Origin of the sequence: Terribacillus saccharophilus (assembly GCF_046592895.1) — a bacterium.
In the GTDB taxonomy this organism is placed as follows: domain Bacteria; phylum Bacillota; class Bacilli; order Bacillales; family Amphibacillaceae; genus Terribacillus; species Terribacillus saccharophilus_D.
In genome coordinates this window covers 226,286-282,852 of the sequence record NZ_JAWVPU010000005.1, presented here as the reverse complement: position 1 = coordinate 282,852, position 56,567 = coordinate 226,286, and the positions used below count along the sequence as shown (strand labels likewise).

63 protein-coding genes, 1 pseudogene and 2 riboswitches (2 of these 66 running past the window's edge) are annotated in these 56,567 nt (G+C 45.1%); of the genes and pseudogenes, 44 read left to right on the top strand and 20 right to left on the bottom strand.

Features of this window, described 5'->3' with window-relative positions; all coding sequences use genetic code 11:
- From abnB to SFC66_RS16025, 3 genes are all read left to right on the top strand, one after another.
- Positions 1–617, top strand: the 3' end of a protein-coding gene (abnB, locus tag SFC66_RS16035; RefSeq protein ID WP_411219736.1) for an arabinan endo-1,5-alpha-L-arabinosidase AbnB. The gene continues 1,732 nt to the left of window position 1, outside the view; the window shows 617 of its 2,349 coding nt (coding positions 1,733–2,349); its start codon lies beyond the left edge, outside the window; the stop codon is at positions 615–617.
- 149 nt (positions 618–766) lie between these two features.
- A complete protein-coding gene (locus SFC66_RS16030) occupies positions 767–1,399 on the top strand; it encodes a hypothetical protein (protein WP_411219735.1) in 633 nt (210 codons plus the stop codon).
- Between the two features lie 19 nt (positions 1,400–1,418).
- Entirely contained in the window at positions 1,419–1,877 is a 459-nt protein-coding gene (locus SFC66_RS16025; RefSeq protein ID WP_411219734.1) for a hypothetical protein, read from the top strand.
- A 69-nt stretch (positions 1,878–1,946) separates the two neighbouring features.
- Here the strand turns inward: SFC66_RS16025 and SFC66_RS16020 are convergent, their stop codons facing one another.
- Positions 1,947–2,210 (bottom strand): hypothetical protein, encoded by a 264-nt coding sequence (locus SFC66_RS16020; RefSeq protein ID WP_411219733.1) that lies wholly within the window; start codon positions 2,208–2,210, stop codon positions 1,947–1,949.
- Between the two features lie 107 nt (positions 2,211–2,317).
- On the opposite strand from SFC66_RS16020, the gene SFC66_RS16015 reads away from it, so the two are divergent.
- The 3 genes from SFC66_RS16015 to SFC66_RS16005 all read left to right on the top strand — a co-directional run bounded on the left by SFC66_RS16015 (position 2,318) and on the right by SFC66_RS16005 (position 4,396).
- Positions 2,318–2,578, top strand: a complete 261-nt coding sequence (locus SFC66_RS16015; RefSeq protein ID WP_411219732.1) for a DUF4190 domain-containing protein — start codon at positions 2,318–2,320, stop codon at positions 2,576–2,578.
- A gap of 141 nt (positions 2,579–2,719) precedes the next feature.
- Positions 2,720–3,091, top strand: a complete 372-nt coding sequence (locus SFC66_RS16010) for an iron chaperone (RefSeq protein ID WP_411219731.1) — start codon at positions 2,720–2,722, stop codon at positions 3,089–3,091.
- A 99-nt stretch (positions 3,092–3,190) separates the two neighbouring features.
- On the top strand, positions 3,191–4,396 hold the full coding sequence (locus SFC66_RS16005; protein ID WP_411219730.1) for a CynX/NimT family MFS transporter: 1,206 nt from the start codon (positions 3,191–3,193) through the stop codon (positions 4,394–4,396).
- 145 nt (positions 4,397–4,541) lie between these two features.
- On the opposite strand, the gene SFC66_RS16000 is transcribed toward SFC66_RS16005, so the two are convergent.
- From SFC66_RS16000 to SFC66_RS15970, 7 genes are all read right to left on the bottom strand, one after another.
- Positions 4,542–4,889 carry a hypothetical protein gene (locus SFC66_RS16000; protein WP_411219729.1) on the bottom strand — a complete coding sequence of 116 codons (348 nt, stop codon included), beginning with the start codon at positions 4,887–4,889 and terminating at the stop codon, positions 4,542–4,544.
- Positions 4,890–5,177: 288 nt separating this feature from the next.
- The gene (locus SFC66_RS15995; protein ID WP_411219728.1) at positions 5,178–6,059 is read right to left on the bottom strand and encodes a hypothetical protein; all 882 of its coding nucleotides are present in this window, start codon (positions 6,057–6,059) and stop codon (positions 5,178–5,180) included.
- Positions 6,060–6,191: 132 nt separating this feature from the next.
- Entirely contained in the window at positions 6,192–7,538 is a 1,347-nt protein-coding gene (locus tag SFC66_RS15990; protein ID WP_411219727.1) for an MBL fold metallo-hydrolase, read from the bottom strand.
- A 58-nt stretch (positions 7,539–7,596) separates the two neighbouring features.
- A complete protein-coding gene (locus tag SFC66_RS15985) occupies positions 7,597–8,874 on the bottom strand; it encodes an ABC transporter substrate-binding protein (protein ID WP_411219726.1) in 1,278 nt (425 codons plus the stop codon).
- 104 nt (positions 8,875–8,978) lie between these two features.
- Complete coding sequence (locus tag SFC66_RS15980) at positions 8,979–9,803, bottom strand: carbohydrate ABC transporter permease (protein ID WP_411219725.1); 825 nt, start codon at positions 9,801–9,803, stop codon at positions 8,979–8,981.
- 12 nt (positions 9,804–9,815) lie between these two features.
- Positions 9,816–10,706 (bottom strand): carbohydrate ABC transporter permease, encoded by an 891-nt coding sequence (locus SFC66_RS15975; RefSeq protein WP_411219724.1) that lies wholly within the window; start codon positions 10,704–10,706, stop codon positions 9,816–9,818.
- Complete coding sequence (locus tag SFC66_RS15970) at positions 10,675–11,787, bottom strand: ABC transporter ATP-binding protein (protein WP_411219723.1); 1,113 nt, start codon at positions 11,785–11,787, stop codon at positions 10,675–10,677. The genes SFC66_RS15975 and SFC66_RS15970 overlap by 32 nt, the downstream gene beginning before the upstream one ends.
- Before the next feature lie 344 nt (positions 11,788–12,131).
- Between SFC66_RS15970 and SFC66_RS15965 the strand changes: the two genes are divergently transcribed.
- From SFC66_RS15965 to SFC66_RS15915, 11 genes are all read left to right on the top strand, one after another.
- Complete coding sequence (locus SFC66_RS15965; protein ID WP_411219722.1) at positions 12,132–12,881, top strand: MerR family transcriptional regulator; 750 nt, start codon at positions 12,132–12,134, stop codon at positions 12,879–12,881.
- The gene (locus tag SFC66_RS15960) at positions 12,878–13,483 is read left to right on the top strand and encodes a GNAT family N-acetyltransferase (protein ID WP_411219721.1); all 606 of its coding nucleotides are present in this window, start codon (positions 12,878–12,880) and stop codon (positions 13,481–13,483) included. Before SFC66_RS15965 ends, SFC66_RS15960 begins: the two co-directional genes overlap by 4 nt.
- Positions 13,467–14,462: an alpha/beta hydrolase gene (locus SFC66_RS15955; protein ID WP_411219720.1), complete on the top strand. Its 996-nt coding sequence runs from the start codon at positions 13,467–13,469 to the stop codon at positions 14,460–14,462. Before SFC66_RS15960 ends, SFC66_RS15955 begins: the two co-directional genes overlap by 17 nt.
- 283 nt (positions 14,463–14,745) lie before the next feature.
- Positions 14,746–16,869 carry an EAL domain-containing protein gene (locus tag SFC66_RS15950; protein ID WP_411219719.1) on the top strand — a complete coding sequence of 708 codons (2,124 nt, stop codon included), beginning with the start codon at positions 14,746–14,748 and terminating at the stop codon, positions 16,867–16,869.
- 130 nt (positions 16,870–16,999) lie between these two features.
- Positions 17,000–17,566 (top strand): GNAT family N-acetyltransferase, encoded by a 567-nt coding sequence (locus SFC66_RS15945; RefSeq protein WP_411219718.1) that lies wholly within the window; start codon positions 17,000–17,002, stop codon positions 17,564–17,566.
- A gap of 60 nt (positions 17,567–17,626) precedes the next feature.
- Positions 17,627–17,800, top strand: a complete 174-nt coding sequence (locus tag SFC66_RS15940) for a hypothetical protein (protein ID WP_411219717.1) — start codon at positions 17,627–17,629, stop codon at positions 17,798–17,800.
- 101 nt (positions 17,801–17,901) lie between these two features.
- Positions 17,902–18,001: riboswitch (purine riboswitch) on the top strand.
- Positions 18,002–18,055: 54 nt separating this feature from the next.
- A complete protein-coding gene (locus tag SFC66_RS15935; protein ID WP_411219716.1) occupies positions 18,056–19,219 on the top strand; it encodes an MFS transporter in 1,164 nt (387 codons plus the stop codon).
- Between the two features lie 151 nt (positions 19,220–19,370).
- Complete coding sequence (locus tag SFC66_RS15930) at positions 19,371–19,685, top strand: putative quinol monooxygenase (RefSeq protein WP_411219787.1); 315 nt, start codon at positions 19,371–19,373, stop codon at positions 19,683–19,685.
- On the top strand, positions 19,682–20,230 hold the full coding sequence (locus SFC66_RS15925) for a DinB family protein (RefSeq protein ID WP_411219715.1): 549 nt from the start codon (positions 19,682–19,684) through the stop codon (positions 20,228–20,230). Before SFC66_RS15930 ends, SFC66_RS15925 begins: the two co-directional genes overlap by 4 nt.
- Before the next feature lie 95 nt (positions 20,231–20,325).
- Positions 20,326–20,425, top strand: a riboswitch (SAM riboswitch).
- 82 nt (positions 20,426–20,507) lie between these two features.
- On the top strand, positions 20,508–21,635 hold the full coding sequence (locus SFC66_RS15920; protein ID WP_411219714.1) for a homoserine dehydrogenase: 1,128 nt from the start codon (positions 20,508–20,510) through the stop codon (positions 21,633–21,635).
- A gap of 147 nt (positions 21,636–21,782) precedes the next feature.
- Positions 21,783–22,565: a zinc ribbon domain-containing protein gene (locus SFC66_RS15915; protein WP_411219713.1), complete on the top strand. Its 783-nt coding sequence runs from the start codon at positions 21,783–21,785 to the stop codon at positions 22,563–22,565.
- A 38-nt stretch (positions 22,566–22,603) separates the two neighbouring features.
- On the opposite strand, the gene SFC66_RS15910 is transcribed toward SFC66_RS15915, so the two are convergent.
- The 4 genes from SFC66_RS15910 to SFC66_RS15895 form a co-directional block, all read right to left on the bottom strand.
- Positions 22,604–24,196: a zinc ribbon domain-containing protein gene (locus tag SFC66_RS15910; RefSeq protein ID WP_411219712.1), complete on the bottom strand. Its 1,593-nt coding sequence runs from the start codon at positions 24,194–24,196 to the stop codon at positions 22,604–22,606.
- Positions 24,197–24,379: 183 nt separating this feature from the next.
- Complete coding sequence (locus SFC66_RS15905; protein ID WP_411219711.1) at positions 24,380–24,832, bottom strand: GNAT family N-acetyltransferase; 453 nt, start codon at positions 24,830–24,832, stop codon at positions 24,380–24,382.
- A gap of 61 nt (positions 24,833–24,893) precedes the next feature.
- Positions 24,894–25,313 (bottom strand): universal stress protein, encoded by a 420-nt coding sequence (locus SFC66_RS15900; RefSeq protein ID WP_411219710.1) that lies wholly within the window; start codon positions 25,311–25,313, stop codon positions 24,894–24,896.
- Positions 25,314–25,327: 14 nt separating this feature from the next.
- Positions 25,328–26,800: a SulP family inorganic anion transporter gene (locus tag SFC66_RS15895; protein ID WP_411219709.1), complete on the bottom strand. Its 1,473-nt coding sequence runs from the start codon at positions 26,798–26,800 to the stop codon at positions 25,328–25,330.
- 146 nt (positions 26,801–26,946) lie between these two features.
- Between SFC66_RS15895 and SFC66_RS15890 the strand changes: the two genes are divergently transcribed.
- Entirely contained in the window at positions 26,947–27,468 is a 522-nt protein-coding gene (locus SFC66_RS15890) for a recombinase family protein (protein ID WP_411219708.1), read from the top strand.
- 98 nt (positions 27,469–27,566) lie between these two features.
- On the opposite strand, the gene SFC66_RS15885 is transcribed toward SFC66_RS15890, so the two are convergent.
- From SFC66_RS15885 to SFC66_RS15870, 4 genes are read right to left on the bottom strand one after another with little or no spacing between them, the layout of a single operon-like run.
- The gene (locus SFC66_RS15885) at positions 27,567–28,439 is read right to left on the bottom strand and encodes an ABC transporter permease (RefSeq protein ID WP_411219707.1); all 873 of its coding nucleotides are present in this window, start codon (positions 28,437–28,439) and stop codon (positions 27,567–27,569) included.
- Complete coding sequence (locus SFC66_RS15880; RefSeq protein ID WP_411219706.1) at positions 28,405–29,343, bottom strand: ABC transporter ATP-binding protein; 939 nt, start codon at positions 29,341–29,343, stop codon at positions 28,405–28,407. The genes SFC66_RS15885 and SFC66_RS15880 overlap by 35 nt, the downstream gene beginning before the upstream one ends.
- A complete protein-coding gene (locus SFC66_RS15875; protein ID WP_411219705.1) occupies positions 29,330–29,770 on the bottom strand; it encodes a DUF3021 family protein in 441 nt (146 codons plus the stop codon). Before SFC66_RS15875 ends, SFC66_RS15880 begins: the two co-directional genes overlap by 14 nt.
- A 3-nt stretch (positions 29,771–29,773) precedes the next feature.
- Positions 29,774–30,226, bottom strand: coding sequence for a LytTR family DNA-binding domain-containing protein (locus tag SFC66_RS15870; protein ID WP_411219704.1), 453 nt, complete (start codon positions 30,224–30,226; stop codon positions 29,774–29,776).
- 184 nt (positions 30,227–30,410) lie between these two features.
- Here SFC66_RS15870 and SFC66_RS15865 point away from each other — a divergent pair, with 184 nt between their 5' ends.
- The 11 genes and pseudogenes from SFC66_RS15865 to SFC66_RS15815 all read left to right on the top strand — a co-directional run bounded on the left by SFC66_RS15865 (position 30,411) and on the right by SFC66_RS15815 (position 39,275).
- Positions 30,411–31,253: an aldo/keto reductase gene (locus tag SFC66_RS15865; protein WP_411219703.1), complete on the top strand. Its 843-nt coding sequence runs from the start codon at positions 30,411–30,413 to the stop codon at positions 31,251–31,253.
- Positions 31,254–31,334: 81 nt separating this feature from the next.
- Entirely contained in the window at positions 31,335–32,159 is an 825-nt protein-coding gene (locus SFC66_RS15860) for an aldo/keto reductase (protein WP_411219702.1), read from the top strand.
- 130 nt (positions 32,160–32,289) lie between these two features.
- Positions 32,290–32,769 (top strand): hypothetical protein, encoded by a 480-nt coding sequence (locus SFC66_RS15855; RefSeq protein WP_411219701.1) that lies wholly within the window; start codon positions 32,290–32,292, stop codon positions 32,767–32,769.
- Between the two features lie 59 nt (positions 32,770–32,828).
- Positions 32,829–33,980 carry a GNAT family N-acetyltransferase gene (locus SFC66_RS15850; RefSeq protein ID WP_411219700.1) on the top strand — a complete coding sequence of 384 codons (1,152 nt, stop codon included), beginning with the start codon at positions 32,829–32,831 and terminating at the stop codon, positions 33,978–33,980.
- 15 nt (positions 33,981–33,995) lie between these two features.
- Positions 33,996–34,430 carry an NUDIX domain-containing protein gene (locus SFC66_RS15845; RefSeq protein WP_411219699.1) on the top strand — a complete coding sequence of 145 codons (435 nt, stop codon included), beginning with the start codon at positions 33,996–33,998 and terminating at the stop codon, positions 34,428–34,430.
- A gap of 91 nt (positions 34,431–34,521) precedes the next feature.
- Positions 34,522–35,282, top strand: a pseudogene (locus SFC66_RS15840) (MerR family transcriptional regulator).
- Between the two features lie 67 nt (positions 35,283–35,349).
- On the top strand, positions 35,350–35,655 hold the full coding sequence (locus SFC66_RS15835) for a DUF3219 family protein (RefSeq protein WP_411219698.1): 306 nt from the start codon (positions 35,350–35,352) through the stop codon (positions 35,653–35,655).
- On the top strand, positions 35,652–36,785 hold the full coding sequence (locus SFC66_RS15830; protein WP_411219697.1) for a glycerate kinase: 1,134 nt from the start codon (positions 35,652–35,654) through the stop codon (positions 36,783–36,785). The genes SFC66_RS15835 and SFC66_RS15830 overlap by 4 nt, the downstream gene beginning before the upstream one ends.
- A gap of 158 nt (positions 36,786–36,943) precedes the next feature.
- Complete coding sequence (locus tag SFC66_RS15825; protein WP_411219696.1) at positions 36,944–37,126, top strand: YolD-like family protein; 183 nt, start codon at positions 36,944–36,946, stop codon at positions 37,124–37,126.
- Between the two features lie 164 nt (positions 37,127–37,290).
- A complete protein-coding gene (locus SFC66_RS15820) occupies positions 37,291–38,754 on the top strand; it encodes a nicotinate phosphoribosyltransferase (RefSeq protein ID WP_411219695.1) in 1,464 nt (487 codons plus the stop codon).
- Between the two features lie 248 nt (positions 38,755–39,002).
- Positions 39,003–39,275 (top strand): HU family DNA-binding protein, encoded by a 273-nt coding sequence (locus SFC66_RS15815; RefSeq protein ID WP_411219694.1) that lies wholly within the window; start codon positions 39,003–39,005, stop codon positions 39,273–39,275.
- A gap of 53 nt (positions 39,276–39,328) precedes the next feature.
- Here the strand turns inward: SFC66_RS15815 and SFC66_RS15810 are convergent, their stop codons facing one another.
- Together SFC66_RS15810 and SFC66_RS15805 are read right to left on the bottom strand one after the other, a co-directional pair.
- Positions 39,329–39,739 carry a hypothetical protein gene (locus SFC66_RS15810; RefSeq protein WP_411219693.1) on the bottom strand — a complete coding sequence of 137 codons (411 nt, stop codon included), beginning with the start codon at positions 39,737–39,739 and terminating at the stop codon, positions 39,329–39,331.
- Between the two features lie 12 nt (positions 39,740–39,751).
- A complete protein-coding gene (locus SFC66_RS15805; RefSeq protein ID WP_411219692.1) occupies positions 39,752–40,387 on the bottom strand; it encodes a protein kinase family protein in 636 nt (211 codons plus the stop codon).
- 229 nt (positions 40,388–40,616) lie between these two features.
- Here SFC66_RS15805 and SFC66_RS15800 point away from each other — a divergent pair, with 229 nt between their 5' ends.
- The 12 genes from SFC66_RS15800 to SFC66_RS15745 all read left to right on the top strand — a co-directional run bounded on the left by SFC66_RS15800 (position 40,617) and on the right by SFC66_RS15745 (position 52,592).
- Complete coding sequence (locus SFC66_RS15800; RefSeq protein WP_411219691.1) at positions 40,617–41,159, top strand: DinB family protein; 543 nt, start codon at positions 40,617–40,619, stop codon at positions 41,157–41,159.
- A gap of 256 nt (positions 41,160–41,415) precedes the next feature.
- Positions 41,416–41,805: a sporulation protein gene (locus tag SFC66_RS15795; protein WP_411219690.1), complete on the top strand. Its 390-nt coding sequence runs from the start codon at positions 41,416–41,418 to the stop codon at positions 41,803–41,805.
- Positions 41,806–41,981: 176 nt separating this feature from the next.
- The gene (locus tag SFC66_RS15790; RefSeq protein ID WP_411219689.1) at positions 41,982–43,310 is read left to right on the top strand and encodes a hemolysin family protein; all 1,329 of its coding nucleotides are present in this window, start codon (positions 41,982–41,984) and stop codon (positions 43,308–43,310) included.
- 70 nt (positions 43,311–43,380) lie between these two features.
- Entirely contained in the window at positions 43,381–44,169 is a 789-nt protein-coding gene (locus tag SFC66_RS15785) for an AraC family transcriptional regulator (protein ID WP_411219688.1), read from the top strand.
- Between the two features lie 80 nt (positions 44,170–44,249).
- Positions 44,250–45,401: a Gfo/Idh/MocA family protein gene (locus tag SFC66_RS15780; protein ID WP_411219687.1), complete on the top strand. Its 1,152-nt coding sequence runs from the start codon at positions 44,250–44,252 to the stop codon at positions 45,399–45,401.
- Positions 45,402–45,415: 14 nt separating this feature from the next.
- Positions 45,416–46,591 (top strand): dihydrodipicolinate synthase family protein, encoded by a 1,176-nt coding sequence (locus tag SFC66_RS15775; RefSeq protein ID WP_411219686.1) that lies wholly within the window; start codon positions 45,416–45,418, stop codon positions 46,589–46,591.
- Positions 46,588–47,406: a sugar phosphate isomerase/epimerase family protein gene (locus SFC66_RS15770; RefSeq protein ID WP_411219685.1), complete on the top strand. Its 819-nt coding sequence runs from the start codon at positions 46,588–46,590 to the stop codon at positions 47,404–47,406. The genes SFC66_RS15775 and SFC66_RS15770 overlap by 4 nt, the downstream gene beginning before the upstream one ends.
- Before the next feature lie 14 nt (positions 47,407–47,420).
- Positions 47,421–48,515, top strand: coding sequence for a Gfo/Idh/MocA family protein (locus tag SFC66_RS15765; RefSeq protein WP_411219684.1), 1,095 nt, complete (start codon positions 47,421–47,423; stop codon positions 48,513–48,515).
- Positions 48,398–49,702, top strand: a complete 1,305-nt coding sequence (locus tag SFC66_RS15760; RefSeq protein WP_411219683.1) for a Gfo/Idh/MocA family protein — start codon at positions 48,398–48,400, stop codon at positions 49,700–49,702. The genes SFC66_RS15765 and SFC66_RS15760 overlap by 118 nt, the downstream gene beginning before the upstream one ends.
- A 60-nt stretch (positions 49,703–49,762) precedes the next feature.
- Entirely contained in the window at positions 49,763–50,773 is a 1,011-nt protein-coding gene (locus tag SFC66_RS15755) for a TRAP transporter substrate-binding protein (protein WP_411219682.1), read from the top strand.
- A 20-nt stretch (positions 50,774–50,793) separates the two neighbouring features.
- On the top strand, positions 50,794–51,285 hold the full coding sequence (locus tag SFC66_RS15750; protein ID WP_411219681.1) for a TRAP transporter small permease: 492 nt from the start codon (positions 50,794–50,796) through the stop codon (positions 51,283–51,285).
- On the top strand, positions 51,282–52,592 hold the full coding sequence (locus SFC66_RS15745) for a TRAP transporter large permease (protein WP_411219680.1): 1,311 nt from the start codon (positions 51,282–51,284) through the stop codon (positions 52,590–52,592). The genes SFC66_RS15750 and SFC66_RS15745 overlap by 4 nt, the downstream gene beginning before the upstream one ends.
- 146 nt (positions 52,593–52,738) lie before the next feature.
- Here the strand turns inward: SFC66_RS15745 and SFC66_RS15740 are convergent, their stop codons facing one another.
- Positions 52,739–53,206, bottom strand: a complete 468-nt coding sequence (locus SFC66_RS15740; RefSeq protein ID WP_411219679.1) for a transporter — start codon at positions 53,204–53,206, stop codon at positions 52,739–52,741.
- 136 nt (positions 53,207–53,342) lie between these two features.
- On the opposite strand from SFC66_RS15740, the gene SFC66_RS15735 reads away from it, so the two are divergent.
- From SFC66_RS15735 to SFC66_RS15725, 3 genes are all read left to right on the top strand, one after another.
- Positions 53,343–54,191 (top strand): DUF1206 domain-containing protein, encoded by an 849-nt coding sequence (locus SFC66_RS15735; RefSeq protein WP_411219678.1) that lies wholly within the window; start codon positions 53,343–53,345, stop codon positions 54,189–54,191.
- A gap of 271 nt (positions 54,192–54,462) precedes the next feature.
- Positions 54,463–54,879, top strand: coding sequence for a helical membrane plugin domain-containing protein (locus SFC66_RS15730; RefSeq protein WP_095224471.1), 417 nt, complete (start codon positions 54,463–54,465; stop codon positions 54,877–54,879).
- Positions 54,880–54,909: 30 nt separating this feature from the next.
- Entirely contained in the window at positions 54,910–56,088 is a 1,179-nt protein-coding gene (locus SFC66_RS15725) for an NAD(P)/FAD-dependent oxidoreductase (protein WP_411219677.1), read from the top strand.
- 342 nt (positions 56,089–56,430) lie between these two features.
- Here the strand turns inward: SFC66_RS15725 and csaA are convergent, their stop codons facing one another.
- Positions 56,431–56,567: the 3' portion of a chaperone CsaA gene (gene csaA / locus SFC66_RS15720; RefSeq protein ID WP_411219786.1), read on the bottom strand. 205 nt of this gene lie beyond the right edge of the window; the window shows 137 of its 342 coding nt (coding positions 206–342); the start codon falls outside the window, past its right edge; the stop codon is at positions 56,431–56,433.

The following is a 56,567-nucleotide window of genomic DNA, read 5'->3' as shown; positions in this document are numbered from 1 at the left end:
AACAAGCTTCCGAACCTGAAATTGCGCAGTACAACTTCGATCGTCCGGGCAGGAAGGAAGCAGAAGATTCCTCCGGCAGTAATCTGCCCGCGCAGCTCAAAGGCGCTGCTATCCAGACGGATGAAGACAGGTTAGCGTTGGATGGCAAAAACGCTTATGCAGAACTTTCCCCTTTAATAGCCGATGCGGAAGATTTCACTTTCTCCGCCTGGGTCAACTGGAAAGGTGGAACACCATGGCAGCGAATCTTTGATATTGGCGCAAGTAATGGCAAGAACATGTTTCTTACTCCTGCTGATGACAGCGGCAAGCTGAGATTCACCATTCATAATGGCAGTGATCAAAGTATCACGGCTGATGGCCCGTTGTTGACTGACGATTGGGTGCACGTTGCAGTGACGCTGAAGGGTGATGCTGGGAAACTGTATGTAAATGGTGAACTCGCTGGTTTGAATGAATCTATTACAAACAATCCATCAGATATTCTTGGTGATAGAAATTATCTAGGTCGAAGCAGGTATACTGCGGATCCGTATTTTAGCGGGCAGATGGACGATGTGCTGGTTTATCGGAAAGCATTGAAAGATGCGGAGATCAAGGAATTAGCTGAACAATAGAATGAATGTGAGGACCCGGCAGTAATCTTGTCGGGTCTTCTTTTGTTAGTGCAATGCTTTGCTGGACTTGGGCTGCGATGGAAATAGACGTATTCTGTATAATGGACTGTGGTATTATTTAGTAAAGTTGACAAATGGGAGGATGTTCAGTGAATAAGCAGCATTTCGACCTTATGCAATTCTTAGAGGGCTATGTTCGCAATTATCGCAGAATGAATCTATCTTACTTACATAATCGTTCCATGGTAACGAAACGAGAAATAGATTATTTTGCAAATCTAGGCCAGATGCTTGGCTTTGAAGCATATATCGAGGATTCGAAGTTTGATAAGCTGAAGGGCCGGTCGAGACCGATGGATCTGTCTTGGTGGAAGTGGGATGCGAGGAAGGATAACGAGAACTACTTACATCTTGCACTGCATTTGGAAAGGGAAAATGTGTGGGACAAGGATGTCGAAACGATTGAGAAGCTCTTTTCGGAAACGGAAGATGGCTATGTTCCGCATAATGTTATCGGAATTCAGCTTGTGGAATCTGCTGAGAGAATATGTTTGCTGAATGAATTGATTTCTAAGAAGAATGTCCATCAGCAATCGAATGTATTGATGATCTACCGTTATTTCGATGCAGAAATTGATTTTGACCGAGTCAGTGCCTATTTCTTCACACCTGAAGGTAATGTAGAAAGCAGAGAAGCGATATGCAAACAAGATGAGTCAGGGTATTGGTTCATGAGCTTTGTGGAAGATTATCCGCCTCTGCGAGATCAGGTTAAGTCGTAGAAGTGAAGGAGCTAGCGTTATGACGCAATATTACTATATATCCTCGCCGAAGCGGCTGCCTGTTGGCGTTTTTGGACCGACGCCCATTTCAGAGGATGAACCGACTGTTTACAAAAGTGAACTGGATTGGGCAGGATTGTTTTTCGAGGGTAACTATGATCCGAAAACGAAAAAAAGATTTTCCTATGTACCAGATTTCACGTATAAACATCAAGTCGCTATCTCAGGTCATCGCCTTCCAACCAAATTGGTTGAAGATCATAGCTGCATAGAACAAAAGTGCGTACAGCTGCTTTATGATTATGTAAATGATGCTGTACAGGAGAGCGGCATGATCGAAATATGCACATGCATAAATGGCACAGAAGATCGCGGGAATTGGATCAAGAGAAAGATCTATTGGCCGGAAACTACATCACCTTATGATATTGTGCTGGAGGATAGGGAGATCTGTGAGATTGTTAATTGGAGAAGGTGAGGGTGGGCTTTGCAGTGACTTTCATTTCACGTAAAAGGACCTTTCTAAGCGAAGGTCCTTTTTGCGAATTCAGCCAATATCTCTTTTCGCTAGTTTCTCAAGCTTTTGTTTGTATTCCTGAAGATCTACATCTTCATTGTAATCGATGATTTTAGCCCGTATAGATTGGGTCGAATAAAACATGGGGCTGTACTGTTTTGCGAGCTCCCTGAACCAGCTCTGTTTTTTTAAAAGTCTTACATTCTTTTTGTATCTTCGCTTTTTCTTCGAAGGTATCAATGCTTCTAAGAAAAAAGATACAATGTCCACTATGATACTCCACAAAATTTCCATCAAAACCATCTTCCTTTATCATCTAACCATTCATCTATTGATTGAAGGATAATATTCCTTTACTGTTTATTATAACCAAATATATGATGAAACGTTAGGATTGTTCGATGAGTGCACAGAAATACATAGAAACCGAGCAGACAGAAAAGCAGGGGTACAGCTTTGAGGCTGTATTCACTTTAATGGCAGGGTTAATATCGATAGTAGGAATCATCCTTGTTGGCAAGGGTGGTATTCACGGTCTAATAGGTTTGATTTGGGCGTATATGGCTCATTTAGAGATTAAAAGGCATAACAAAAAAGGTAGGAATATAATGGTGGCGGGAATTGTGTGCTGTCTCATTGGCCTTGTGAGCAACTTTATTTAGCAGATAGAAATGGCGGATTATCGTACAATATAATGTCCGCCAGCTTTTCTTTTTGTATGCTTGTGGTTATAGTAGAAAGGAAGATTAGACATGTACACATCCAAGAATAAACTCCTAAAAATTATATAGGGGGAGAATAGCATGGAAGTATTTGCAGATTATCTGGCTAAAATAGAAGACGCGCAGCAGCGAGAACGAATGGAAGAAGTGTTGAAGTGGGTGGCGGGCAAGTATCCGCAATTGGAGCCTAAAATTGCTTGGAATCAGCCTATGTTTACCGATCATGGTACGTATATCATCGGATTCAGTGTAGCGAAACAGCATATGGCGGTCTCCCCAGAGAAGGCGGGCATTGATCGTTTTTCTGCGGATATCGCGGAGGCAGGGTATAAGCATACGAAGCAATTGATACGGATGCGCTGGGATGATCCTGTTGATTTTCCACTATTGGAGAAAATGATTGAATTTAACATAACGGACAAGGCGGACTGTTCGACTTTCTGGAGAGAATGAAAATTTAGTTATCATAACACACAAAGAAACACCTCTTATATAAAAGGTGTTTCTTTGTGTGTTATGGTAGTAGGGGATAATTAGTGAGGAGAAATATTTATGGAACAATCTGATTCAATAAAACATCATTCGACTCGTCTGGGAGTCGTTTTATTAGTACTAAGCATTTTATTTGTTGCTGCCAATCTGCGCGCGCCGATAACGGGTTTAAGTCCGCTGATTGATAATATCCGCAGTGACACCGGAATCGGCAATGCTTCCACTGGTATGCTGACTACGCTGCCTTTGATTGCTTTTGCTGTTTTTGCACTGGTTGCACCGAGGATTGCGAAAAGCATCGGCATTGAAAGAACATTATTTGCCGGCTTGTGCATCATCGCTGTCGGACTTATACTTCGCGCCTTCTCACCTGTATGGATGCTTTTCGCTGGAACGGCATTGGCAGGAGTAGGGATTGCGATGGGGAATGTCTTGCTGCCAGGTTTGATCAAGCGGGAATTTCCTGAAAAAGTAGGCATGATGACGGGTGCCTATGCGATGACGATGAACGGGATGGCCGCACTTGCTTCGGGCATCAGCATTCCGTTATCAAAAGGACTCGGATTTGGCTGGCATGGCTCACTTGCTGTCTGGGTGCTGTTGGCGCTGACAGCCGTGGTTTTATGGATACCTCAGCTGCGTATGCGTGTGGCACCATCGATCAGCATACCGAAACGAGGAAAGGGGCTCTGGTCATCTGGCCTGGCCTGGAAAGTAACAGGGTTCATGGGGTTACAGTCGCTATTGTTTTATATCATGATTACATGGCTACCCACGATATTGCAATATCAAGGTTTCAGTGAATCGACTTCCGGCTGGCTGTTGGCTCTGATGCAGCTTTGCAGTTTACCGACTTCGTTTCTGCTGCCGATCCTTGCAGGCCGCTTAGCGGGGCAAAGAGTAATTGTAAGCATGATTGCTGTGTGCTTCGTGCTTTCTTTCTCTGGGTTATTGACCGGAATCACTTGGGTGAGTGTTATTAGTGCATTGCTATTCGGATTTGCTGGTGGCGGCGTGTTCAGTCTGGCAACGATGTTCTTTGTATTGCGAACGAACTCAGCCCAAGAAGCCGCTGAATTATCCGGTATGGCACAATTTGTCGGGTACCTTTTAGCCGCTGTGGGGCCGACTTTGTTTGGCTTGATACATGACGTCACGTCAGGTTGGACGGTACCGTTGGTGCTATTATTAGTTATTGCTGCGGTACTGTGGACTGTTGGTATGGGAGCAGGGAAAAACGTATCTATCAATCAGCAAGAGAGTTGAACCAGTAGAAAAGGCAGCTAACATTAGTCGTTAGCTGCCTTTTCGCTGATTACATATTGAAGTTAGTTGTTTGATGAGGGGAGAGATGATTTAACCATAATTTTAATGGATACAAATTATGGTTAAATCATCTTACTGACTAACGCTAGTTATCACAGCTTTTTTCTTTACAAGCTTCCTTAAGTTCCGGAAAACCCTCTTCAAGACCCATCGAAGCAACGGTAAAGTCATTGTTTAAGCTTATGGAAAAACCGGATTGCCCGTCATTAACAGTTCCATCAACTTTCATGCTGCCCATTGGTGATTGATAGGGCTCTTCCAACTCAACAGATTCAATATTCTTGAAGTTATTTTCAACATAGCTTTTGGCTGCCGCTTCTGCCTTTACGATTGTTTCTTCATCATAAGAATTATCACCCCGGATTGCCAGACATCCCCCTATCAAGGTGAAACAAATAAAACCAGTTATTGCGAATACACGTGTTTTTCTCATACATAACACCTCGTGGATAATTGTATTAGTTGAGGAAGTGGGTCGGTCGTTTATTATTTATAAAAACCACTTCAGGTTCAGAGACATTTTACAGATTTTATGGCTGTATTTATTCACAAATCTCATCTGCACATTCCTCTTTCTTTTGGGGATTTTTTATCTTCGGACATTGTAAGAAATTCTAAATCCTCAGTTAAGTGGAAGGTGGTAAACGATGAAATGCATGTCCTTAAACTAAAAAAGTGAGAATCCGCCAATAAGCCAGCGGATTTTCTTATTTTTATGCTACTACTCACTCGTAATCGGATAGAGCTCATACTCCCACTTATGCGTACATTCCTCCAGCATGTAGTACTGTCTTTCCTCGTTACGTACAATGCGGGTGCATTGCTGCCTGGGGATTGGAGCTTGATCATCGGGATTTTGCACTTCAATCCAATATTGACCTGATAAATCGTCATAGTGAGTTACGAGTGTGTTTCCGTTGATGGAAATTTCATCTCCATCTGTTTTCTGTTCAGCTTTCTCCATGAATCGCTCGATTTCTTGCTTGTCGACGACTTCGTACGCAGGAGTGTTGCTATTTGTTGAATTTGGCTCTGGCGATGCTTTCTCATCTGAGTAGAATAGGCTTAAGTGAATTTCCTTGATGCCTTCAATTGTAGAGAAGCGAACTGTATTCCCGTCCGTCCATTCACTATTGTTCATGCCTAAAACACTTTCAGCCTGTGACTGTCCGGATTTGCCTGCATGTCGAACTGGAATACGAATGGATTGGTCTCTTAGTTCCCTGCCAAGAATACCGAACCTTGTTTTATAAAAATTATAGGTATAGGTTGTTTCGCCCAGTGTGAAATGCTGATATTCTACCACAAGTGCTTGCTGATTATTGGGAGATGTTATCTTTTTATAACTGGATTCTTCGATCAAGATGAAGAAGGCATGTACTAGCATGACCGCCGTCCCTAATAATATCCCAGCAACAACTAGAAGGTTATTGATTCTAGGATGACGAAAGCCGATGATTGTTAAGATAATGATATTGGCGGCAATCGGAATGAGATAACCAGTGGGTTTCAAGAAGAGAACATAATAACCAAGCACATGCATGATGATCAATAGCAAATCCATAGAACCAATGATGAAGAGAGAGATTCTTGTTTTCGTCATGTTCATTTCCCCAAACTTATGTAGTCAATCTTTTTGTATATTAACATAAATTTACATAAATTGTATCAGAATTAAAAGCAGGCTAAAGAAAAACAACCATCTGCATGCGGATGGTTGTTTTATCTCAAGTTATCAATCTGTCATAATTGCAGTCGTTGGCTGCCAAATCCCCAGCTTCTTGGGATAATGAACCTCTTGCTTCGGATCAAGCGGCTTGATCAATTCCGGATGATGGCTGTGCCATGGTATGAGGACATGTGGTTTGATTCTATCGATGATATAAAGAATGTCTTCCTTCTTGGCGTGTCCAGATACGTTCAGAGAATGATAGGTAACGCCAAATCGATTCAGCAGTGCTTGCATCGAGGTATATGCAGGGTCAAATGATCCGAGCGGCATACCATTTGCGTGCAGATAGATGCTATTCTTCAAGTCAAGGTCCAGCAGGTTATGAATAAGGTGGAAGCTGTTTTGCAGCAGGTACTTTGCTGGATCTTGATTAATGTCTGCGGCTGTTACACTGTCGTATTGCGGCGGCAGCTGTTCGGCGATGTCTGCATGTTTACTGCTGCCGTCCAAGAAGACCTCGAACTTTGCATCAGCTAAGAACTGATGAGCCAAGTAAGCTGTCGGTGCTTCCAATACTGGTGTTCTGCCAGTCAGTGCAGCCATCTGTAGGAATGTATGGATTCTTTCAATATTCCGGTGGTAAAGATTGAATATACCTAGACCATTATGTTCCCGCAGTAATGTTTTCCCGTTGACCAGGATATCAGATTCTTCAGCTGTTTCTGCATCGTTTGTATCTGGTCTGAACGTTGTGCCTTCAATCAGCAATGCGTCGATGTTACGAGCGGCCATGTTTGTCAGCCAGTCTTCCGTGTATTCTGGATTGGCGCCATGCATGCGCAAATCTCCAGAATTTACAATCGTTGCGTCAGGCGTTTCGATTAAGAAAGAAGAAGCTCCGACAATATCATGATCGACTTGGATAGGTGTGACGGAAATTTCGCCGATTTGAATTGTCTCACCGTAAGACATGCCGATTGTCTCTTTATGTACCGATAATCCTTCACCAATATTCTCCAATGCATCATAAAGCTGCTTTGACCCTTTCGTCATATAAATGGAGATCTGCGGTGAAAGCGTATCGATTGCGCCCATATGATCTAAATGCAAATGGGAGATGAACACAGCTGTTTGATAAGCTGATTCTTCCTCTGGCTGCGGCTTTTTCATGGAAAAGCTTGTGCCTGTCAATGCTTCCTTACTATAGATTCCATCAATTGCCGGAATGGCATCCAGCTTTAACATATCAAGTACATAGCTTTGTTTGCGTTGTTGCGTATCGATGATGACGTTGGCGGGATCATAGACCAGTCCGAAATCGAATATGATCCGGTCTTTTCCATATGTGATTTCTGCAATATTTCCGCCAATTGTCCGCAGTCCGCCCCAAAACTTGATCGTTGTCTTCATATCTGTCACCTCTGAATGGAAAAGGCAGGGGGATACCCTGCCTTTATCTTGTTATGTGTTATTGTAATTCCGCTTTTGCGCGTTCTTGTGCTTCTGTCAAACCTTCTTCAACAGACTTCATACCTTGCAAGATGTAATCTGCTTCTTCGAGTACGATGTTACGCACTGCATCGCCACCAGGTACGCGGGCGATGAAGAATCCTGCGTCGAACTGTTCCGTACCTGCTGTATAAGCTGGGTTTTCTTCAAGGAACTTCTGATACTCGTCTGTATCCAATGCAGATTGACGGATAGGCAAGTATCCGGAAAGCATGGACCACTCGGAAGTGATCTCAGGACTAGTCAAATACTTCATGAATTCAAATGCGCCTTTTTGTTCTGCTTCTTCGCTTTGGTTGAAGATCACGATGTCATTTCCGGCAAATGTTGTAGCAGCTTCGCCATCCAATGTAGGAATCGGGGCAGTGGACCATTCGATGCCATCTTTCATAGCGCCGTCAACGTGCGGGATACCTGCAGAAGAACCGATGTACATCGCAACATCACCATTACCGAATGGGTTGGACATATATTCGTCTTCGCCAGCTGTGCGGGCGATACCTTCATCGATCATGCCGCTGATCAATCCCATTGCTTCTTGGCCTTCTTTAGAGGCGAATTGCGGTTCGCTTGTTTCTTCATCGATATATGTGCCGCCCATTTGTTTCAGGATGCCTTGGAATTCTGCTTCGAATGAATTCTCAAAGCCCATGCCAATCACACCGTCTTTTGTTAAAGTCTTGGCAGTTTCCTGAAGCTCGTCCCAAGTTTTAGGTGCTTCCATTCCGTTATCTTCAAGCATTGTTTTGTTGTAATAAAGCACGCGTGTACTCTTGCTGAAAGGCAAGCTGTAGTACGTATCATCCCACGTGCTGGAATCGCGGAATACTTGCATATAATCATTCAACTCATCTTCAGATAAGCCGATTTCCGGATCTTCGATAAAGTCATTCAAGGAGACGATGAACTGGTTATCGATATATTCAGGGATAACGTTCGTTGTAGCCTGTGCCATATCAGGCAGGTTGCCAGCTTTGGCCGCAGCCATGATTTTCTGCTCCAAGTCATCGTAGCTTCCTTGGTTGACAGGCTTGATCGTGACGTTTTCATGTGAACTATTGAAATCATCAGCAAACTTCTTGACTGCTTCTTCATGCGGACCGCTCATAGCATGCCAAAACTCGATTTCAACAGGACCATTTGAGTCTCCTCCACCAGCATTGGCACCTGAACTATTATTACAAGCAGCTAAAAACAGAACCAAAAATAAGGACAGTACAGATATTACTTTTTTCATATTTGTCTTCCTCCTTAAAGGGGTTGGATGTTTTTTGATTTACTGACTATTAACGTGTTCTGCATCAGATTCCCTGTGCATCACCTCCAATAAGTACTTCATGATCAGCCTTTCAATCCGCTTCGGGCAACTCCGGAAATGACATACTTTTGCATGACGAAAAATAGCAGCAGCATGGGCAAGATGACCATTGTCGAAGCTGCCATAAGCAATTCATACTTGATACCAGCTTCGGTTGTGAATGCTGACAAACCGACAGGGAGTGTCCGCAGTTCTTGGGAGTTGGTGATGATCAACGGCCAGAGGAAAGAATTCCAGCTACCGATGATTTTCAGCAGGGCAATTGTGATCAATGCAGGCTTCGCCAAAGGCACCATCACATACCATAGAAACTTAAAATCACTGCAGCCATCCACTTTCGCCGCATAAGATAACTCCTGCGGTACAGAGAAGAAATACTGGCGCAATAGGAAAATGGAGAAAATACTCGCAATCCAAGGTACAACGAGTCCCTCATAAGAGTCGATCCAGCCTAAGTTGGAGACAGTGACGAAATTCGGGATCAACAGCATTTCGCCTGGGACCATCATCGTTCCAAGCAAAACAGCAAATACAACGCCTTTACCGTAGAAATTAATCCGAGAAAAGGCATAGGCAGCCAGTATGGTCGTCAATAATTCCCCGATTGTAGTCAGTAACGTGACGACGATACTGTTAAAGAAATAAGTGCCGAATGGTGCAGTTTCACTCGCTTCTGCGTAGTTCCCGAACTGCCAGTCAGAAGGAATCCAGATAGGCGGCATCGCCATCACTTCATTGGAAGCTTTCAGCGAGGTGCTGATCATCCAAACGAATGGGAGCAGCATGAGGATGGCTCCTACTGACAGAAGTACATAAATCGTTCCTTTGGATAAAGCTTCTTTACGCATCCTGATTCCTCCTTAGTTGTAATGAACAAATTTCTTTCCTACTAACAATTGGATGATAGTGAACAGGAAGATGATGATGAACAGGACAAAGGCAGCAGCCGATGCCATGCCGAATTGCCATTCTTGATAGAATTTCTGATACACATAATAGACAACGGTCAGGGCACTATTCGCAGGCCCAGGTCTGCCGTTGAACAAGGCGAATATCTCGTCAAAGACTTTGAAAGCATTGATGATGGATATGATGGATACAAAGAACATCGTTGGTGATAATAGCGGCAGAGTTATATTTTTGAATCGATTCCAGGCAGAAGCACCGTCCACTTTTGCCGCCAAATAGTACTGATTTCCGATATTCTGCAGGCCCGCCAGGAAAATGATGATATTGAATCCGAGCCCTTTCCAGATGCTCAAAATAATCAATGAGGGCATAGCATAAGTTGGATCGGTGAGCCAATTGATCGGATCGATTCCGAACAGTCCAAGCGCATAATTCAGCAGCCCATAATCCGAATGGAAGATCCAGCTCCAGACGATCGCTACAGCCACCACGGATGTAACGAATGGCAGGAAGTAGATTGTCCGGAAGAAGCCGCTCAGTTTGATTTTGCTATTGAGCAGTACAGCGATTGCCAGTGAAATGACGATCGACAGCGGTACGACGCCAATGACGAAAATGCCTGTATTTTTCAAAGCTGTGATGAAATTGGGATCTTGAAATAGATTCGTGAAATTCTCCAATCCATACGCATTGACTGTGTCAGTAAAGAAGTTATAATCCACATAAAAGCTCATCAGGAATGATTTGACGATAGGATAGATGCTGAATACACCTAAAATCAGTAAAGCAGGTAACAAATAAAGATAGCCTTTAAGCGTGCTCTTCCACGTTGGCTTCTGCATGCATCAACCCGCCTTTCTTATGGACCGGAAGACGGTTTCCGTGTTCCGGATGGAAGTAATGGATACTTGCAGGATGAACGCCTAAGCCATGGATATCACCTATTTGAAGCTGCTGGTTCGGATCGACAAGTGCACGGACAGTAATGCTGCCTACCTGCAAGCGAATCAGTGTATCACGGCCGATTGTTTCGATATGTATGATTTTTCCGTGGAAAAGCGGATTCTCTTGAGATATGTAAAGATCCTCCGCTCGAATGCCCAGACGAACTGTTTGAAGCTCTTCGGGCGGCAATGCCGGTAAATCAATCGTTTGATCAGTTAGCTGATAAGAATGATTATCTTTGTCTTTGGTTATGGTCATCAGATTGATGGGAGGGTTACCGAGAAATGAGGCAACAAACTCATTCTCTGGTTTTTTGTACATATTCTGTGGTGCCGATTCCTGCTGGATGATGCCATCTTTCATCAGCATGACGCGATCGGAAATGCTTAGTGCTTCTTCCTGGTCATGTGTGACAAAAATAGCTGTGATACCAATTTCCTGCTGAATACGGCGAATCTCTTCCCGCATTTCCAGACGCAGCCGGGCATCAAGATTGGAGAGGGGTTCATCCAATAAGAGGACATTCGGTTTCTTGACGAGTGCCCTGGCAATGGCAACACGCTGCTGCTGACCGCCGGATAATTGGCCGGGTTTCCGGTCGAGCAAGTGGCCGATTTGGACAAGTTCGGCCATTTCTTTCGCGCGGACTTCTGCCTCTTTTTTAGCCACTTTCTGCATTTTAAGTGGAAACATGATGTTTTTAAGGACGGACAAATGCGGATATAAGGCATAGCTCTGAAATACCATCCCGATCCCGCGTTTTTCTGCATCCAGCTTTGTCACATCTTTATCGCCGAAATAGATTTTGCCGGCAGTGGGCTTGTACAATCCTGACAGAAGCATCAAAGTCGTGCTCTTGCCGCAGCCGCTAGGACCGAGTAAAGAGACGAGCTCCCCATCTTTGATGGTTGTCGTCATTTCACGCACAGCAGTAGTATCATCAAAAGCCATTGAAAGCTGATCGATGCGGATATCCATGTTTTCTCCCCCAAGGTGGTCTATTTATGAGTGTTTTTACCTGTGAAATCCAAGTCATGCTAAAATTAATGTCATACTAATTTCATGAACATACTATCAAACTAGTATCAATTTACTATTAAGGTATTGTAAAAATAAATTTAACAGGAGAAAGCTGGCTTAATCGTGTGTTATTCTGTAATCTTGGGTTAATTTTGGCCATCGGAAAGAGAACAGCAAGTAAAGATAATTTTCTACCTTCCATTAAATCTTATGGGAGGTTTTTTTATTGTGGATATGTCAAAACACCATTGACTGTGTGGTAACCACACGGTTTATGCTATTGCTATAGGGGAGGAGACAGTATGCAATATTTAACGAGTGGTGAATTAGCGGGATTACTGGATATAACGAAATATACACTAAGGCATTATGAAGACCAGCAATTGATACAACCAGCCTTCATTGATGAAAATGGCTATCATATGTACGGAGAAGCGGAAGTGTATACGATGGCGCATATTCTGCTTCTGAAGGAAATTGGTTTTAGCTTGAAAGACATTAGAGCCAGTATGAATAGTGAAGCTGATTATACAAAATCGCTGACGTCTGTTCTATTAAAGGTCGAGAGTGAGATAAAGCGACTAAGTACTTTAAAAGGGAAAATGCAGGCAATGATTGAGCTGCAGCAGGCGGAAACAAGTAAGCTGAGTAAAGAGATAAGGGATGATCGATACTTTACCTTTTTGCCGGAGTCTTTGTTGGATGAAACATATAATCTGAATTTGAAGATGCTGGCTAAGGATAAAAATGACAGCATGAAGGTTCTGGATGAGCTTGCTTATGCAATACCTGACAGTGGTCAGAATATCCGTGCCATGTGTAAATCAGACTCCTCGGAGGCGGATTATATCATGCCGGGGGGAATGTATTATCAGAAGAAAGTCGTCATTGAGCAAGAAGATGAGCTATATCAAGAAATAGAAGATTTCTATGAGGATCTTGCCCAGGAGGACGCCGCATATGATGGCGATTTACTCATTCGGGAAGAAGTGTATCTATCCGTTTTCCAGACTAAGTCCATGGTGTATTGCTTAGAGGTGAAAGCCAAATGACCATCTCTGCGATGAGTGTGAATCATCCTGCAGAAGATTTGGCAAAGCTGATAATCGAAGGATTTGGTAAGAAGTTTCACGCGCTTCGCTTGTCGGTGGAGGAACAGAAGCGTGTGCTGCTTTGCTTGGCAGAACATATTTTGCAAAATCATTATGATGATTTGTTGATAATGGGCGAAAAGAGCATAGATGGCGTTCTTTTCATCAAACCAAGGAATTGGAAAATGGGAAACTTACCAAAGCGCTTGTACAGCAAGCTGCGTTTGGCATCCTTTGTAAAAACCATGCTTTTTCTCTATTCACTCGATCACAGCTGCAGCAAAAAAGAGATTCACATCGATTTCATCGCTGTATCTGAGTCATGCCGGGGACAGGGAATTGGCTCAAAGCTCATTGAGCGTGTAAAACAACAAGCGGAGGCAGATCAGTATATCTCATTGTTTGTGTCAGCAAATAATACCGCGGCCAGGAGGCTATATGAAAAGCAGCAGTTCCGCATCATGAAAAAGGGGACAAGTATAGTTGGTCGCTACTTTCATGGAATAGAGAGCTGGTACTTTATGGTGTGGAGGGGAGCTTGGGAGAATGAAGAAAAGATATAAAGTACTGCTTACCATGCTGCTGGTCATATTGGTGCTTGCAGGAGTTTTCCTGTTTGAAAATAGTTATGGGATGCAAGAGAAACATGTGACCATTAAAACGGAGCAAGGTGAATTAAGTGGGTTTGCCGCCATGCCGGAAGAGGAGAACGAGGGTGTCGTGATTTTCGTGCATGGGGACGGTCCGCAAAATGCAACTCAGGACGGAGGCTATAAACCTTTGATGGAGCGCTTTGCCAAGCAAGGGTATGCATCGATTTCCTGGGATAAGCCTGGGGTGGGAGACTCAGCGGGGAATTGGCTGGATCAATCGATGGATGATCGAGCGGATGAAGTGTCAGAAGTGATTGAGTGGGTAAAGGATCAAGAAAATTTTAATACCGAGAAGATAATCCTTTGGGGAGCCAGTCAAGCAGGCTGGGTGATTCCGAAGGTGCAGCAGGAGCGTGACGATGTGACGGCTTCCATATTAGTTGGACCGGCCATCAATTGGCTGCGGCAAGGGGAGTATTTTACCACGGAAGAAATGAAACGTGATGGGAAAACAGAAGACGAAATAAAGTATGTCTTAAACGAGGATAGAAAGGAATCCGAACTCATCCTTTCCGGAGCTGCCTTTCAAACATACAAACAAGAGACCGGAGATGACAGTCTGGATGAAGACCGATATACATTCGTGCAAAAAAATATCGCAGCAGATGCAACAGAGGATATAAAGAAGATCAAGTCACCTGTATATGTCATACTGGCTGAAAACGATGCAAATGTTAACTCGGCTGAAACGGAGAAAGTGTACCGACAACTGCTGCCGGAGTGGCAATTAGCAGTAAAGACAATAGACAACGTCGGCCATTCCATGCTGAACCCATCGTTGCACGATTCCGACATGCTCATTTATATAAGTGCCCTCCTTGCGCCGAAGCACACGCTTATCAGTCAGGATTATCTGGATTATTGTGAAGACGTGATACGTGACATATAATATATTATCGGGAACCGCCAGCAGCCGCTGACGGTTTTTTTATCCAAGGCTTCAAAGGAGAATCCTGATATAAATTAACGGGTATAGATACACTGATTACTTCTTTGACTGCTCCAAAGTCGCAATAATGAGAAAAAATACATTTTCCCTGTAATTAGTATACGAAAAGTATCGTATCCAACCGAAGTTGATTGTATAATCATGAAGCATACAGCAGGGAATAACTATCACTATATAACCAAACAGCCGTGCAAACAGACCTTAGATAACGAGGTGCAGTGATATGAATACAACAGATAGAAATGAACAGATAACAAAAGAAGATCTGCTTCATGCATTTGAGAGAGAGGAATTTTGTCTTCTATATCAGCCGAAGCTTAATTTGAAAACAGGCAAATTAGTCGGTGCAGAAGCTTTGATTCGCTGGGAACATCCAGAAATGGGGATGATTTCGCCGCTGGAATTCATTCCTGCGGCGGAACAGACTGGCATGATTCTGCCTATCGGGGAATGGGTCCTCTCCACAGCGTGCAAACAGAATAAAGCGTGGCAGGATATGGGTTTGGAGCCTATGATCATAGCGGTGAATCTATCTGCATCACAGCTTTACCAGGATGATTTGACTGACAGGGTACAGGCGATCCTGGGTGAATCAGGGCTTGATCCCGACTTTTTGGAATTGGAAATCACCGAATCGATGACGATGAACGTTGAGCATGTACTGCCAGTTTTGCATAAGCTGAAGCAAATCGGTGTCCGGATCAGCATGGATGACTTCGGCACGGGTTACAGCTCACTTTATCACTTGAAAGAATTTCCGATAGACATTGTTAAAATAGATCGATCATTTGTACGAAATTGTACGATTGATTCAAAAGATGCGACCATCGTGAAAACGATCATTGCGATGGCACATCAATTGCAGCTCGAGGTGAATGCAGAAGGCGTGGAGTTCAAGGATCATCTTATCTTCTTGCAGCAGAACCTTTGTGACGAAGCGCAAGGATTTTTCTTCAGCAAACCTGTCCCGGCGAAAGAGTTGTCGGCCATCATCCCGCAAGTAGAGGAAATTGTGCACAATGAAGGGATTTCGCTTGAGTCATCGAGAGAGTCTTGGCTGCAGTGGGGAGTGGAGAAGACATATCAGGATTTGCAGGAAGTCGTCCGCAAACAGCAAGGCATGATTTTTAAATATAGGAAAGAAAACGGCAAGTTCATCCACATTTTCAGTGATGGAGAATTGATTTACCGGATGCAGCTCACACCGGAACAAATCATCGGCAAAGAGATGAAGGAATTTTTATCCGATGCCGAAGTAAACAGGAAGATAAGCTATTATGAGCGTGCCTGGCAGGGGGAAGAAAACGTCGTATATGAATCCGATGTAAATGGATTGAGGTATGTTACCTCGCTGCGTCCAATATTAAGAGGGGGAAAGGTTGTCGAGGTAATCGGATGCTCCGTCGATATCACAGAAAAAAAGGAACCGGCATATCGTCCGATTGACACAGAAAAGGTAAACGCTGAAGAAGCATTGCGGCTGAGTGAAGCGCGTTACCGTTTGATTGCTGAGAATATGACCGATTTGGTGTGCATCATCGACTGGGAAGGTTATTTCAAGTATGCATCGCCATCACATGTTACGGTTCTCGGTTTCCCGTCTGTTGCATATGAAGGTAAGCATGCGGGGCGTTTTATGCATGATCATGACCGGAAGCAGGTAAGGAAACAGCTAGAGGAGATGTTAGCAACACGAGAAGGGTGTGTGCTTAAATTCCGCTTCAAAAATATCCGGGGTGATTGGATTTGGCTGGAAGGGAAGGCAAATCCAATCTTCGATGAAAGAGGGATCTTTGAACACTTTCTGATTGTCTCCCGCGACATCACCGAAAGATTGGTATACGAAGAAAAGCTGACGTATATGGCCTATCACGATACATTGACAGGGCTGCCGAACCGGAGACTATTCAAAGAAAAACTGGAACAAGCACTGGAGCATGGGAAGCAGTCCAAAAAAGCAGTCATGTATTTGGATCTGGATAACTTCAAGCATATCAATGATACACTCGGACATGATGTCGGCGATGAACTGCTGAAGCAATTCGCACACAGGGTAAAGAAGTGCTTGCGCAATCAAGATGTGCTGGCAAGGCAGGGCGGCGATGAGTTTACCATCCTGCTGCCGGAGATAGAGGAAGAACAAGATGCCATCCGCATCGCGGAAGATATCAAGGCATCTTTCCAAAAAGCTTGGAACATCGGCAGGAATCTATTTCAGACAACCTCCAGTATTGGCATAGCCTTTTATCCGGCGAACGGGACGAAAGGATATGAATTGATGCGCAGTGCGGATACGGCTTTGTATCAGGCGAAGAAGGATGGGAAAAATAAGTATCAGGCGTTTTAAGATAAATATTATGGTGATCACTACTTCCTATGTGCATTTCTTAGCTGCACATAGGAAGTTTTTATTTTGTTGTTTCGCATCGTGGATATATATGTAAGAATGGTCCTAAGACGAAACAGGAGGTTATCCTATGCAAGCAGAACACGTACTCGAAAATCAGCCAGTCTTGGAAACGGAGCGTCTTCTCCTTCGTAAAGTAACAGCATCGAATGCAGCAGATATGTATGCTTATGGATCGGATCCTGCTGTATCAGAATTCGTAACATGGCCAGCGCATCAATCGATGGAGGATACCAGGCAATTCCTCGATATCATCTTGGATTTATATGAAAGTAATAAGGCGGTGTTCTGGGGGATTGAGCTTAAAGAAGAGAAAAAGCTGATAGGGACGATCAATTATGTTTCCTGGCAGCAGAATCACCATGTCGGGGAAATCGGCTATGTGCTTGCACGACCGTATTGGGCGAGAGGCATCATGTCGGAAGCGGCGAAAGAAGTGATTCGATTCGGCTTTGAACAGATGGAGCTTGAGCGGATCGAAGCGAAATGTTTGATTGATAATGAAGGGTCGGCACGTGTCATGCAAAAGGCCGGCATGCAGTACGAAGGAACATTTCGAAAAAAGATATACATAAAAGGACAGCAGCATGATGTGAAGCAGTACGCAATCGTTAAAGAAGATCTCCTTGGCGATTGATGAATTATAGACTCTTTAGTTACCGAAAATGGCTAGATTACTGGATAATAGGAGATAATCATGAATAAATTTCTTAAGAATATGATTTCTATTGCCGCCATAGTTGTTTTGATTTTAACCTTAGGTAATCTCTGGATCGATTTTAACTTATATGGGCAGTTGGGTATGATCGCAGTTGGATTGTATGGTATCTGCTTAAATCTTCATGCTCTGGTGAGAAGTCAGGAAGGCTAGTCAAATCAAAGTTTGATCTTGATAAAGGACTGCGGTGATGCCATTTGGTTCTCACTTCATCTTGCAGTTGTATCATTATCTTGCTATAATGCTTAAAGAAAATGGAATACGTTCGTTCACACTGTATAACCTCAATAATTTGGTTTGAGGGTCTCTATTAGGAGCCATAACTCCCTAACTACAGATTTCCAATCTGTAGTTAGGGAGTTTTTTATGTGCCATTTTCGAATTTGAGGTATAGAAAGGAAATGGAAATTGAATTTCAGAGTTTTTATATTAGCTATTTCAGTTATATCAGTAGGGTTGGTTGAATTGATCGTTGGGGGGATATTGCCGACGATTGCCGCTGATTTGGGTGTTTCAATCGGACAGGCAGGTCAGCTGATCACTGTGTTCGCCTTGGTCTATGCAATATCTGGTCCCGTTTTATATACATTGACGGCCAATATCGAACGAAAGAAACTATTGCTGCTGACGATGGGTCTCTTCGTACTAGGTAACGTCATCACTTATTTGAGCCCGTCCTTCCTGTTTGTCATGATTGCACGCGTGATCACAGCCATGAGTACGGCATTGATCATCGTTCTTTGTTTGACGATTGCAGCAAAAATCGTTCAGCCTCAACATCGTGCGAGGGCGATTGGACTTATTTATATGGGAATCAGCTCGGCGCTTGTATTTGGAGTGCCGATTGGTATCCAAATCAGTGCTGTATTCGGCTGGAGGATGCTGTTTCTATTCATTGGGCTGTTAGGATTGCTTTCCATGTTATTGATTGCATTCACACTTGGCCGCATCGAGGTGGAACAGGTACAGTCATTGAAATCGCAGCTGAAGGCATTGCGCAATAAAAAGATGCTGACAGCACATTTGACGATGCTATTCTTGCTTGCTGGTCATTACACTATCTACGCTTATTTCACACCTTTCCTTGAAACAGAGTTAGGTCTGAATACACAGTGGGTCAGCATTTGCTACTTTATCTTTGGTATTGCAGCAGTCGGCGGCGGTGCTTTCGGCGGCAGCTTGGCAGATAAATTCGGATCAAAAGTGAGTATCATCTTAGTTGTTGCATCATTTGCTGTCATCTTATTCGTGCTGCCGTTCTCGACAGCTTCCTTCCCCTTATTCCTAGTAGTGATGGTAATCTGGGCTGCTCTAAGCTGGAGTTTGGCACCGCCATTACAGAATTACATTGTAGAAACCGACTCAGAAACGTCTGGTATTCACCAAAGCTTCAACAACTCGGCACTGCAGATTGGAATTTCATTGGGATCATTAGTGGGTGGAGTCGTGAATGAAGCCACTTCTTCCATGCAAACAACAGCACATGCCGGAAGTCTCTTGGTTATCTTCTCGCTTGCTTTTGCAGTATGGTCTTTGCGGAGCCCGGTGCGAAAAACAATTCAAAATCAGTAATGCGAAAGCGGACGAGTTAATCGTTCGCTTTTTTTATGATGATTTTCAAGAAGTATTTAGCGTGACTTTACATTCTGCTTAAAGGATTTATCATAAAGCACATCGAATTTTTTCATTTAAAGATGCTTGATAGGAAGAAAGGGTGGATGTGGTGTTGAAGTATGGATTGTATGGAAAGTTCCTAGTTGATCAAGAGAATAGAGACGAATTGGGTTCGATATTGCTCGAAGCAGCTGAAGCAATGGCACATGTAGATGGATGTGAAGTGTATCAAATCAGCATTTCGCCTGATGAACCGCAAGCAGTATATGTATATGAGGTGTGGACAGATGAAGCAGCCCATCAAGCCTCGCTAGCCCTGGATGTGACACAAACGCTAATCCGGCGGGCGAAGCCGCTTATAACAGGAATCGAACGCCTTCATACACTGCAAACATTGGGTGGGATCGGATTTTATACGGAATGAAAAGCAAGTTCATCAAGGATCATTTTGATACGATTTATAAACAAAGGAAAACGTTTGAAGAAGACATCTATGATTACAGGGGAAAAGAGTGGATTCGGCCTGTTTCTGATAAATGGTCCATCGGAGAAACGTACTATCATCTGTATTTGCTAATAAAAAGATTCCGGCAGTTGAATAAGCTGTATATACCGATTGGGAAGCCGTTCAGTTTGATGTGGAAGCATAAGCCATATAAAACGGATATAGAAGATATCTATTCAGCTTATAAAGCGAAAAAAGGTAAAGCGATGAAGGCGCCGAATATTTTACAGCCGCCAAAGAATTCAGAAAGCAAGCCATCATTGAAACAAATCACAAAAAAATTGGATATGGAGACCGAGGATTTGGAAAATATGGTAGCTGGCATGGAGAGTGAATGCGCAGGGCACATTCGTTATCCGGATCCCTTGGCGCATAATCCCAACCTGATTCAGAGTATTTGTTTGATCGGAATTCATGAGCAGCATCACTTCAAACTCTGTAAAAAGTATTACCGCTCACTATGAATAGCATGACTGCTCTCCTCTCATTATTTTTGGAAAATTCAGTTGACTGCACATTCTTTTCATGCTAAACTCCTCCATAACAAATAAATACAAAACTCTTATCAAGAGCGGCGGAGGGACTGGCCCGATGATGCCCGGCAACCTGCAAGTACAGTTTTGACGACTTGTATAGGTGCTAATTCCTGTAGATGAGAGAAGACACAGTGCGGTTCATTCGTCTCCCTGTCCTCTCAGGGGGATTTTTTTTATGCAGAAAAAGCTGAAGGAGGCAATATATATGACAGCAGTGAAAATTGGATTGATAGGATATGGCACGGTAGGAAGTGCGGTTGGGCGTACGATTCGTTCCCATCAGGAGAATTTGCAGACAATCTTCGGGAAACAAGTGCAAGTGGCAGGTGTATTGGTGCGTGACAAGCAAAAATACAAACAGCAAGTGACAGATAGCATCCTGACAGATGATGCAGCGGAGCTGTTTGCAATAGAAAATTTGGATATCATCATCGAAGCTAGTGTCGGTATCGAGCCGGCTTTCAGTTACTTGACCGAAGCAATCGAACGCGGCTGTCATATCATCACTGCAAATAAGGAGCTGATTGCCACGCATGGAGCGGAGCTGAAGCAGCTGGCGAAGGTAAAAGGTGTACGACTGGAATATGAGGCAGCAGTCGCAGGCGGCGTTCCTGTGATTGGTACGTTGAAGCAGTTGCTGCATATCAATCATGTCGTGAAAGTGGAGGCAATCTTGAATGGCACCTCCAATTTCATTCTGACGGAAATGGCTGATAAAGGATTTGTTTTCGAAAATGCGCTTCGGCTAGCGCAGGAAGCAGGATTTGCAGAAGCGGATCCTGCCAATGATGTGGATGGCTGGGATGCTTTTTACAAACTGATGGTATTGAGCGATTTATTATTCGAGGCCCAGCCGGACTGGCAAAAGGTGACGCGTAAAGGGATTCGTTCCGTTTCCTCGGCCGATATCGAGGCTGCGGCAGAACATGGGTGGAAGATAAAACATGTTGCCACACTTGAGAATACGGGTGGAGAAGTGACAGCATCTGTCGAGCCAGTGGTGCTGCCAGCTGCTCATCCATTATACAGTGTCGACGGAGTGGATAATGCTGTTTGTATCGAAGGTGATCTTGTTGGCCAGCTGAAGCTGCAAGGACCTGGCGCAGGTGCTTTGCCAACGGCCAGTGCCATTGTGGAGGATTTGGCGAACTTGGTGCATCAGCGGAAAGAAATCAGCGTCAAACGGGAATTTCAGTTCACCGAGAAAAACAGTAAGGTACCATTTGTTCATCTGCCGACAGGAAATACTGCTTATCTGCAAGCAAAAAACATCGAAGCTGATGGGAGCTATTATCGGATTGCAGCTAAAATACCGGCTAAGGAAAGTGTCTGAAAAACAATTCATGAGTAAAAAGGCATGCATGATGCATGCCTTTTTACATAGTTTTTATAAGATTCACTGCCTCTTTTGCCCTATATTCTGTATAATGAGGAAGTACATAGATGAATGTGCAATTTTTTGGTTGAAGGAGTAGATTTTATGTTGATTTGTCCGTCATGTGGACACCAAAATCCAGAAGGGAGTAAGTTTTGCGAGAAATGCGGTGCTGCTTTACAAGGGCAGACAGCAGGAAGTTCCCCGCAGCCTAACGTGCAGCATGCTGCGACGAGTGAGCAAGCAGCAAGTGGGAAACCAAATGAGTACTTGGAAACTACCAAAAAAGTATCCAAGCAATATTTCTCATATTTTCTTGATGTCTTGAAGCGTCCTGATGGAAATGGAATGAAATACGGAACAGACAGTTTTGTGAATGCAATCATTACATTTGTTTTATTCTCATTGATTATGCCGTTGACATTCTACATTCACCTCAGCAAAGGTTTTGGAGAGGTATCATTCGCAGCCGTGGTAATCAAACCATTGATTGCTTTTCTTATTTTCCAGTTGATTTTTGCCAGTATAATATTTGCCGTATTGAAATTGGATCAATCGCCAGTTGCCTATAAAACGGTATTCGTCCGTTATGGAAGTTTGCTTATACCGTTTACGGCAATCATGATTTTGGGCGCTTTGTTCACTTTCATAGGTATGTACATGTGGGGCATTTCCCTTCTGTCCATCGGCTTCTTTAGCTCCCTTGGTATCATTCCGCCGGTATTGATAGCCGGATTCAAACAGAATCGCCAACATGGGATCGATAATATCTATTTGATTTTCATCGTTCAAATCGTTACTGGAATCGCGATTGCCATTTTGTTCTCGATGATTGCCGATTCATTTGAATTAGAAAATCTCATGTATGAATTATTTGGTATTTATTAAGAAAAAGCACGTCAGCATATGCTGATGTGCTTTTTGCTTTACTCGATATTCGTCAGCTTCCACTGGCCACCGGATTTTTTCGCTGTGTATGTCCAGTCATAATCCTGTGTTTCAGAGGTTCCATCACTGTACGAAATCGTGACGGTTTCCTTGGTGGTGATAGTTGCCGTATCCCCATCTTCTTCGTAGCTTGCAATCTCGTAACTGTCCAATGATTCTGTAATGTTCTTGGAAGTCAGATTATCAACTAGTGTTTGCTGTGATTTGTACAGCGCGGATCCGTCTTCCATATAAGGTGAAACACTGCCAAAGTCATCGCCGTTGATAGCTTCGATCAAGCCATTCAGATAATTGTCCATCAAGTTCACGGCTGTATCCGGTATATCTGATTCTTCATCCGTATTGGCTGTTTTTGATTTGGCATTGTCAGTTCCATCTGCTTTATATACAGTAGGTTTTTTATTTTCCATGGTCTCCGGGTTTTCAGCGGAAAAGTAGGTGTAGTCTGCGTCATATACTTGCCATTTCTTCGCTTTCTCGTCATACAGCATCGTATAATTTGTCTCATGCGTCTCTTTTTCCAAGTCAGCTGAATCTCCATCATAGATTTCGTCTTCATTGAAAGTTTGGCTGACATCCACTTTTACAACCCAGCCAGCTTCAAGTTTAGCGGCATGAAAGGAATCCATATCGAATTCGGTAGAAAGGTAGGAGCCTTGGTACGTTGTCTCACCCCAGTAATCCAAATCGTCAATTTCATCTTGAACCGTTTGCTTGAATGGTTTTCCAGCATCTTTCAGGAAGCTTGTATCTTTTGCTGCTTTGGCATGGGCGATTTGATCGCCGACTGCATTGATTTGTTCCATGATTGGTTTTTTGATATCGTCATTGACGGAACCATCTAGTTGCAGGGAAGTGTATGTTTTGGTAGCTTCGCTGTATAGGTCGAGGCTTTCCGATGTAGACATCTCCACTACATCATGAGCCAAAGTTGCAGCTACCTCATGGGTACCAGGTAAGAAGGGCCCGTAGGTCTTTTCAAAAGCATCTTTATCTGCTGTTCCGACTTCATGGCCATCCACTTTCAGTACCGTGTCTTTATAGTCGGTAGCCATTGTTATGTAATAGGGCCGTACATTGATTTCATAATTATCGTAAAGAAGATATTTCTTCCCGTCCATCGAAAGGTGTACAGGACCGGAAGCATAAGCAACGGACTCTTCTGTCTGACTCTTCATATCGGAGATAAGATAATCCAAATCCTCTGGATGCTCATCATAATAAGTGATCAAGCTCTTTACGGAGTCCTCCGTGATGGTCAGATCCTTGTCGTCTGTGGAAAGGATTTTTGCTAGTTTCTTTGCATCTTTTTCTGCTAATGCGGTTTCGAACTTATCGATAACCTTTTCCTTGGAAGTCATGGCTTCTCCAGTCTTATAACCCGCAAACAGGATGACAAGGACTGCGATGACACTTGCTAAGATGATTTTGTTTTTCTTGCTCATTTTCTTCTTTGGTGCAGGCTGTTGCTGACGCTGCGGAGTAGGGCTGCTAGTGATGCTTGTGCCGCAGTTATTACAGAATTGAGCATCGGGCTTCAATTCTTTTCCGCATTCTTTACAATAATTCATAAAAACTCCTCTCCCTGTCTTATCAGGATAATAATATAAAAATAAATAAAGACAGCATTATCATTATAATATTATCCTACTAAATATCTAGATGGAAAAGGAAAATAAATTGTTTAATTGGAATCCAACTATAGTAAATTCCAATTTTAAGTTTAATAATTATGCTAAAAGACTGGAATCAATCTATAAAATGTAGGAAAAACGAATCATATCCCGGCATTGGATACCATTCTCGTAAATGGGCTTCTCATAGTGCCGAAGAAAATAATCCTCTTCAATTTCCTTCATTCGAAATCCGCATTTTTGGTAGAAAGCAATCTGACTGATACTGGAATTCCCTGTTCCTACCACCAAATAAGCAAAGCCTTGTGCACGGGACTGTTCCATTGCGTGGCTGATTAGTTTTCTTCCTATCCCTTTTCCTTGGATATCTTTTTTCACGGAGATATTGATGATCTCAGCGGTATCTTGGTTGATTGGCAGTAAGACATATATTCCGATGACATGCTCCTTTAGTTCTGCAACATAGCTGCTGCCTTTACGAAGATAGGATTCTATTCTTGATCTAGATGGATCTGCTTCGAGCAGCACTTCGACAGGAGGTTTTTCGGAGGGGGAAAGTTTTCGTATTTTCATCGTATCACTCCAGTTTTTTGTTATGTAAAAGGCTGCCGAAATCATCGGCAGCCTTTATCAATCATTTAACGATCATTACGGAACATTTGGCGCGTTTTGCGACGCGGCTGCTGACACTGCCGAGTACGATTTCCTGGATAGGGTTCAGTCCGCGGCTGCCGATGATGATGAGATCTGCTTGTGTATCACGTGCATGTTCAAGGATCATCGGTGCAGGTTCGCCGTGCTTCATGATCAATTTGTATGGGATGGACCCTGCTTCGAATGCATCACGGAAACGCTGGAGCTTCTCCTCGCGTTTGCTTTGCAGCTGAATCGGGTCGCTGCTGTGCAGGACATCTGCTTTTGTCTTCTCGAAATCAAGAACTTGGATTCCTTCCACATGAGCTCCCGGCTGCAGCTTTGCCAGCTTGATGGCATGCTCTGCCGCAAGGAAGGAATGGTCGGATCCATCAATTGCCACTACGATTTTCTTATACATGGATGCACCGCCTTTTAATGGTTTGATACGTTCACATGTGCTGAATCGCTGGATGTCAATCTGTTCATAAGTGCCTGACTATCTTTATTCAACCCTTCCAGAGTGACGGAAGAGCCCTTCTCCCTGAATTTTAGCACGATTTTATCAATCGCTGCCACCGCGGAGTCATCCCAGACATGCGTATTGGTGAAATCCAGTGTCACATGTTTTATAGGAACATCGAATGCGAATTGATTCGTGAAATCGGTAACGGAAGCAAAGAACAGCTGTCCGGTGATTTCATAACGGGTATGTTCAGCGTTGGTATCCGTAATTTCTTCGACCTTCACTTTTGATATTTTGGCCACAAAGAAGATGGCACTTAGAAGAATACCGATGAATACACCAATCGATAAGTTATGTGTCGCGACTACCGCCACAACTGTTACGACCATGACAGTCGAATCCGATAAAGGTACACGTGTCAGGCTGCGCAGGGATGACCAATCGAATGTACCGATACAAACCATGATCATGACACCGACAAGTGCGGGCATTGGAATTTTGACGACCCAATCTCCTAATACAAGGATCAAGAACATCAGGAAGATACCTGCAACCAGTGTGGAAAGTCGTCCGCGACCACCTGATTTGACATTGATGACGGACTGACCGATCATGGCACAGCCGGCCATACCGCCGAAAAAGCCTGTCACGATATTGGCAATCCCTTGGCCGCGTGCTTCTTTGTTCTTATTGCTGTCCGTATCTGTCATATCATCGACGATGGAAGCTGTAAGCAAGGATTCCAGCAAACCGACGATGGATAGGGCCAATGCTGTGGGGAAGATGATTTGCAACGTTTCCAAGTTCAAAGGGATATTCGGAATCAGGAAAGAAGGCAGAGCTTGCTTGATTTCACCCAAGTCCCCTACAGTCCGAATATCAAGTGGCATGACTAACGATAGAACCGTCACTGATAGAATGGCCACAAGCGGAGCAGGAACAGCTTTTGTGATGAGCGGGAATAGATAAATGATCAAAAGCGTGACACCCACTATGATATACGTCGTCGTATTGATTCCGATGAAATGGGGAACCTGTGCCATGAAAATCAGGATGGCAAGTGCGTTCACGAATCCGATCATAACGGAACGCGGAATGAATTTCATGAATCGGGCAATACCTAAAACACCGAATAAAAGCTGTAATACCCCAGTCAGGATCGTTGTAGCAAACAAGTACTGCAACCCGTGATCCTTTACTAATGTCACCATCAATAAAGCCATTGCCCCTGTTGCGGCAGAAATCATCGCGGGTCTGCCGCCGACGATGGCAATTACGACTGCCATCGAAAAGGAAGCATATAACCCGACCATCGGGTCCACCCCTGCAATGATGGAAAAAGCAATCGCCTCCGGAATCAAAGCCAAGGCAACGACAATGCCGGAGAGGATGTCTCCGCGGATGTTGCCAAACCATTGTCTATTCAGTTTTGCTGCTGTCAATCTTCATACACCTCATTTTATTTATTTTGCTGACTTCCAAGTCTCATAGAAGTCGAGTCCGAATTTTGATAAGCTTACTGTATCATGATTGATGTCATTTGTGAACCAAAACTAACGTTTTTGGTACTATAAACGGAGTGAAAAAAATGAAAATCGCTTATATAAGGGAATTCGTAGAAGAGAAATGGGAGAGGCAGCCAGAAGAAATCCAGATTTGTGAAACGGTAATAGAGGAAAGGCAAGATATACAGGAGCAGCCATTACTGGAAGAAACGCTGGAGAAAATACAGCCGGGAGATGTGTTGGTTGTACGCAAACTCTATAGCTTAGCTAATTCGACAAAGCATTTGATTGAAATATGTCGGAATCTGCAGGAGAGAAAAGCAGCGCTTGTTTCTATCGAAGACCACATCGACACAAGGTCGGATTCTTTTTTTCAGCACCTCGAACAAATTGCTGATTTTCGGAAAGAAGTGGTCGGGGAAAGGACAAAGGCAGGTTTATCAGAAGCAAAATCGAGAAATAAAGCAGGCGGAAGACCGCGGAAACCAGATCGAAATGTACAAAAAGCGATCGATATGTACCGCAGCAAAAAATACACGATTGCGGACATAACCATAGAAACAGGTATCAGTAAGACAACGCTTTACAGGTATATGCAGGATTAGATTTAATGTCGAATAATGAATCTATACAAACGCTTGTTTAAGACTAAAGACAGCGCACATAAATATGTGTGCTGTCTTTTTTAGTTGAAGTCTCCTTATCACATCCGTACAGAACGCATCAAAATGCCAAGGCTTAGAAAGAGCACTCCTGTCAGGATAAGTACACTGAGAATGATAGGCAGTTGTACGACAGAATCAAATAAGGTTATCTGCAAGCCGAAAGTTTCTTTGAATCCATCCATTATCGGAACTGGAGCATTTTTGAAGCTAGCATCCATTGCCGGCTGCATCAGGATGTCGCGTAAGGCTGCGACGCCGTATGTGGGCGGGAAGAACTTGGTGATTTCCTGGACGAAACCAGGCATCTGACCGATAGGGATGTAAATGCCGAGAAGGAAGCCGGATAAAGTTCCGACTAATGTGCCCATGGATGAGAAAGAGTTCCGGGAATAAATCGGTACAGTGATGACGAATAGGAATGCCGTAGAAGAAAAAGTGATGAGCATGATCAATCCGACTGCAGCGAGTAAATCATCCCAGGTTATGGTAGGTTTATCGCTCATCCAAAAATATCCTTGGGCAAGGAGCAGTGCACTTACAGAAAACACAACCGCAATGAGCCAGGCGGATAGCAAGTAGCCAATGACTAATTGCGTTCTTGTGATGGGAGTGATGAGCAATGCGTGCAGCTGATTGCTGGCAGCATCCTCGATCATCGTACCCAGTACAGACAGAGTGACCGTCAGCGAGATGACGACAATGATCCCTGCCAGCAGCCAGCTTTGCATCAATGCCTTCATCCCAACTGCTCCTTGCGCTGCTTGCTCGGCTGAGTCCGTCGTCACATCGGCCAGGAACAGCAAATAAAGCACGATGATGATCCCTGTAGTCAGCAAGGACATGAAGACAGCGGTTTTGTCGCGGAAGTACAGCCGGTTAGAGCGCTTGGTCAGCTGCCAGATTGTGTGCATAGGTATGCTCCTTTACTAAATTGATAAAAACATCATCAAGGCTTCCCTTGATCAATTCAAAATCTGTGACGTGTTCCTCAAGCTGACGGAGAATATGGTAAGCTTGTAAGCTATTTGGAACAGAGATATGAAAGGAGTCTTGTTTTCTTTTGTATGTGTGCGATAGTCCGTCGAGAAATGCCATAGCGTGATCTGGTTGATCGACACGTATTCTTAAAGTGTCATTGGCATATTTTTGTCTCAAATCAGCTGGTGTTCCTTGTGCCTTGATTTTTCCTTTATCAATCACGACTATCTGATCTGCTTCGGCTGCTTCTTCCATATAATGTGTTGTCAGGAACACAGTCATTTGAAGCTGCTGCTGCAGATCAGCGATGGTATTCCACACATCCACCCTTGTTTGCGGATCCAAACCAGTTGTCGGTTCATCCAGGAAGAGGATGGCAGGGCGATGCAGCAGTGCCCGGGCGATTTCCGCGCGGCGTTTTTGCCCACCGGACAAGTGTCGGAATTGTTTATGCAACATCGACTCCAGCTGCAGTGTGTCGGTTGCCCAAAGGATGCTAGCGTCTGTATCTTGCTTCGACAAGCCATAAAAACGTCCCCACATAGCGAGGTTTTCTTTTACCGTAAGCACGTCATCCAATACATTGTCTTGAAAAACCAGTCCGATCCGTTTGCGGATTTCTGCATCGTTTTCTCCGGCGTGAAAGCCATCGACGAGAATCGAGCCGGAAGTCTGCTGCAGCCGCGTTGCAATCATATGGATGGTCGTCGACTTACCGGCGCCATTTACGCCAAGGAAAGCAAAAAGGTGGCCTTTTTCCACTTCAAAAGAAATATCAGCAACCGCAGCAGAATTGCCGTAGGTTTTTATTAAATTCCTGATTTCAATGATGCTCATCCATGTCACGCTTCTTCCTTTTGTAATTGGAGAGTTCTTCATTCAGCTGCCTAGCTTCAACGGTATGGATCAAATGATAGATCCCCCACAGAATCAGATAAATGAATGCGACAAGTGCAACTAATAAACCGACTAGTTTCCAGTTTCCTGTATCGAACCAGCTGAAAAAGAAAGCAGCGCCTGTGAATGCACCTAATACGACGAGGAGATACAGGGAGGAACGTATTACGATATTGCTCTCATTTGCATGTCTGAAAATAAAGTGTTGTACCCAGGTCAGTATGAATGTGATTAGTAGGATTTGAGGTACAAGAGCCATTTCCATTTCGGTATTTCCGATAAAGACATAGATATATGTACATGTAGCCAAAATAGAGAACATAAACATGATGCCCCAAGCTTGAATGAAATTTACGAAGTTTTTCATGATTTATGTCTCCTTTCCTATTCCCAGTTTTTGTTTTAGTTGCGGAACGTATTGTCGGGAAATGATGATTTTCTCTCCATTCGTCAATGTAGCAGTCAGCTTTCGGCCAAGTGTAGGTTTCAGTTTTTCGACCTTTGCCAAATTGATGATGACAGACTTGGATATTCGTATCAGATCGGGGCTGTAGTTGGCACCTTCGATTTGATAAAGCTTTAACGAGGATTGGTAAACAGCTGTCTTATCATACAGATATACAGTGTTATCAACAGACTCGATATAGTAGATCGAATCAGGCTGCAGCAAATGCCATTCACCATTTCTCTCCCCGGACAAGCGTTCTTGGTTGGATGCGGACAAAATTTTAAACAGCTCAAGGATTTGTGCATCTGCTTGGCGGCAAGTGATGTGCACCTCTGTTTCCCGACAAGTCTCGTCCTCCTGAATCGTTATCTTCATAGCACTCCTCCTGTTCGTTCTGCTTGATGATATTTCCAGTGTAACGGTCGGTGCAGGAAATACAATAGCAGATGGTGTAACCTGCCATCTGGGGCAAGTAAGCTGCCGTTGCAGCATATTGGACAAACGTTTGATAAATAATGGAAAGCGGGAAAACGTAAGCAAGAAGAAGGAGGAGAATGCAATGAAAAAGGTGACACTGCCAGATGGAATCGAACTGCCTGCTATTGGACAGGGTACATGGTATATGGCTGACGACAAATCGAAACGCCATGATGAAATCCAAGCTTTGCGGACTGGAATCGATCAAGGGCTGCAGGTGATCGACACAGCGGAGATGTATGGCAGCGGCCGGTCGGAGCATCTCGTCGGTGAAGCTATTGCTAATAGGAGGGAAAAGGTCTTCCTTGTTTCAAAAGTGCTGCCCTCCAATGCATCCTTTGATGATGTAGTAAAAGCTTGTAATGATTCCCTGGAGCGCCTTGGCACTGACTATTTGGATTTGTATTTGCTCCACTGGCGTGGAAGGGTGCCGCTTGAGGAGACAGTGGCTGCTTTTGAACAGCTGAAGAAAGAAGGGAAAATCAAGCGTTGGGGCGTATCGAATTTCGATACAGAAGATATGGAAGAATTATGGGCTGTGGACAACGGAAGAAATTGTGCCGTCAATCAAGTTCTCTATAATTTGACTGCTAGGGGAATCGAATATGATCTGATGCCTTGGCATAAAGAGAAAGATGTCCCCCTCATGGCGTATTGCCCTTTAGCGCAAGGTGATCGGCAAGAGATCCTGCAAAATGCTGCTGTCAGGGATCTAGCGAAAGCATACGGCGTATCGGTTTCCCAGATAGCTTTAGCATGGACGATCCAGTCAGGACAAGTTCTCAGCATTCCAAAAGCAGGACAAGCTGCTCATACAATGGAAAATGCCGAAGCGGGAAATATCGTTCTGAATAAAGAGGATCTTGCAAAATTAGACAAGGAATTTCCGCCGCCAACGTCGAAAATACCGTTGGAGGTTGTGTGAAGTCATAGGCATTTTACATGACAGTCAGTATAGGCAAACGCTATACTGAATACGAAAAAACCGCTAAAGGAGTGCTTTTAAATGAACTATGTAACACTTAATAATGGCTTGAAAATGCCACAGCTCGGCTTTGGAGTATGGCAAGTAGGAAACGAAGAAGCAACTGCTGCAGTAGCAAAAGCACTTGAAGCTGGTTATACAAGCATCGACACAGCTATGATTTATAAAAATGAAGAAGGCGTCGGCAAAGCAATCAAAGAAGCGAAAGTGAACAGAGAAGATTTGTTCATCACGACGAAAGTATGGAACTCCGATCAAGGATATGACAATACAATCTCAGCCTTCGAAGCAAGCCTTGAGCGTCTTGGTCTTGATTATGTGGATCTTTATCTTATCCATTGGCCAACACCGGAACATGATGATTATGTGGATACGTTCAAAGCGATGGAGAAGCTTTACAAAGACGGCCGCGTGAAAGCAATCGGCGTATGTAACTTCGAAATCGAACATTTGGAGCGTCTGTTGAAAGAAACAGAAATCAAACCAGTATTGAACCAAGTGGAATGCCATCCGTACTTGGCACAAAACGAACTAAAAGAATTCTGTAAGAAGCATGATATCTTCGTGGAAGCATGGAGCCCGCTTGACCAAGGCGGCGATGTGCTGAAGGATGAGGTTGTGACAGCAATTGCTGACAAGCTTGGCAAAACAGCAGCACAAGTCGTGCTTCGCTGGCACCTTCAGAATGACACAATCGTCATTCCGAAATCCGTAACACCATCCCGTATCGAAGAAAACTTCCAAGTATTCGACTTCGAGCTTTCTGCTGAAGATATGGATGCAATCAACAAATTGGATGCAGGACGCCGCAAAGGTCCTAATCCAAATGAAATGAACGTACGATAAGAAAGACAGAGGGAGCGCCGATATGGCGCTCTTTTTTTGTTGGTTGGAAAGGGAAGTGGATTCCTTTACATTGGATAGATGAAGACGTTTTATCTGTGGTCTTGATGAAACAGTGAAGGGATGGAATAAGGTGCTCGCAGACATTATCGGAGTGATAGTTCTTCTTTTGATTTTCGGGGTGCTGCTGAAATTCAAGGTGATCAAGCTAAACAGCAAAAAGAAATACGTCTATAAGCAATCAAACGAAAAGATAACAATCACTTATGACAAATTCAATGGCTTTGAAGATTATTATTTTAAAGGTAAGCAAGACCATTTGGTGACGCTCAGCTATGAGGTGCAAGTTGAAGGAGGAGAGTTGATCTTGCAGTGGCCGACCGGAAGCAGGTATTTTGGGAGGGGATATTCTCTGAAGATGCACAAGCGACTGTTACAGTCCCAACAGGTGAACGCCGACCTTTTCTCAGGGTCGAAGGGAAGCAAACGAAAGGAGGATGTCATTTGTATGTCACTGAGGAAGTGGAAAAGAACTAAGGATGCGGTGATCGGCTGTAAACGGCAATCAAGCAATGATTCAGTTAGAAACATATCCGAAAACAAAATGGATTAATGGTAATATTCTGGAATACGTATGCTATAGTAAAAGGGAAAAATAGAGGAGGGATCAGGATGAAGACAGAACAATTGCAGATGCAAGACTTGGAAGCAGCAATGCAGATGTCGGAGTATGCTTTTCGGTATGAGATACCAAAAGAAAAGCGGGCTGAGAGATTGAAGCAGATGGATCAATATCAACAGCTTTACGGAATCAAGGAAAATGGTAAATTGGCTGCCAAGCTCCATATGCTGCCGCTTGCAATCAGGCTTGGTGAGCAGACCATTCCGATGGGCGGGATTGCCGGTGTAGCTACTTATCCTGAATATCGCCGGAATGGCTACATAAAGCAGCTTTTGAGTGATACGCTTTACCTTATGCGCGAGCAAGGGATGCTTGTATCCATGCTGCATCCTTTCTATGTTGATTTTTATCGCCGGTTTGGTTATGAGTTATTCGCAGATCGCACGATTTACACGCTGAAGAAGAAGGACCTCGTGCGGATGGCGCCGGTTGATGGAACGATTGAGCGTGTAAAGAAAGAAGAACATTCACAGCTGATCGAGGATATGTACACGACGTATGCTGCTACATACAGCGGTATGCTGGCGCGGGAGAGTTCCTGGTGGCAGCAGCGTTTTTATGGTGATCATGACTTTATCGCCATTTATCGGGATGCGAGCGGAAAAGCGCAAGGTTATATGATTTACGAAACATCTTCACGCGACAAGCTGGAAGTTTCGGAGTTCGTCGCCTTGACTGCGGATGCGCGTATCGGACTATGGAACTTCCTTGCGCAGCATGACTCGATGTTCGAGGAGATCACGCTTGATCTACCGCATCATGATCCGCTGATTTTCATGCTGCCTGATCCGCAGCTTGCATTGAAAAGCTATCCTTATTTCATGGCTCGGATATTGGATGTTCCTGCTTTCTTTGAAAAGTATGATTGGCAGCAAAGTCCTGCTGGTGTTGTGCTGCATGTAGAGGATAAAATAATCGAAGAGAACAACGATACATTTTCTTTTAAAGATGAAAGCACGGCAATTTCGTCCGAGACAAAAGGCATCAGCCTATCCATCAACATGCTTTCCGCTATTGCGTTTGGATATAAGCGCCCGCTTACCCTTTGGCAGGCTGGCTTGATAGATGGACCAGAGGAAATGGTCCGGAAATTCGAGCAAAGTATCCCGAACCGGGAAGCCTATTTTTACGATTTCTTCTAAGGAGACTAGCAATATATGAAAAAGAAAGAATTTCACCGGCTTGCTCGTGCCGTCATTCGCAGCGGCGAACATATCCTGCTTGCTAAGGCAGAGGGGTGGCAGAACAGTTTTTTGCCTGGCGGTCATGTCGAGCTTGGTGAAGGTGCTGAAACAGCTTTGCTGCGCGAGCTAAGTGAAGAACTTGGTGTGAACGGGAAGGTCATTCACTTTCTCGGCGACTTTGAACATAGCTGGCAGCATGATGATACGGAGCACTTTGAATTGACACATGTATTCGAAGTGGTGATCGAGAGTGAGGAAATCATGAGTCAGGAGCCGCATCTGCGATTTTTCTGGGCGGATCCCGCTGACTTTGATAATCTTGATCTACAGCCTTACCCACTTATCGATTTCTTGCGCAACAAGCAGCTTCCGGTATCGGAATGGCATAGCACATTGGAGACAAACTGATTTTGCATCGGTTTGTCTTTTTCTATGAAAAAATGCTTGCGGCTGACGTTGCGTCAACGTTTAAAGTGTAGATGAGAAGGGAGGGAATTTGGTGGAATATACCGTGCAGAAGCTGGCAGAGCTTGCTGGTGTGAGTAAGCGTACGCTGCGCTATTATGACCAAATCGGTCTGCTGCAACCAGCTGAGATCAATAAAAGTGGTTATCGAATCTACACCGAAAAAGAGGTGGATTTGCTGCAACAGATCCTTTTTTATCGGGAGCTTGAGGTTGACTTGGAAACAATCAAGTCCATCATCCATTCACCAGGATTCAATCGAAAGAAAGCTCTGAAGGAACACCGTGAAAGTTTGCGCGATAAACAGGAACGGATCACCATACTGCTTGAGAATGTAGAAAAAAGCATCCAAGCGATGGAAAGGGAGCTGCAAATGAGCGACAAAGAGAAGTTCGAGGGTTTCAAGGAAGAAAAGATTAGTGAGAACGAAGCGAAGTATGGAGGTGAAATAAGGGAAGCGTATGGAGAAGAAGCAGTCGATGCTGCCAACCGGAAATTCAAAGGATTATCAGAGGAGCAGTACAAGAAGATGCAGGGGACCGAAAAGCAATTATTCCAACATTTGAACCTGGCAATGCAAGCAGGAAATCCAGCAGGAAAAGATGCATTGGGGCTGCAGAGCTGCATCGTGAATGGCTCTCTTTCACTTGGCCTGTGTATTCAATAGAAGCACATGTGGGATTGGCTGAAATGTATGTGCAGGATGAACGTTTTACAGCGTATTATGAAGAGCATGTCCAAAAGGGTGCTGCCCATTTTCTTCGGGACTGCATCCGGCAATATACAAAAAGCTGAGCATTGTGCTCAGCTTTTTGTATATTGCAGCACAGAGGTGATACACTTGGGGAAAAGGAGAGATGATATGAACACAAAAGTGGTAGTGAATGGCATGGAACTGGCGGCTTACGATTACGAACATCGTTATAGTGAAAAAGATGGCAAGCAGCTGCACGAAATACAGTTCAAGTTTCCTGTGACAAGTGAAACATATCATGATGTGGCCGTTTTATTATATAAAGATGATTTTCATGTGGAAGTCCCGGATGAGGACATTGTATTTGATGCGACAATCAAACAGTACAGCACGAGTATCACGAACTTGTACGAAAAAAATCAAGTTGGTGAGTATTCCCTTGTGCTGGAGGAAAAAGCAGGAGTCGCACGATGAAGATCGTCGTGGCGCCTGACTCCTTCAAGGAGAGTATGACGGCATTGGAAGTTGCGGACGCGTGTGAGCGGGGGATAAAGCGTGCCATCCCAGGAGCGGATGTTGTGAAGGTTCCGATGGCAGATGGCGGAGAAGGGACAGTTCAATCATTGGTGGATGCCACAGGCGGTGAATTGTTTTATCATTCGGTTACGGGTCCGCTTGGGGATGAAGTGAGAGCAGCATACGGCATGCTAGGAGATGGAAAGACAGCTGTCATCGAGATGGCGGAAGCTTCAGGGCTGCATCTTGTGCCGCCCTGTAACAGGGAACCGCTGCTGGCCACGACACGCGGAACCGGGGAATTGATGCAGGCGGCCTTGGACGCTGGTGCAAAGCATCTGATCATCGGTCTTGGCGGCAGTGCGACCAATGACGGCGGCGCAGGTATGGCTGCTGCTTTAGGGGTGAAATTCCTTGATGCACATGGAAAGACGTTACAAGATGGTGCTGGAGCGCTGAAAGAGCTTGCAGAAGTGGATTTGAAAGGACTGGATCCGCGCTGGCAGCATGTTTCAGTGGAGGTGGCTTGTGATGTGGAGAACCCGCTCATCGGCCCAAATGGAGCATCTGTTGTTTTTGGACCGCAAAAAGGCGCAGACGAAGAAATGGTCCAGCAGCTGGATAACATACTTGAACACTATGCGGCGATAGTGGAAGCGGCTGTTGGAAAAACCATTAAACAAGTACCAGGCGCAGGCGCAGCAGGAGGTTTGGGTGCAGGATTGATCGCATTTGTTCCGGCTAAACTGAAAAGCGGTATAACGATTGTGAAAGAGGCGGCTGGATTAGCTGATCATATGAAAGATGCACAGTTAGTCATCACCGGAGAAGGAAAAATCGACGGTCAAACGATTTATGGAAAAACCCCAATCGGTGTAGCCAAGACAGCCAAGCAGTTTGAAATACCGGTCATCGCGATTGCGGGAAATATAGGAAAAGGCAGTGAGGCGGTGTATGATCACGGTATCGATGCTGTGTTCAGTATCACACCAGGTGTGATCGACTTGGAAAAGGCACTGGAAAACGGGGCGGCAAATGTCGAGCAAACTCTTTATAACATAAGTAAAATGCTGCAATTATCCCGGTAAATATGAAAAGAATTCTTTCTTGATGAGTGATGGTCTGAAAGATACCTTTCTTTATGTATAAAACTTCACAAATTGGTCACACTGTATATTGTAAGCGGTTACTGTATCACGTATACTTAAAGTATCAAGTGTGAGGTATACAGAAAGGAGAGGCTGGGATGATTTTGAAAGCGCTTAGGAAAAACGGTGATATGACAATCTCTTATTACGAGAATGGCTCACTGCATACCTTTACGGGAAGATATCATAATCTGGATCTCTTGGACCAAACGCTTTGTCTGGAAAACGATGAGAAGAAACGAATGATAATCCATATCGCGGGGATTCAGCACATACATTGATGGGGAAGCCGGAAGCATCTTTCGATGTTTTCGGCGATTTTTTTATGTTTTTTACCAGTTTTGCGGTACAATGGAGGGAACGAATAAGATACCCGTTCCCTTATGTAAACGGATACGGGAAAACAGCTGTCAGATGCACGGGCTGATTAGTGGAGGTTTCAAGCATGAGTTCGCAATATCCAGATGATGGACTGACTTTACATACAGATCTTTATCAAATCAATATGGCTGAAACATATTGGAATGATGGAATTCACGGCAGAAAAGCCGTATTCGAGGTTTCATTCCGCAAGCTGCCGTTCGGCAACGGCTTTGCCATCTTTGCGGGACTGGAGCGGGTGATAGAATACTTGCAGCAATTCCGGTTCACAGAAAGCGATTTAGCTTACTTGCGGGATGAGCTAGGCTATGCAGGGGATTTTCTCGAATTTTTGAAGGATTTACGTTTCACCGGAACCGTATACTCGGTCGTGGAAGGGGAACTTGTCTTCAGCAATGAGCCGCTGATGCGAATCGAGGCCCCGCTGGCTGAAGCACAGCTCGTAGAGACAGCGATTCTTAATATCGTCAACTATCAGACGCTGATTGCAACCAAAGCTTCCAGGATCAAGCTGCTGCTTGGCGACGAGATAGCGTTGGAAATGGGGAGCCGTCGTGCCCATGAACTGGATGCAGCTGTGTGGGGAACAAGAGCGGCATTCATTGGCGGATTCGAAGCGACTTCGAATGTCCGTGCAGGCAAGAAATTCGGCATTCCGGTTGCCGGAACTTTGGCACACTCCATGATCCAGGCTTATCGTGACGAATACACGGCATTCACGAAGTATGCTGAGCGGCATAAGAATTGTACTTTCCTAGTCGACACATACGATACGCTTCGTTCAGGTATACCGAACGCGATTCGAGTGGCAAAGGAACAAGGCGATAACATCAACTTCAATGCGATCAGGCTGGATAGCGGGGATTTGGCATACTTATCCAAGAAGGCGCGTAAGGCATTGGATGATGCTGGATTTACGGAGACGAAGATTTCTGCATCGAATGATCTGGATGAAGAAACGATCCAGAGCTTGAAAGCGCAAGGAGCGAAAATCGATATCTGGGGCATAGGCACAAAGCTGATCACTGCTTACGATCAGCCAGCTTTAGGTGCGGTTTATAAGCTCGTAAGCATCGAGGAAGACGGCGTGATGCAGGATACGATCAAAATCAGCGGCAATCCGGAGAAAGTATCAACACCAGGATTGAAGAAGGTCTACCGGATCATCAATCGGATCAATAAGAAATCCGAAGGTGATTACATTGCCATGGAAGAGGAAGATCCACAGCAAGAGGATCATCTGAAAATGTTCCATCCTGTCCATACTTACGTCAGCAAGTTTGTGACAGATTACGATGCAGTCGATTTGCACAAGACGATTTTCAAAGATGGCAAACTTGTCTATGAGCTTCCGGCCATTGACGATATCAAGGCTTATGCCAAGTCAAATCTTTCCTTGTTGTGGGATGAATATAAACGCCCGATAGCACCAGAGGAATATCCTGTCGATCTCAGTCAAAAGTGCTGGGATAACAAGATGCGAAATATCCAGCAAGTGAAAGATCATGTAAAATCATTGCATAAATAAACGTAAAAGGGTTACAATTCTTTTTAATGGGAATAACTGTATTATTGAGTTTCTGTCCCATAACTCGGAAACATGTGAAAATGCTGTTGCAGCAATGTTAAGAATGCAGATTAATAGCCATGTAGGCTAATATGCATGCTATAATAAGGAAATACGGGAATAGGGATATTCCTGCATATGAATCTAGAACATACAGCTTTTACATCAGGTGAAGGTTATGTATAAATTTATTAAACGAGGTGTTTTTCATGAACAAAGCAGAATTAGTAGAAGCAGTAGCAGAACAAGCAGAACTATCTAAAAAAGATGCAAGCAAAGCAGTTGACGCACTACTTGAAACAATCTCCGAAACACTTGCAAAAGACGAAAAAGTACAGCTTGTAGGCTTCGGTACTTTCGAAGTGAGAGAGCGTGCGGCACGTACTGGCCGTAACCCGCAGACTGGAGAAGAAATCACAATCCCTGCATCCAAGGCTCCAGCTTTCAAAGCAGGTAAAGACTTCAAAGAAGCAGTAAAATAATAACTTATCCTTCCGGAATCGAAAAAGCCGGCGCAGTGATGCGCCGGCTTTTCTTATAATTTGCTGATATGGGTGATGGTCAGCCGTCCATCGCTTTCCTCTATCTTCCATAGCGGTTCGAACATTGTTTTCAAAGTTGCTGTCGTTGCTGGATCCGCTTCAAGATTTTGCACTGTTTTATCATTGGTGACATAATCTTTATCTTCTTCCAGGCCAAAGCGTAAATGAAGCAGATTGCGTACACCATTGAAAGTAGGGAAGGAAATGCTGTAACCATCTTTCAAAGCTTCTGCCAATTTGCTTTTCTGATCCAGCAGCATATCTGAATCTGCTTTCGGATAACTTCGCTGGAGGGTGCTTACATCGCCAGCTTCAATCAGCGCAGCGGTTTGCATCCTTTCCAGGCCGCTGTGGACGATGCGTTCGATTTGATATGCTTCTGCTTGGGATATGGTTGTTGTCATGATCAAGCTCCTTTAATGAATGGCTTTATTCGGTGTGTGTAAGGTGATGGATTTTCGTCTTTTGTACAAGTAGGCAATGAACTCCAGTAAGAAGCCGGGCAGCTTTTTCGGGAACAGCTTGCGCTTATAAAATTTCTCATAAGCCTGATGAAGATCCTCCCATTGCGTGCAGTGCTTTTGCTGGCGAAAGCGGGCGGGATCGATCAATTTGATCTCGCCTGTAGGTGTGATCATGATGTTCCGCAGGTGTATGTCAGATGGGTTCAACCCTGCAGCGGCAGCGTGTGCCAAGGCATCATCAATGTCGGCGATATGTTCATCCGTTATGGGAATACCCTCGCGCAAGCAGTCGTAAAGTGTCCGGCCAGGAATATAATCGATCACAAGGTAGCCATCACCGGTTGCATGAAGTGTTGGGAAAAACTGATTATCAGCGAGAGTTTTATAGATTTCCGCTTCCTCTGCCGCAATATGGCGGAATGCGGGAAAAAAGACCTTGATTACTTGAGAAGATTTTGTAAGTCGGAATGCAAAAGCGCTTCTGCCAGTCCCAATCAAGATGAGAGAGTCAGGATACGCTGTCAAATGAGGCATAGTGTCAGGACCTGTCATGTGAATCTGTCTGGTAATCTGTTCAAAATCAGCCACTTCCAGCACTCCTTTTCTTTGGAACAAAGGCTTGTACAGTTATTATACGCATGAACTGGGAATAAGGTGCAAAAAAATACTGAAAAATTAGTCAATGATTCCTGCTTTTCGTTATTTTAACCGTATCCCAGCTTGTTTTCTTTACTCTTCGTGAAAATAGCAGTAACGTCCTCTATAAAGCTTCTCTTTTTTTACTTGAACAAAATCAGATCAAGAAACAGGTGATTATATGCAAAAGAAACCGAACGAAACAGAATATCCTGCTTATTACCAAGATTATATGAAACTTGTACCAGAGGGAAACATAGTAGCTTTGTACAAGGAGCAAGAACGGCAGACGATTAATCTGCTGCAAGGACTGACGGATGAGCAAGCTTGTTTCGCATACGATTCCGGGAAGTGGACGATCAAAGAACTGATTGGCCATCTGACGGATACAGAAAGAATTCTTTCTTACCGGCTGCTGACCATAGCTCGGGGCGATATGACACCATTGCCGGGCTTTGACGAGGATGCTTATGTGCAGCAGGCGAAGTTCACGGAAATGACAGTGGCAAGTCTGCTGGCGCAGTACAGGGCGGTCCGGGCATCGACCATCAGCTTACTGGAATCGTTGAACGAACAGGATTTGATCAGGCAGGGTATGGCAAACGGCCATGTCACGTCGGTTCGGGCATTGGCGTATATCATGCTCGGCCATGAACGGCATCATCATCATATCCTTCACGAGCGATATTTCGCTTCTGCCATGTATCCGCTCAACCGGATGTGATTTGGGGTATATTGACAGAGGGAGCGTCTTCGTGTACACTAAATTGCAGATTAATAGAATGGGATTGTGATTGCTCCAAAGGGGAGTAGCTTCCAGTTAAGTCGACAATACGTGATAGCTTGCTATCGCCGGTTTAACTGACAACGTCATGTTGTTTGCCAGACCTTTGCCAATTTGGTGAAGGCTGATTACAGACGGGACCTTCACGCTGTGGGGGTCCTTTTCGTTTAGTATATGTAATGGAGGAATACTTTCCGTGTTGAAGAAATGCTTAGAAATGATGCAGCGGCGGGCACCATCCATCAAGCTCGAACTGAATCAGGCAAGCTATCATGCAGGAGAAAAGATTGAAGGGCATTTTCAGCTTCTTGGAGGCTGGAAGGTGCAAGATTTGAATAGATTGGATTGCGATTTGGTTATAAAAAACAGCGCAACCGATAAAATAGTGAATATAAAGAATGTATTAAGCATCTATATGACGAAGCAGCTGAAATCAAATGAACGAATTCAAAAGCCGTTCAAATTCCGTTTGCCAGAGGAATTGGAACCGAGCTCCGGCACGCTGGTCTATGAGCTGCAGACCAAGCTGACATTCGCAAATGAAAAATGTGCGAAGGATGATAGGCAAGTGAAGATATTAGCCTAGATGCCAAGAAAGGGGAGATCGCATTGGGAAGGCTTTGCTGAGAATAACAACCAACCATGACAGAAGTTTTGCTGGCGCTGCTCCTTACTTAGGTGTCGCAGCTATTTTATTAATCGGCTTGTAAACTATCAAACAAATAAGCGAGGTGAATCCCTTCATTTGAAGAAGGGAATTAATTGGACCCATCAATAGTCATCAATTTAAGTTTAGTAGTGTTATTCATCATTTTGACAGCCTTTTTCGTAGGCGCGGAGTTTGCGGTTGTGAAAGTGCGTATGTCACGTATCGATCAGCTGGTTGCAGAAGGCAATAAGCGGGCAACCATCGTCAAGAAGCTCGTGGATAACCTGGATTATTACTTATCGGCATGTCAGCTTGGTATCACTGTGACAGCGCTGGTATTGGGAGCATTGGGAGAACCGACAGTGGAGAAGATGCTTCATCCGGTCTTTAACGATTTCGGTCTTTCTGAATCCGTCTCGACTTTGCTTTCATATGCCATCGCCTTTGCATCGGTGACATTCTTGCATGTCGTCATCGGGGAATTGGCGCCTAAGACACTGGCGATCCAGTACACGGAGCAATTGACATTGATCCTGGGACCGCCATTATACTGGTTCGGTAAATTGATGGCACCCTTCATTTATTTGCTTAACGGCTCTGCACGAGTGTTTTTGAAGATATTCGGTGTGAAGCCGGCAGCCCATGAATCGGCACACTCGGAAGAAGAATTGCGTATCATCATGACGCAAAGCTATCAAAGTGGTGAAATAAACAAAACAGAACTTAGTTATATGGAAAATATCTTTACATTCGATGAACGCGTAGCGAAAGATATCATGGTACCGCGGACACAGGTTGTCACATTGGAGAAATCCATGACTGCTGCTGAAGTGATCGGGATCATCGATGAGCATCAGTTCACGCGTTATCTGGTGACAGAGGATGGAGATAAGGACCACATCATCGGTTTCGTCAATGTAAAGGAAATGCTGACGGATTTTGCTGCAGGCAGAAGACGGAGCCTGCCTAGCTTCATCCATGAGCTGCCGCTCATCCATGAGGGAACGTCCTTGCAGGATGCCCTATTGAAGATGCAGACTGAACGCGTGCATATTGCGCTCGTTGTGGATGAATACGGCGGAACGGCAGGGATCCTGACGATGGAAGATATTCTTGAGGAAATCGTCGGGGAAATCCATGATGAATTCGATGAAGATGAAGTACCGGATGTACAGGAAGTATCAGAGCTGACGTTCCATATCAATGGACGTGTGCTGCTGGATGATTTAGAGGACCAATTCGGCTTTGCCTTCGACAATCGTGAGGATGTCGATACGATAGGCGGCTGGATTTTCGTCAAGAACGACGAAGTGGATTCTCAAACTACGGTAGTTGATGCAGCAGGAAATGAGTGGGAAGTTATCGAAATGGATAACCATCAGATCCTAATGATCGAACTGCGCATCCTGGAACAAAAACAGCTTCCAATGATGGAAGCTTGATAAATGAGTAAACTAAAGGCCGGGATGCCTCGTATGCATCCCGGTCTTCTTTATTGGAGGTAAATGCCCATTGATCAGGCTGTATGAAAATAAACATCAGGAAAAGAATGAAGTTGCCAGGCATCAGCATAACACGCATCAACTGCTTTATGTGCTCGATGGAGAAGGGAACTGCGTATTGGATACAGAAAGTCAGAAGCTGCATCCAGACAGTATCGTACTGATTTCTCCGCATACGAACCACAGCATCCAAGCTCATTCGAAAATGACGGTGCTTGTGCTGGAATTCGATTTCCGCAAGCTTGCCGAAGATGTCGTTCATCATCTTGTAGAGCCGGTATTTGCAGGTTCACGTGTACTGAATTTATCTTTGTTCGAAAGCAGCGAAATCCGTCAGCTGCTGCGGAAGATGCTGTTCGAGCAATCCCAGGCACATCCGATACATACGATGGGGCTGAAACTCCTGCTTTCGCAAGTACTTTATCAACTGGCTGTCATGCAGCGGGAAGATACAACGCAGGATACGAATACAAGACGGGCGAAGTGGCTCAAGCATCACTTGGAAACACGATATTTCGAGATTGCCAGTATGGAGGAAGTGGCTGCCAGAGCGGGTGTGAGCAGTCGTTATATGAATCAGATTTTCAAAGAAATGTATGACATGACACCTTATCAATTCCTGACAGAGGTGCGGCTGATGAGGGTGAAGAAAATGCTCCGTGAATCGGACCGGGAAATTGTCTCGATCTGCTTCGAAGTTGGATTTGAAGCAGTTTCGACCTTTTATCGTGTCTTCAAGAAATATGTGGGCGTCACACCGAATGTTTATCGGCGCACGACAGATGAGTTCCGAAATTGAGAATGAAGGAAAAGAATGATAAGAAAAATGTAAACGCTTCATTTATACTGTCCTTAAATTGGATAGTGGGAGGGCGCGGAATGGCGACTAAAAAAATTGGCGTAATCATGAACGGTGTGACAGGCAGAATGGGAACGAATCAGCATCTTATCAGGTCCATCGCTGCGATAAGGGCAGAAGGCGGGGTACTGCTTTCCAGCGGAGATAGATTGATACCCGACCCGATTCTTATCGGACGCAATGAAGAGAAGCTGGCAAAACTTGCCCGGGAAAATGACGTGGAACGGTACAGTACCGACTTGGATGCAGCTTTGGCTGATGGCTATAATCAGATCTACTTTGATTCTCAAACGACAAATCGGAGGGAAGCCGGTATCAAGCAGGCGATTCAGGCTGGAAAGCATATTTATTGTGAGAAACCGACGGCGACCAGCTTGGAGGGCTCCTTGGAACTCGCCAGATTGGCACGGGAAGCTGGCGTGAAAAATGGCGTGGTACAGGATAAGCTATTCCTGCCAGGGCTTTTGAAGCTGAAGCATTTGATCGACAGCGATTACTTTGGTGATATTTTATCAGTAAAACTGGACTTTGGTTATTGGGTATTCGAAGGCGATTGGCAGGAGGCGCAACGGCCAAGCTGGAATTACCGCGAAGAAGATGGCGGCGGCATCATCGTCGATATGTTTGCGCATTGGCGTTATGTGATCGATCATCTTTTCGGGGAAATCGATAGCTTGACTTGTCTTGGCGCAACGCATATTCCGTATCGCGTGGATGAAGCGGGCAATCAGTATAAAGCAACGGCGGATGATGCAGCGTATGCTATTTTTGCTCTTAAAAACGGGGTGGTCGTACAGGCCAACTCCTCTTGGACAACGCGGGTCGACCGCGATGATCTGGTGACATTCCAAGTCGACGGGACGCTTGGAAGCGCTGTGGCCGGTCTGCGTGACTGCAAGGTGCAGCATCGGGTGACAACGCCGAAGCCGGTGTGGAATCCGGATATTCCGAATACAATCGATTTCCGTTCCCAGTGGGAGACGCTGCCGGAAAATCGTTCGTATGAAAATGGATTCAAGATCCAATGGGAATTGTTCCTCAAGCATGTGGAAGAGAACGCGGAATTCCCGTGGGATTTGCTGGAAGGTGCAAAAGGCACCCAGCTGTCTGATCTTGGGCTGGAAGCGTGGCGTGAGAAGAAATGGGTCACTGTTCCGAGTCTGGAAGTATAAAAGGAGGAAGCTGCATGACGACGATACTTTTACCGAAGCAAGGACGCACGCTGGAAGCATACAAGCTGGTCCATCCGGCTTCCACTTATCCAACCGAGGGCACATTCCGAACAAGGACTGCTTATTCGGCCGCTCACGTGGTGGCAGATGCAGCATCCGAAGCGCATCCGGTCCTAGGCGGTGCAGTGGATTGGGATAGTACGCTTGCGTATCGCAAAGCATTGTGGAAGCTTGGATTTGGCGTAGCAGAAGCGATGGATACAGCGCAGCGCGGAATGGGTCTTACTTGGGAGATGGCAAAGGAACTGATTTCGGTAAGTGCAGCGGAAGCCAAGAAGGAGAATGCATTGCTTGCTTCCGGGGCAGGAACGGATCATTTGCCGGCAGACGGTACATTTACGATGTCGGAGATCAAGCAAGCTTATGAAGAGCAGTGTACCTTCGTCGAAGGAACCGGGAGCCGGATCATTTTGATGGCAAGCCGGGCACTTGCTGCCAATTCACGATCGGCCGCAGACTACAAGGATGTTTACGGCCATGTGCTGGCAGGAGTGCAAAAGCCAGTCATACTGCATTGGCTCGGACCGATGTTCGACCCGAAATTGACAGGCTACTGGGGCTCGGAAACAATCGAACATGCGATGGATGCTTGTCTCGATTTGATTCACCAATACAAAGAGAAAATCGATGGAATCAAGATTTCGCTGCTGGATAAAGACAGGGAAATCGAGATGCGGTCCAAACTGCCTGCCTCAGTTCGGATGTATACAGGAGATGATTTCAATTACCCTGAATTGATTCAAGGAGATGGCGAGCATTACAGCCACGCATTGCTCGGAATCTTCGATGCGATTGCTCCCGCTGCATCAGAGGCGCTGCGTGCACTTGATAGCGATGATGTGGACGGATATCGGGAGATTTTCGATAAAACAGTGCCGCTTGCTCGACACATATTTGAAACGCCGACGTATGCGTACAAAACAGGCGTCGTTTTCCTGGCATATTTGAATGGATATCAATCGCATTTCCGCATGATCGGCGGTGCAGAAGGTGCAAGGTCTGTTCTGCATTTGAGTGAGCTATTCCGTTTGGCTGACCAGGCGGGTGTCCTGGTGGATCCGGATCTTGCTGCCGGTCGGATGCAGCTTGTGCTGAAACTTGCAGGCATCGAACAGAAGGTGACGCTATGACAAAAGCCGATTTGCAGCTGCTCAGCCTCAATCAGATCACGACAGAAAACTGGTCGCTGACCCAAGCAATCCAAGGCTGTGCCCGGCATGATATCCACTGGATTTCCATATGGCGGCATAAATTGGAGAAGATCGGTGTGAAAGAAGCAAAAAAGCTATTGATTGAATATGGGGTACAAGTGTCCAGTCTTTGCCGTGGCGGCATGTTCCCGGCAGCAACGGAGCAGGAGAGGCAGCGGCGCATCGATGATAATAAACAGGCGATAGAAGATGCGAAGGCTTTGGGTACCGATGTATTGGTACTGGTCTGCGGGCCGTCGCCTGATAAGAATATTGCACAGGCTCGTCATTGGGTAGAGGAAGGAATCGAGGCAATCCTGCCGTACGCGGAAGAACTGGAAGTGAAGCTTGGTATCGAGCCACTTCACCCGATGTATGCAGCAGATCGCTCTGTGATTAACACACTTGGGCAGGCGAATGGTTTGGCAGAGAAGCTGCAATCTGATCATCTTGGGGTAGTGGTCGATGCCTTCCATGTTTGGTGGGATCCAGAGCTGAAAAACCAGATTAAGCGTGCCAAGGGTAAGATTCTCGGTTTCCATGTATCAGATTGGAAGGTGCCGATGAAGGATATGTTCAAAGGAAGGGCCATGATGGGGGACGGTGTCATCAATTTGCATGAAATGCGTGGTATGGTAGAAGAAGCAGGTTATCACGGTCCGATTGAAGTGGAAATCATCAATCAGGAAATTTGGGATCAACCGGGTGATGAAGTGCTTCATCAGATAAAGCAATGCTATCAAGCGCATGTGTAGAAGGAGGGATTTTTATGGCGCTGCTGAAACAGTTGGAAGAGCTCGCTCACAGAACTGCAGCAGCTGCTGTTGACCGGGAAATGGAGCCGTTCACTTTTTCCGTTGCCGGTCTGGATCATCCGCATATTTACGCGATGGTGCAGGGATTATTGGATGCAGGGGCAAAGCTTGTGCATATCTACGACCGAAATCTGGATCAAGCAAATACGCTTTGGACTAGATTCCGAACAGGGGAAGTCGTCACGGAGCTCTCTGTGCTGTTGCAAAGCGATGTTGATTTGGTCGCTACGAGTATCGTGCCGTCAGAGCGAGGGGATTTGGGTGTTCAAGTCTTGGAGCACGACAAGCATTTCCTTTCCGCGAAAGCGCCGTTCACGACGATGTCCCAATTGCATGCAGCTGAAGATGCCGTACGCCGAACGGGAAAGAAATGGGCTGTTTTTTACAGCGAACGATTGGCAGTGGAAGCTGCTTTATTAGCGGATGACATTGTTCAGGAAGGGTTGATTGGAGACTTATTTCAGCTCACAGGTTCCGGTCCGCATCGGCTGCAGGCAGACACGAGACCATCATGGTTTTTCGACCCGCGGAAAAACGGCGGCATCCTTTGCGATATCGGTAGCCATCAAATCGAGCAGCTGCTCCATTATACAAGATGCAGTGAAGCGAAGGTGCTGCATAGTAAGGTAGCTAACTATGCGCATCCGCAATATGCGGACTGGCAGGATTTCGGCGACGCAACACTTGTTTCAAACACAGGTGTCAGCCAGTATTTCCGAGTCGATTGGTTCACACCCAAAGGGCTTCGGGTCTGGGGAGACGGAAGAACGGTGCTGCACGGCACGAATGGGTTTGTGGAACTGCGCAAATATACTGATGTGGCAAGATCGACGGAAGGAGATCACCTTTATGTGGTAACGGATCAGGAGGAGGCCTATTTCGCTGCCAGAGGAAAGATCGGGATACCATATTTCAAGCAGTTGATGGATGATTGCAAACTAGGGACGGAGAAGTCGATGAGTCAGGAACATACTTTCCAGGCGGCGGCCCTGGCCATCCAGGCGCAGGAACAGGCGATCAGTCTGACAAAGGCAGGGGAGAGAAGATGAAGCAAGCAGTCGTTTTAATTGGAATGAATGGATATGGCGAGCATTATTTGAGTGCTTTGCTGCAGCGGGAGGATATTCTTTTTGCTGGTATCGTGGAAATTCATCCTGAAAGAAGCAAATTGCTGGAACTTGTAAAGCAGCGGGGAGTCCCGGTTTATGCGACGATGGAAGCTTTTTATCAGCAAAGTCGAGCAGACTTGGCCATCATTGCGACGCCGATCCATTTGCATACCGAACAGGCAATACTCGCGCTGCGGCATGGATCGAATGTTCTTTGTGAAAAACCGATTTTTGCTGATATGCGTGATAGGCGGCAATGGGAAGATGCAATCCAGGAATCAAAAAAATGGGCTGCCATTGGCTTTAACTGGTCATTCACAGCGCCGATCCTTGAGCTGAAGGAAGATATCCTGAAAGGGGTTTATGGCAGGCCGAAACAGCTGAAGACTTTGGTTCTGTGGCCGCGGGATGAAGCTTACTTTTCCCGGTCATCTTGGGCTGGGAAGCTGCATGCACCTGATGGAAGGCAGATCCGTGATAGTGTAGCCAATAATGCCGCTGCTCACTTTATCCATAATATGCTGTATATGCTTGGCGGTAATTTGCAGGGGACGGTGAATATAAAGCGTCTTGAAGCAGAGCTGTACCGTGCCAATGACTTGGAGACATTCGACACATGTGCCATCCGCCTGCATACGGAAGAGGGCTGTGAGCTGCTTTTTTACGGATCGCATGCTACGGAAACGGAGCAAGGACCGCAATTTCAGTACAGCTTTGAAAAAGGCGATATCGTGTATGACTGCAATCTTGACCAAGGCCTCATCACAGCTTATATGGAAGATGGCCAGCAGAAGGTGTATGGCAACCCGCAAGCCAATCATCTGGATAAATTGGATTATTGCATCAAAGCGCTGACAGATGATCGAGATATACCGTGTACAAATGAAACGGCGCTTGGTCATGCGGCGATCATTGAAGCTTTACATCAAGACACACGGGCTGCACAGCCATTCCCTGACGATCTCGTAGGAAAGACAGAGACGAATATCCGAGTTGTCATGGATTTGGATCAGACGATGAATATGTGTTATAGGAGCGGAAAGCTGCCGCATGAATTGCAAGTAGCGTGGAGTAAACCCGCTTTTCAAGCTGACGTGGACGCAGAGCTGCAAAAAGGCAGCGTTTGAGCGGATGTGTCGGATGCTGTAAATTGTAAGCGCTTTATATTAACTTATGGAGGGTGAAACATGGATCGAGCGAAAATGACATGGCTGATTCTTGCTGTTCTGCTGCTTGCTATCGGTGTGCTCATGGTTGTTTCTCCAGCTTCGGATGCTGCTGGCCAGGAGTCGAAAAAACTGACGATGGGACATATTCATAACCCGAATAGCCCGGTATATACCAGTCTGGAGGAATTCAGCGGAGAATTGGAGCAGCGTACGGATGGCGTGCTGACTACGGATATCTATACAGAAGGCGGTCTTGGTGACGAAAGGGTGATGCTTGAGCTCGTCCAAAACGGTGTGATTGATATGGCAAAAGTGAATGGCGGGGTGCTGGAAAGCTTCTATGCTGATTTCTCTGTTTTCAGTTTGCCTTATGTTTTTCAGGATGAGGAGCATTTCAAGCGGGTGATGCAATCGGAAATCGTGAAAGATCTTTATGAAGAGCTGGAATCTATCGGTCTCCATGGCATCGCTTATTACGATGCGGGTGCCAGAAGCTTCTACACGGCAGAAACGCCGATTGAAAAGCCGGAAGACTTGGATGGGCTGAAGATTCGTACGATGACGAATACAACATCCATCCGGACAATGGAACTCCTGGGAGCTTCACCGACGCCGCTTCCTGCACCGGAAGTTTACACTGGATTGCAGCAAGGTGTCATTGACGGGGCAGAAAGCAGCCCGATTGCCCTGACTGATGCAAACCATGGGGAAGTAGCCAAGTTCTTTTCTTATGATGAACATACACGGATTCCTGATTTTCTCATCATGAGTGAAAAGACATGGGATAGTCTGACGCCGGAGCAGCAGCAGGCTGTCGAGGAAGCAGCGGCTATCTCTTCTGAGAACCATAATGATCGCTGGAATCAGCTGATCGAGGAAAGTATCAAGAAAGCGGAAGATGAAATGGGTGTGACGTTCAATGAGCTGGATCAGGAGCCTTTCAAGGAACTGGTACAGCCGCTGATCGAAGAAAGACGGGAAGATCCCGAAGTTGCTAAAGTACTGGATGACATCGCAGCGTTACAGTAAATGAAGAGGAGCTGAACGAGGTGGAAAAAGTACGATATTGGGTGGATAAATGTATATTGCTTTTGACCTGTACATTGACTGTCTTCCTGGTTGCAGGCGCAATCTGGCAGGTTTTCACTCGCTTTGTCCTGCAAAATCCAAGTGTGTTCACAGAAGAGGTACTGCGGTTTTCCTTCATCTGGGTCGGTTTGCTCGGCGCAAGCTATGCATTTGGAGTGAAGGAGCATATTGCATTGACATTTTTGATGTCCAAATGGAAGCATGCCAAAGATAAAAAAGCAGCAGAGTTGATCATTGAAGTGACAGTGCTGCTGTTCATGGTCGTTGTTTTTATCGTGGGAGGAACCCAGTTGATGCTGGCTTCGATGACACAGACTTCACCGGTTCTAGGATTGCCGATGGGCTATGTGTATGCGGCGCTGCCATTATCTGGTGTATTGAGTGTCTATTATATTGTCACGAATCGGCTTATGGCACGTAAGCAAGCTGCCCAGGGGAGGGATGCAGCATGACGAGTGTCGTTCTTGCGGGTATTGTTCTTTTTGCTCTCTTTTTCCTGCTGATTTTCTTCGGAGTTCCAATTGCGATCAGCATCGGTTTATCTTCATTGGCTGCGGGAGCCATGCTGCTGCCATTCGATGAAATACTGATGGTCGTCTCGCAGCAGTTCATCGCCGGTATCGATAGTTTTGTCCTGTTATCACTTGTTTTCTTTACATTGGCTGGAAGCATCATGAATACCGGAGGCATTGCACTGCGTCTGATCAATTTGGCAAAACTGCTGGCAGGGCGCCTGCCGGGTTCCCTGGCCCATACAAATGTTATCGGCAATACATTGTTCGGTGCATTATCCGGATCAGCCATTGCTTCAGCTGCAACGATGGGTAAAATAATGGCGCCGATGCAGAAAAAAGAAGGATACGATCCATCTTATTCCGCTGCCGTCAACGTAGCCTCAGCACCAGCGGGTTTGATCATTCCGCCAAGCGGCACCCCGATTTTGTATTCGGTATTAAGTGGCGGAACATCGATTGGTGCATTGTTCATTGCCGGATATCTGCCGGGGATCTTGATGTCGGTACTGATCATGGTGACAGCGTATATCGTTGCCAAAAGAAGGGGATATGCAGTCTCTGAACCGATTCGCTTCTCGCAGGCAGCCAAGGTCGTACTGGACGCCATCCCGAGTCTTGGTTTGATCGTTGTCGTCATCGGCGGTATTTCATTTGGTGTCTTTACCGCAACAGAGGGAGCCGCTGTAGCGATTTTGTATGCTGTGGTGCTTAGCTTGATTTACCGCAGTTTGAAGTGGAAAGACATTCCGATCATCCTTCGGGATACAGTCATGTTCTCGGGTGTCATCCTGCTTTTGATTGGTGCATCAGGAGCCATGTCCTGGATTTTGTCTTATTCCAAATTGCCGCAGATGCTTTCATCCGGGATACTTGACTTCAGCGGTAATCCGGCTATCCTGATGCTCATTATCGTCCTGATCCTATTGCTTGTCGGGACTTTCATGGATATTGCGCCTGCTCTGCTCATCTTTACACCGATATTGCTGCCGGTTGCGCTGGAATTCGGTGTCGATCCAATCCATTTCGGAACGATCATGTCGATGGGATTGGCAATCGGTACGATTACACCGCCAGTTGGAACGGTGCTCTTCATCGGGTCAAAAGTCGGCAACGTCACAGTGGAACAGATGACAAAGCCACTGCTGTTATTCTATATTCCTGTGTTCCTCGCCTTTTTGGCAGTTGCCTATATACCGGCTCTCAGTCTCTGGCTGCCGGAGCTCATGGGTGTACTCGATAAATAAGCTAAAGCCTTCTTCCGGTGGAAGAAGGCTTTTATCAATGGCTTACAGCTAAATTGGTTACATCATTGAATACCCCGACATAGCTCTTCGTTTCTCCTGCATTATTTTTCACCGGACTGATTGTCAGCCATTCGGGATAGACCTCATCAGCAGCTGAATGCTGCCACTCGGCGCAGGTCGATGCCGAAATACTGCCAGCGGAACTGCTGCGGGCGCCAGCGGAAACCAGCAATGGAGTTACGACCGACAAATACTGGGTAATACCAGAAACGCTGCCCATTTTCAAGCTGCATATATGTGTATCGGAAAAGGCAGAATCTGATGCCGCCTGGATCCACCGCAAAGGCGGAAGGACCGCCGCTTACAGACTGAAGCTGCGGAATTTGGGATGGAGGCGGACCAGGAGGCGGTGCGAACTGTCCTTGCTGTCCGCCTTGGCCGCCCGATCCCGGAGGAGGACCGAATGGGAAACCGCCTTGACCGCCCGATCCCGGAGGAGGACCGAATGGAAAGCCTCCTTGACCGCCTCCAAATCCAGGCCCCCCAAATCCAGGTCCGCCTGGGAATTGAATTTGGCGCTGCTGATTTTGATTATTTTCATTTTCGTTACTCATCATCATTCTCCCTTCTTGCTTCTTCTCCATCGTATGTAGGCAAGTGTGCGGGGGTAGCTTGCACATCCTATTTTTACCGGGTTTCTCTCCGGGGTGGCTTGGGTATAACTTTTAAAACGGGAGAGGAAGACGGTATATGGCGGGCAGACAAGAAGCCAAACAAAAAGCAAGGGAGACAAAGGAAGAAACAAAACCATGGATCCGGAGATTCGGTCGGATCGGATATATGTCTCAAGGAATCGTCTATGCGCTTATTGGTATCCTGGCTCTTTTTGCTGCTTTCCAAGCGGGAGGGAAGACAACTGACACAGGCGGTATGCTGCAGGAACTTGCAGGCATGCCATTTGGGAATATGCTGCTATGGCTGATCGGCATCGGTTTGGTTGGGTATGTGTGCTGGGATGCAATACTTGCCATCAAGGATCCGAATCGGGAAGGAAATGGAGTGAAAGGCATCATCATTCGTATAGGCTATGGTATCAGTACTGTCATTTATGCCAGTATTGCTTTCAATGCAATTCGTTTTGCTGCTACGAATCACGGGAGCGGCGGCAATAGCGAGCAGTCCCTTTCGGCAAAGTTGCTTTCCTATCCTTTCGGAGAGTGGCTGATGGGAGCTGTCGGACTGATTATCATCGGGTATGGAATATATGAATTCTTCAGTGGCATGACAGGGACTTTTCTGGTTCGTTTTAAGACAGCAGAAATGAACAAGCATGAAAAACGGGTTGCACTTCATGCTGGTCGTGTCGGTCTTATCAGCAGAGGAATAGTCTTCGGAATGGTCGGTTTTTTCTTCGTCCTCACTGCATTCCATTCGAATCCGGATGAAGCAAAAGGACTGGATGGTGCCTTGGCGGAAGTATCGCAGCAGCCATTCGGGCGCTGGCTTCTGGGAATTGTATCTATTGGATTCATTCTCTTCGGAATATATAGCATCATTCGCGGCCGTTATGAGAAGATGAGCTTCGGAAAAAATACATAATAATATTGATATTTTTCCAAGGCCATGGGAAAGCTACGGAAGCACAAGTATGGAAGGGCTTTTAATATGTCTTTTTTTCGAACATATAATAGGAAATGAAAAAAATCATTAACGTGTGTGAAATAACTTTTGACAAGTACTCCAAGTAGGAGTAAAGTTGTAGGTGGATATTTTGAGCAATTTGTGAACGTACAGTTGTGAACAAATTCACAACAAAGTATAATGTTTACGTATAAATATAATGCATTACCATAGCAAAGGAGAATACGTTATGTCAGAAACAAACGAAAGTGTCAGCCAGAGCCAACAAGATCTAGCTGCACAATTGCTAAAACCTGAAGTGCAGGAATCATTGACTTCTTTGATTGAACAGCTTCCAAAAATCAATGAACTTGTGAACGCTTTGACTGCTTCTTACGACTTCGCGCAAGCTGTAGCAACAGATGATGTGTTGAAATCCGATACAGTCAATGCGATTACAGAAGTACTTCATCCAGTGACGGACTCTGTGAAAACAGTTGCCCAGACCGCGATTGAAGCGAAAGACCGTGCAGAAACAAGCAACGAAACAATCGGCCTGTTTGGTCTGCTTCGCCTGATGAAAGATCCACAAGCACAGAAGATGTTCCGTTTTGTTCAAAGCTATCTTGAAGTAGCGAACGAAAAAGAAAGACAAAAACAAAAATAAGAGCTTATAGGTAAGGACGGAGGATTAAGTATGGCAAAGAATATCGTTATTTTAGGCGCCGGTTACGGCGGTGTCTTAGCCGCTCAAACCGTACGTAAGTATTACAGCAAAGCGCAAGCAAACGTAACGCTTATCAATAAAACACCTACACACCAAATCATCACTGAGCTTCACCGCCTTGCAGCGGGCAGCATTTCCGAGCAAGCAGTGGCAATGCCTGTAGAGAAGCTTTTGAAAGGTTTGGATGTAGATTTCAAAGTAGCAACAGTGGAAAGCTTCAACGTCGACAAGAAAGAAGTTGTCCTTGCTGGCGGAAATACACTTTCCTACGATGCTTTGGTAGTAGGTCTTGGAAGTAAGACTGCTTACTTTGGTATCCCGGGATTGGAAGAAAACAGCCTTGTTTTGAAATCAGCAGATGATGCAAACAAAGTATTCAACCAAATCCAAAGTAAAATCAAAGCATATGCAGCTTCCAAAAATCCTGCAGATGCAACAATCCTTATCGGCGGCGGCGGTCTGACAGGTGTCGAGCTAGTCGGCGAAATCGCAGACAAGCTTTCTTCTTATTGCTTGCCTTTAGGTGTGGATCCGAAAGAAATCAAGCTTCAGCTTGTTGAAGCTGGTCCGAAGATCCTTCCAATGCTTCCGCAGCATCTAATCGACCGTGCACAATCCAGCTTGGAAAAACGCGGCGTCGAATTCTTGCTAGGCTTGCCTGTAACGAACGTGGAAGGCAATGTCGTGGAATTGAAAGACGGCCAGAAAATCGAAACAAATACATTCGTTTGGACAGGCGGCGTACAAGCGCTTCCTATGGTTGCTGAATCAGGACTTGAAACAGATCGCGGCCGTGCGACTGTGAACAACTTCCTTCAGTCTAAGAGCCACCAGGATGTATTCGTGGTCGGTGACAGTGCCGTTTACTTCGGTGAAGATGGTCGCCCTTGGCCTCCAACTGCACAAATCGCTTGGCAAATGGGCGAATTAGTAGGTTATAACCTATTTGCTTACCTTGAAGGCAAAACAATGGAAAACTTCAGCCCGATCAACTCCGGTACACTTGCAAGCCTTGGCCGCAAGGACGCTGTAGCATTCATCGGTGCTAACCAAACACCATTGAAAGGTCTTCCGGCAACAATGATGAAAGAAGCTAGTAACATCCGTTACTTGACTCACGTCAAAGGCCTATTCAGCCTAGCTTACTAAGAAATGAAAAAGCGGACACTCAAAGAGAGTGCCCGCTTTTTTTATGGGAATTCGTACTAAAATGTTATTCAATGCAATTCAAGAACAATATCCAAATTATTTAATTGATAATAATATTCGTCGGAACTTTACAAAGTTTTTAGTGAATCGTAAAGAGAATGTTGTTGCTCTTTTTGAGCCATATGATTCTTTAATCAAGCTAGTCGGTCTTTACTATAAGTAGTATATAAATAAAGCCCAATGTCGCAGCTCAAAATGAGCGTCATGCGTATGGCCACGTATTCAGCTAAATGATCGATTTTACAAATAACTACATTGCCCGATTTAAGTAAAGCCTTATTCTTACGCAATAGGAGTACCGTTGGGTATTTCAGTATCAGGCTTTAATAGAATAACATCTCCTTTTTCCGGGACTCCTCCCAAAATTAATACCTCCGATTTGAAACCCGCAATACGCCGAGGAGGAAAATTGACGATTC

Excerpts from the sequence above, each read along its gene's own strand:
- SFC66_RS16025 (WP_411219734.1), top strand. The coding sequence starts at position 1,419 with ATGACGCAATATTACTATATATCCTCGCCGAAGCGGCTGCCTGTTGGC.
- SFC66_RS16020 (WP_411219733.1), bottom strand. The coding sequence starts at position 2,210 with ATGGAAATTTTGTGGAGTATCATAGTGGACATTGTATCTTTTTTCTTA.
- SFC66_RS16015 (WP_411219732.1), top strand. The coding sequence starts at position 2,318 with ATGAGTGCACAGAAATACATAGAAACCGAGCAGACAGAAAAGCAGGGG.
- SFC66_RS16010 (WP_411219731.1), top strand. The coding sequence starts at position 2,720 with ATGGAAGTATTTGCAGATTATCTGGCTAAAATAGAAGACGCGCAGCAG.
- SFC66_RS16005 (WP_411219730.1), top strand. The coding sequence starts at position 3,191 with ATGGAACAATCTGATTCAATAAAACATCATTCGACTCGTCTGGGAGTC.
- SFC66_RS16000 (WP_411219729.1), bottom strand. The coding sequence starts at position 4,889 with ATGAGAAAAACACGTGTATTCGCAATAACTGGTTTTATTTGTTTCACC.
- SFC66_RS15995 (WP_411219728.1), bottom strand. The coding sequence starts at position 6,059 with ATGACGAAAACAAGAATCTCTCTCTTCATCATTGGTTCTATGGATTTG.
- SFC66_RS15990 (WP_411219727.1), bottom strand. The coding sequence starts at position 7,538 with ATGAAGACAACGATCAAGTTTTGGGGCGGACTGCGGACAATTGGCGGA.
- SFC66_RS15985 (WP_411219726.1), bottom strand. The coding sequence starts at position 8,874 with ATGAAAAAAGTAATATCTGTACTGTCCTTATTTTTGGTTCTGTTTTTA.
- SFC66_RS15980 (WP_411219725.1), bottom strand. The coding sequence starts at position 9,803 with ATGCGTAAAGAAGCTTTATCCAAAGGAACGATTTATGTACTTCTGTCA.
- SFC66_RS15975 (WP_411219724.1), bottom strand. The coding sequence starts at position 10,706 with ATGCAGAAGCCAACGTGGAAGAGCACGCTTAAAGGCTATCTTTATTTG.
- SFC66_RS15970 (WP_411219723.1), bottom strand. The coding sequence starts at position 11,787 with ATGGATATCCGCATCGATCAGCTTTCAATGGCTTTTGATGATACTACT.
- SFC66_RS15965 (WP_411219722.1), top strand. The coding sequence starts at position 12,132 with ATGCAATATTTAACGAGTGGTGAATTAGCGGGATTACTGGATATAACG.
- SFC66_RS15960 (WP_411219721.1), top strand. The coding sequence starts at position 12,878 with ATGACCATCTCTGCGATGAGTGTGAATCATCCTGCAGAAGATTTGGCA.
- SFC66_RS15955 (WP_411219720.1), top strand. The coding sequence starts at position 13,467 with ATGAAGAAAAGATATAAAGTACTGCTTACCATGCTGCTGGTCATATTG.
- SFC66_RS15950 (WP_411219719.1), top strand. The coding sequence starts at position 14,746 with ATGAATACAACAGATAGAAATGAACAGATAACAAAAGAAGATCTGCTT.
- SFC66_RS15945 (WP_411219718.1), top strand. The coding sequence starts at position 17,000 with ATGCAAGCAGAACACGTACTCGAAAATCAGCCAGTCTTGGAAACGGAG.
- SFC66_RS15940 (WP_411219717.1), top strand. The coding sequence starts at position 17,627 with ATGAATAAATTTCTTAAGAATATGATTTCTATTGCCGCCATAGTTGTT.
- SFC66_RS15925 (WP_411219715.1), top strand. The coding sequence starts at position 19,682 with ATGAAAAGCAAGTTCATCAAGGATCATTTTGATACGATTTATAAACAA.
- SFC66_RS15920 (WP_411219714.1), top strand. The coding sequence starts at position 20,508 with ATGACAGCAGTGAAAATTGGATTGATAGGATATGGCACGGTAGGAAGT.
- SFC66_RS15915 (WP_411219713.1), top strand. The coding sequence starts at position 21,783 with ATGTTGATTTGTCCGTCATGTGGACACCAAAATCCAGAAGGGAGTAAG.
- SFC66_RS15910 (WP_411219712.1), bottom strand. The coding sequence starts at position 24,196 with ATGAATTATTGTAAAGAATGCGGAAAAGAATTGAAGCCCGATGCTCAA.
- SFC66_RS15905 (WP_411219711.1), bottom strand. The coding sequence starts at position 24,832 with ATGAAAATACGAAAACTTTCCCCCTCCGAAAAACCTCCTGTCGAAGTG.
- SFC66_RS15900 (WP_411219710.1), bottom strand. The coding sequence starts at position 25,313 with ATGTATAAGAAAATCGTAGTGGCAATTGATGGATCCGACCATTCCTTC.
- SFC66_RS15890 (WP_411219708.1), top strand. The coding sequence starts at position 26,947 with ATGAAAATCGCTTATATAAGGGAATTCGTAGAAGAGAAATGGGAGAGG.
- SFC66_RS15885 (WP_411219707.1), bottom strand. The coding sequence starts at position 28,439 with ATGCACACAATCTGGCAGCTGACCAAGCGCTCTAACCGGCTGTACTTC.
- SFC66_RS15880 (WP_411219706.1), bottom strand. The coding sequence starts at position 29,343 with ATGAGCATCATTGAAATCAGGAATTTAATAAAAACCTACGGCAATTCT.
- SFC66_RS15875 (WP_411219705.1), bottom strand. The coding sequence starts at position 29,770 with ATGAAAAACTTCGTAAATTTCATTCAAGCTTGGGGCATCATGTTTATG.
- SFC66_RS15870 (WP_411219704.1), bottom strand. The coding sequence starts at position 30,226 with ATGAAGATAACGATTCAGGAGGACGAGACTTGTCGGGAAACAGAGGTG.
- SFC66_RS15865 (WP_411219703.1), top strand. The coding sequence starts at position 30,411 with ATGAAAAAGGTGACACTGCCAGATGGAATCGAACTGCCTGCTATTGGA.
- SFC66_RS15860 (WP_411219702.1), top strand. The coding sequence starts at position 31,335 with ATGAACTATGTAACACTTAATAATGGCTTGAAAATGCCACAGCTCGGC.
- SFC66_RS15850 (WP_411219700.1), top strand. The coding sequence starts at position 32,829 with ATGAAGACAGAACAATTGCAGATGCAAGACTTGGAAGCAGCAATGCAG.
- SFC66_RS15845 (WP_411219699.1), top strand. The coding sequence starts at position 33,996 with ATGAAAAAGAAAGAATTTCACCGGCTTGCTCGTGCCGTCATTCGCAGC.
- SFC66_RS15835 (WP_411219698.1), top strand. The coding sequence starts at position 35,350 with ATGAACACAAAAGTGGTAGTGAATGGCATGGAACTGGCGGCTTACGAT.
- SFC66_RS15830 (WP_411219697.1), top strand. The coding sequence starts at position 35,652 with ATGAAGATCGTCGTGGCGCCTGACTCCTTCAAGGAGAGTATGACGGCA.
- SFC66_RS15825 (WP_411219696.1), top strand. The coding sequence starts at position 36,944 with ATGATTTTGAAAGCGCTTAGGAAAAACGGTGATATGACAATCTCTTAT.
- SFC66_RS15820 (WP_411219695.1), top strand. The coding sequence starts at position 37,291 with ATGAGTTCGCAATATCCAGATGATGGACTGACTTTACATACAGATCTT.
- SFC66_RS15815 (WP_411219694.1), top strand. The coding sequence starts at position 39,003 with ATGAACAAAGCAGAATTAGTAGAAGCAGTAGCAGAACAAGCAGAACTA.
- SFC66_RS15810 (WP_411219693.1), bottom strand. The coding sequence starts at position 39,739 with ATGACAACAACCATATCCCAAGCAGAAGCATATCAAATCGAACGCATC.
- SFC66_RS15800 (WP_411219691.1), top strand. The coding sequence starts at position 40,617 with ATGCAAAAGAAACCGAACGAAACAGAATATCCTGCTTATTACCAAGAT.
- SFC66_RS15780 (WP_411219687.1), top strand. The coding sequence starts at position 44,250 with ATGGCGACTAAAAAAATTGGCGTAATCATGAACGGTGTGACAGGCAGA.
- SFC66_RS15775 (WP_411219686.1), top strand. The coding sequence starts at position 45,416 with ATGACGACGATACTTTTACCGAAGCAAGGACGCACGCTGGAAGCATAC.
- SFC66_RS15770 (WP_411219685.1), top strand. The coding sequence starts at position 46,588 with ATGACAAAAGCCGATTTGCAGCTGCTCAGCCTCAATCAGATCACGACA.
- SFC66_RS15765 (WP_411219684.1), top strand. The coding sequence starts at position 47,421 with ATGGCGCTGCTGAAACAGTTGGAAGAGCTCGCTCACAGAACTGCAGCA.
- SFC66_RS15755 (WP_411219682.1), top strand. The coding sequence starts at position 49,763 with ATGGATCGAGCGAAAATGACATGGCTGATTCTTGCTGTTCTGCTGCTT.
- SFC66_RS15745 (WP_411219680.1), top strand. The coding sequence starts at position 51,282 with ATGACGAGTGTCGTTCTTGCGGGTATTGTTCTTTTTGCTCTCTTTTTC.
- SFC66_RS15740 (WP_411219679.1), bottom strand. The coding sequence starts at position 53,206 with ATGAGTAACGAAAATGAAAATAATCAAAATCAGCAGCGCCAAATTCAA.
- SFC66_RS15735 (WP_411219678.1), top strand. The coding sequence starts at position 53,343 with ATGGCGGGCAGACAAGAAGCCAAACAAAAAGCAAGGGAGACAAAGGAA.
- SFC66_RS15730 (WP_095224471.1), top strand. The coding sequence starts at position 54,463 with ATGTCAGAAACAAACGAAAGTGTCAGCCAGAGCCAACAAGATCTAGCT.
- SFC66_RS15725 (WP_411219677.1), top strand. The coding sequence starts at position 54,910 with ATGGCAAAGAATATCGTTATTTTAGGCGCCGGTTACGGCGGTGTCTTA.